The organism is Corynebacterium gottingense (assembly GCF_003693265.1).
GTDB lineage: Bacteria > Actinomycetota > Actinomycetes > Mycobacteriales > Mycobacteriaceae > Corynebacterium > Corynebacterium gottingense.
The window spans coordinates 113,798-170,677 of the sequence record NZ_RDRE01000004.1 but is presented as its reverse complement, the minus strand read 5'-3'; the positions used below and the strand labels follow the sequence as shown (position 1 = coordinate 170,677).

Below are 56,880 nucleotides of genomic sequence, written 5' to 3'. Positions count from 1 at the left end.
AGAGTACACGGGCATGGGGCGCGCGTTTATGGGCAAGACCTCGTACCGGATTAGTTTCCAGCCGGGCCTGGACCAGCGTCAGCATGCGGCAATCCTCGGCACCGCGGTGGCGGTGGACATGCTGCGACGGAAGCGCCGAAACTCCTCCTAGCAGTGGTTTTCACCCCAACAAAAAGCGCCCCCAGCAGGACTCGAACCCGCGACCAGCCGGGTAGAAACCGGATGCTCTAATCCACTGAGCTATGGGGGCAGCGCTCACGAGGGCGCCCGTACGCCCGGGCGCTCCGTGTAGCCCGCTTATTGTAGCGCAAGGCCAGTTAGGCACCCCAATCAATCAAAAGTAGGGTAGGGGGCATGTCTGAAGCGGGAGTTCACAAGCGGGCAGTGCGGCCCGCCTGGCCGGTGTACGTTGCAGTCTGCGTGATCGCCGCGGTGGTGGCGGGTGCGGTGGCGCAATCGTTCGCGGGGGCGTCGTTAAGCGCGCTCGGCATCCCTGATCCCGGTGCGCTGACCACTGCCGGCCTGCCCGCGTTGCGCGGCGTCGCCTGGCTGCTGTTTGCGCTGTCGGTGGGGTCGTTCTTCCTCACCGCGTGGCTGATCCCGCCGACGCGGCGCGGCGAGGGCGCGGATCTGAACGGCGCGCAGCTCACCGTCGACGGGATCATCGCGTCGCGGACCGGCGGCTGGGCGCAGCTTGGCATCGCGCTTGTCGGGTTGACGATGATTCCGCTCGTGCTTTCCGACGTCTCCGGCGAACCGCTCGGGGAGGTCGTCTTCCAGCTCAGTGCCTGGTCCGTCGCGCTGGAGCAGGTGGCCGACGCGAAGGTGTGGCTGGTCACCGCCATCATCGCCGCGGTCGTTGGCGTGTGCGGACTCCTGGCGCGCAGCTGGTTCTCCCAGGTGGCGCTGTGTGGGGGTGCGTTGGCGTCGATAATGCCACTGGCGCTGACGGGCCACTCGGCGTCGGGCGGAAGCCACGACTTTGGCACGAACTCGCTGATCTGGCACCTGGCGTTCATGCTCATCTGGGTCGGCGGTCTGATGGCGCTGGTGGCGCACGGCCGCAGGCTGGGCCCCAACCTGGAGGCGGCGGCGCGGCGGTATTCCGCGGTTGCCCTGTTCGCGCTGCTGGTCATGCTGGTATCTGGGCTGACCAACGCGCTGATTCGGGTGCGGCTGTCCGACTTACTCGATTACGCCTACGGCTGGGTGCTAGTGATCAAGTTTGCGGGCATCCTCGTGCTCGGCCTGATGGGATATGCGCACCGCCAGCTCACGCTGCCGCAGCTGGGTTCGCGCCCCGGCGCGTTCACCCGCTTCGCCCTCGTGGAGGTCGTGGTCATGGCGGCAATTGCGGGCCTGTCGGTCACACTCGGGCGCACCCCACCCCCGCCGCCGCTGGACCCGGACCTGACTGCGATGCAGGTGGCGCTGGGCTACAACCTTGCCGAGCCGCTCACGTGGGGCAACTGGCTGACGCAGTGGCGCCCGGAGCTGCTGTACAGCGTCATCGCGCTGCTGCTTGCCGTGTACTACCTGCACCTGGTGCGCCGCGTGTCCGGATGGCGCGCGTCTCGCACGGCGTGGTGGCTGCTCGGCTGCGCCACGGTGGTGGTCACGCTGAGCTCCGGGCTGGGGATGCACATGGCGGCCGCGTACTCCACGCACATGACAGTGCACATGATCCTTTCGATGGGCGCTCCCGTCTTCTTCGTGCTCGGCGCGCCGCTCACGCTGGTCCGCGAGGCCTACCCGGCCGGCGAGTTCAACCCGCGCCTGTGGGCGGAGAGCTTCCAGCACTCGCGCTTCGTCCGCGTGATCACCTACCCGCCGGTGTCCGCGGTGCAGTTCCTCGTGCTCTTCTACGTCATGTACGTCTTCCCCTCGCTGTATGAGCTGATGATCTCGGAGCACGCGGGCCACGTGATCATGAACGCCGTGTTCCTTGTTTCCGGCTACTTCTACTTCTGGGAGCTCATTGGGCCGGACGAGCTGCCCGCGCGTCACTCGGCGAAAGTCCGCCTGGCGTGGCTGTGGATCGCCATGCCGTTCCACCTCTTTATGGGCGTGTACCTGATGCAGCTCAACTTCGTGCTGGGCGAGGATTTCTACCAGTCGCTCCAGCTTCCGTGGGATCCGGACCTGCTTGATGATCAAAAGGTGGGCGGCGGTATCGGCTGGGCGGCCGGCTCGTTCCCGCTGGTCATCGTGTTTGCGCAGCTGTTCCGCGCGTGGTTTGCGGAGGACAACCGGGAGGCGATCGAATCCGACCGCAAGGCAGAAGAAACAGACGACGAGGAATGGCGCCAATACAACGAGATGCTCGCGCAATACAACCGCCGCTAGCTGCCGTTTTGCGCTATTTTTGCGCCACCCCTTTCTATTTCGTACGTTTCGTGTAAAAATGCTCGTAACGGAGCAAACGCTTGTCGACGCCCCGTTGCACGAAACAAACGTCAAAGTTTAGGAAAGGGGGTGGCTCTCCCATGAGCCACTTGCACACTCACATCCACGGCAACCTGATTGATAACCCAGACCTCCGCGTGTTTAAGGACACCGATTCGGTGCTGTGCAAATTTCGCCTCGCCACCTCGCGCCGTCGCCCGACGGAGGAAAAGGATTCCTCCGGGAAGGTGCTGTGGGAGGATGTGGATCAGCTGTATATCGATGTCGAATGCTGGGGGCAGCTCGCCACCAACGTGGCGGCGTCGCTGAAGCGGGGACTACCGGTTTCCGTCTGCGGCAAGTTGGTGACGGAAACGTGGCTGGTTGACGCGCCGGAGGGTGCCGAGCAGGAGAAGCTCAAGCGCTCAAAGATCGTGCTGAAGGCGACCCAAGTTGCGTTCGACCTGGCCCGCCACCAGGTCAGCTCGGTGCGTAGCGAGCCCGTTGGCAACACGCTGGCCGGGCAGGAACCGCTTCGGGCGAAGACAACGGAGGAACTGACGCGCGACAGTCGCGGGGACGTTACTGACCGGCTGATGAGCGAGGAAGACGCCATCGGGCACGCGAAGCGCGCCAAAGAGCGCGAGCCCGTGTTGGTCGGCGCGGCCGCCGGCGGTGGCGGCGCGGGTGGCGCAAACGCAGCAGATTCCGCAGACTCTTCGGATTCCGCGGACGCCGAGGGGGTGCCGTTCTAAACCGTCACTTCACCCAACGCTGATCTGTCGCTGCTTCCCCGCGCGCGATGCTTGGTCTGGTGCAGGCAGTCAGGCCATGTGGAGGCCCCGAAATGATGTAGTCTGTGGAAAGCATTTACGCCAATTTCGCAGTCGAATTCACAAGAGGGGACTTCACGTGGCTGAATTCATCTACACGATGAAAAACGTTCGCAGGGCCATCGGTGACAAGGTCATTCTGGACAACGTCACTATGGCTTTCTACCCCGGCGCCAAGATCGGTGTCGTGGGCCCCAACGGCGCTGGTAAGTCGTCGTTGCTCAAGATCATGGCAGGAATTGACCAGCCGAACAACGGCGAGGCATTCCTCCAGCCCGGCGCGTCGGTGGGCATCCTGCTGCAGGAGCCGCCGCTGAACGAGGAGAAGACGGTCCGCGAGAACGTCGAGGAGGGCCTCGGCGACATTTTTGAGAAGAAGGCCCGCTTCGAGCAGATCGCCGAAGAGATGGCGACCAACTACTCCGACGAGCTCATGGAGGAAATGGGCAAGCTCCAGGAGGAGCTCGACGCGGCTGACGCGTGGGAGGTCGACTCCAAGATCGAGCAGGCGATGGAAGCACTGCGCTGCCCACCGTCGGATTCCCCGGTGACCAACCTGTCGGGTGGTGAGCGGCGCCGAGTGGCGCTGGCGAAGCTGCTGCTTTCCGAGCCCGACTTGCTCCTGCTGGACGAGCCGACCAACCACCTCGACGCGGAGAGCGTGCTGTGGCTGGAGCGCCACCTCCAGGACTACCCGGGCGCCGTCCTCGCCGTGACGCACGACCGCTACTTCCTGGACAACGTCGCGGAGTGGATCTGCGAGGTTGACCGTGGCCAGCTCTACCCGTACGAGGGCAACTACTCCACCTACCTGGAGAAGAAGCAGGAGCGCCTCCAGGTCGCGGGCAAGAAGGACCAGAAGCTGCAGAAGCGCCTGAAGAAGGAGCTGGACTGGGTTCGCTCCTCGCCGAAGGCTCGCCAGGCAAAGAACAAGGCCCGCCTGGAGCGTTACGAAGAGATGGCGGCAGAGGCGGAGAAGTACAAGAAGCTGGACTTTGAGGAAATCCAGATCCCGACCCCGCAGCGCCTGGGCAATAAGGTCGTCGAGGTGGAAAACCTGAACAAGGGCTTCGACGGACGCACGCTGATCAAGGACCTCTCGTTCACCCTGCCGCGCAACGGCATCGTCGGCGTGATCGGCCCGAACGGCGTGGGTAAGACCACCCTGTTCAAGACCATCGTGGGCCTCGAGGACCCGGATTCCGGCGACGTTGAGGTGGGCTCCACCGTAGAGCTGTCCTACGTGGACCAGAACCGCGCCAACATTGACCCGGAGAAGACGGTGTGGGAGGTCGTCTCGGACGGCCTGGACTACATCCACGTTGGCCAGAACGAGATGCCCTCGCGCGCGTACCTGTCCGCCTTCGGCTTCAAGGGCGCTGACCAGCAGAAGCCGTCCAAGGTCCTCTCCGGTGGTGAGCGCAACCGTCTCAACCTGGCGCTCACGCTGAAGCAGGGCGGCAACCTGATCCTGCTCGATGAGCCCACCAACGACCTCGACGTGGAAACCCTGGGTTCGCTGGAAAACGCGCTGCAGGCGTTCCCGGGCTGCGCCGTGGTCATCTCGCACGACCGCTGGTTCCTGGACCGCACCTGCACCCACATTCTCGCCTGGGAAGGCAACGTTGAGGAAGGCCAGTGGTACTGGTTTGAAGGCAACTTCGGCGACTACGAGAAGAACAAGGTCGAGCGACTGGGCGAAGAGGCCGCGAAGCCGTCCCGCGTCACGCACCGCAAGCTGACGCGCTAGGCACACGCTTCTCGACGCCACCCGGCCTCCCGCTTCACGCCCCGCCCCGAGGGCCAGCTCACACTGGTTCCGTGGCGGGGCGTTGGTTGTGGGGTAGCATGTCGGCAGTACGTGCACCGCATACCCGCGAAGTTTGGAGTGGAGAATATGGCTGAGCAACCAGGACACGGCGAGACCGCAAGCGCGAACGGCGCCGGGGCCCCGCATACTCACAAGGTTTCGCTGCGCTGGGGCGACTTTGACCGGTACGGCCACGTCACCAACTCCGCCTACATCGAGCTCGCCCAGGAGGCGCGCCTGGCGTTTGCGCAGCAGTTCTTCGAGGCGCAGGGCCACGAGTTCGTCGTGTTTGTCCGCCGCGTTGACGCGGACTACATCCGCCCGCTGCTGCCCAACACGACCGAGGTCACCGTGGACACCGAGGTTGTGCGGCTGGGCAACACCTCCTTCACCACGCGCCAGGAGATTAAGGACGCGCAAGGCCACATCTGCTGCGTGGTGGAAACCGTGCAGGTCACCGTGGACACCGCGACGACGTCTCCGCGACAGATCACCCAGAAGGAAATCGGCATCCTGACCCGCGTTGCCTCGAGCATCGACGAAGCTGGCGAGGAGTAAATGGAGTCCCTCCGCATTACGGACGGTGCTCCGGGGCTGACAGCGCTGGTCGGCCGGGCCACCGGCCTCGACGCCTCCGCGTCGGCCCGGTTCCAGTCGCTCGACGCAGGCGCCCCCGCGGTCGACGTCTATGTCACCACCCCCTTCGACTGCATCGCGTCGCGCCGGGTGAGCGGCGAGGCCTCGCGCGATGGGGCAGTGGTTGCGGCAAGCGATCTGTTGGCTGCGTTGCAGGCAGGCCGCGCCGAAGTTGGTGCAGCGCGGGACCCCAACTGGCCCGGCGCGCTGCCCCCGCGTGAGGGGTTCACGGTGCGCGACGAGGTGCCAGTTTCGGTGGCGCGCCAGCTCGCCGACAAGGGGCGAGAGCTCGCCCGCCAATTTTCCGGGCCGATGGGGCCGCCGAAGTCGCTGTTGGACTCGACGGTGCTGACCGCCGATGCGGAGTCTGCAAGCCCGGTGGAGATCCCCATGCGAATGATTTTTACCTGCACGTCGCTGGGGTTTATCCCGGGCTTTGCTGCCCCCATTGACATCCCGCGCCACCTGCGAGTGTCCACCGCGGGGCGCTGGGTGCGTCTCGACGCCCCGTTTGGGTCCGTCTACCACTCAACAGGACTCGGGCTGTTCGTCTAATCGCCCTCGTTTAGTACGCGCGCGGACCCTGGTTGATCATCATGTAGGCGACGCGCTGCATGTGGTTCCACAGGGCGAAGCGGTACGCCTCGGGAAGCTCCTCGTCCGAAAACTGGTTCAGCGAATTTTCCATGAGGTGCAGCCACCTATCCGCCTCTGGCTCGCCGATGGGGAAGGGGAAGTGGCGGCGCCGCAGCATGGGGCTGCCGCGCTTTTCCTGGTAGGTCCGGGGACCGCCCCAGTACTGCACGAGGAACCAACGGAGCCGGTCCTGCGCGCCGTCCCAGTCCTGGTCCGGGTACATCGGACCGATGAGGTCGTCTTCTTTGACCTGGTTGTAAAAGCCTTCGACGAGGCGTTGGAAAAAGTCGGCGCCAAGGGCGTCGTAAAGCGAATGCTCCTGCGGGTTACTGGTCATTGGAGGGCCCTCTTTCGGTGATCTTGTCGCGCGGGTCATTACGCACGAGGGTGGGTTCGGAGCCCGGCAGGCGGACGTCGGCTTCCTGCATCGCCTCGAGGATCTGCTCGTACATGAAACGACTCACGCCCCACTGCGCGCCGGGCATGGTGTTTACGGTAACGCGATAGGTGAGGTGGTCGGTAGTGAAGCTGGATACGCCGAGGAGCTCGGGCTCGCCGATGATGTCGCGGCGGATGCGCTCGCTCTGAGCAGCGGCGCGGGCGGCATCCAGGATCACGTCTGCGGCCTTCGATGGGTCGGCGAACAGGGAGACGGGGACCTCCATGCGGGCGACCGAGAAGCGATCCGAGTTGTTGCCAACCTGCTCGATGTCGCCGTTGCGGATGTACCAGAGCGTGCCGTCGATGTCGCGCAGCGTGGTGATGCGCATGGTCATGTCCTCGACGGTGCCCTCGACGTCATTGACGGCGATGACGTCGCCCACACCGTACTGGTTCTCAAGGAGGATGAACATGCCGGACAGGAAGTCCTTGACCAGCGACTGCGCGCCGAAGCCGAGGGCGACACCAACGATGCCTGCGGAGGCCACGAGCGGGGCGACGTTCACGCCGAGCTGGTCCAGGATGGCCATGATGGCCCAGACCCAGATGACAATGGCCACCGCAGAGCGACCCACGTTTGACAGGGTGCGGATGCGTGCCTGCCGGCGCTGCTCCTGCGAGCGCGCCTGTGGCGAATCAACGTCGCGCTCCCCGCGCCGGAAGGGCACGCCGCTGCCCGGGTTCTTGATTGCGTTTTCGGCACCGCGGCGGATCAGGCGGTTGAGCACCCACTGCAGCACGGAGGCCACGAGGATGATCAGGAGGATCCACAAGGGGCGGGTGACAAAGTTTTGCTGCGTGTCGGGGTCGTTCCACCAGGTGGAGAGGCCGGAGACGGCGCTGTCAACGCGCGCCTCGGTGCCGTTCGATGCTGCTGCGAGAAGTGTTGTTGTATAGCTCATCAGGTGCAATCTTAACCAGATGGATGTGCCGGAGCTGACCAGACGGAACGAACGTACTGTGCATAAAATTCGCCGATTCCGCACCCAAAATGAACCGCTTGGTCTACACTTCGGGGAAACTTCCCCTCGCCGCACGGATGCGTCGCACGGAGGGGCCGCGACGACAAGAAAGGTACCGCGATGACCTCTGGGTTCTCCACAGATTCAATTCACGCTGGGTACGAGCCTGACAGCCTGTATGGACCGATCAATGTGCCGATCTACGCCTCCACCACATTCGCGCAGGACGGGTTGGCCAAGCTCCGCGGTGGGTACGAGTACACGCGCGTGGGTAACCCGACCGTGACCGCGCTGGAGAAGACCGTCGCCGCGCTGGAGGGGGCGGACTACGGCGTGGCGTTCGCCTCCGGAATGGCGGCGATCGACTCCCTGCTGCGCATCCTGCTCAAGCCCGGGGACCACATCGTCATTGGGAACGACGCCTACGGCGGCACCTACCGCCTCATCCAACAGGTCTTCACGCTGTGGGGCGTGGAGAACTCGGTGGTGGACATTACGGACACCGACGCGGTCACTGCGGCGATCCAGCCCAACACCAAGGTGATTTGGGTGGAGACTCCGACAAACCCGCTGCTAAACATCGCGGACATCACGGCAATCAGTAAGGCTAAAGGCGCAGCAACCCTCGTCGTAGACAACACGTTCGCCTCTCCCTACCTGCAAAAGCCATTCGAGCTGGGCGCGGACGTGGTGCTGCACTCCACCACCAAGTACATTGGTGGCCACTCTGACGTCGTTGGCGGCATCGTGTGTGGCAAGGATGCGAAGCTGGAGGAGGACCTGCGCTTCTTCTTCGGTTGGGTCGGCGCGATCCCGTCACCGTTTGATACCTACCTCACCGCCCGCGGCCTGAAGACGCTTGCGGTGCGCATGGACCGCCACTGCGATAATGCCGAGGCGGTCGCCGAGTTCCTCCAGCGCCAGGACTGTGTGGCCAAGGTCCACTACCCGGGGCTTGCCTCGCACCCCAACCACGAGGTGGCGAAGCGCCAGATGACGCGCTTCGGTGGCATGGTGTCCGTCGAATTCCAGACCGAGGAGCAGGCGAAGGCGTTTTGCTTGTCCACGAAGCTGTTCTGCCTCGCAGAATCGCTCGGTGGAGTAGAGAGTCTGGTCGAGCACCCGGCGACCATGACGCACCTGGCGGTCAACGGGTCGGCGCTCGAGGTCCCGCCGGAGTTGGTTCGCATCTCGGTGGGCATCGAGGACGTGGACGATCTCATCGCCGACCTTGAGCAAGCCGTGGTGGCGTTGTAAGCCGGACGCTAGGAAGCTCGGTGCGGCGAGTTCGCCTGGTGGCCTCGTTATACCTGCGGGTGCATAAATTGCATCGAAGTTAGACCCCTAATAGGGGGTAATTTCAAGGTTTTTCATGCATGGCATGCATGTCCGGTCGGAATGTACCTTTTGGGGGTGATCGGGGGGAGGTGTGCACCCGTTTGGGTGTGTGCTGCCAGGGTCGGAAAGGGTGACGTTCGTCCAAGTTTAGACCATTGATTTGACAACAACTGTCGGTCGGGCGCGTCGAAAGAATGCAGGGTAACTGCATCCTTTGTTGATTAACGTTGATCGAAGAGAAATTTACACAGCCGTTTTCAACAATTTTGACGGCTGCGCGTAAATGCACGTAAATCAACGGCCGAGTTGCTCGTCTTGGGAGTTTTCCCTTGCGCGAGGGAGGGCGAGGGAAGGTATCTATGGCGACGAAACCGGCGTATCTCCGTATCGCGGAGACGCTGCGCACCAGGATTGAGTCTCACGAACTCAAGCCCGGTGACAAGCTCCCACCCGAGCGCGAGCTGGTCGACCAGTTCAACGTCGCCCGGATGACAGTGCGGCACGCGCTTGATGTGTTGCAGCTGGAAGGCATCATTGAGCGCAAGCGCGGCCGAGCCGGGGGCACGTTTGTGCGCGCGCTGCCGCCCGTCGTGGACCTCAATGGGGCGACCGGGTTGGCGGCGCAGCTGGAGGAGAAAGGGGTGGACATCGTCTCCAAACTGCTGTTTTCCGGACGCATCACCCCTCCTCGGGTTGTTGCCGCGGCCTTTGGAGACACCGAAACCGACGCCGAGCTCGGCGACGGGGCGAGCGACAAGGTGTATGCGGAGGAGCGTGTGCACTATGCCGACGGGGCCCCGGCGTTTTCGGAGACGCTCTACGTGCGCCCAGGATACGAGGAAGGCTACGCCGTGAGCAGCCTGACTTTGACGGTGGACAGGCGGCCGGAGGCGGCAACGCTGCGCGAGGACGTGGTCACCCCCGGCGCGGCTACAGATGTGGAGCGCGGCCGACTCCAAATGGCGGCGAATGCGCCACTGCAGCGCGTGACCCGCAAGCTGTACGAGGGGGGCCTCGTCGTCGCCTACGCCACTATCGTCGTCCGGCCGGACGTGGCGCAGCTCCGCACGGTCACGCGCTTCTAGCGCCGCGCCTTAGCTGACGTCGCCAGCGCCTTCAGCACCTTAAGCCCCTTCAGCGTCTGCAGCGCGGTTGCGCACGGCGCGCGCAACTCGGTCCTGGCCCTCGGCGAGGATGCGCTTGAGGCCGGCGGGCACGGAGGCGTCGTCAAGCAATGCGTCCGCCTTGCGCACGGCCTCCTCTGAAATCGCCCAGGTCGGGTACATGCCCTCGAGGGTGCGCTGCGCCATCTCATTGGTCAGGCGGTCCCACAGCGCCGGCGCCACGCGGAAGTACTCGTCGGTGAACGCGTCGAGTTCGTCGCCGTTGAACTTGAGACCGTCCATGAGGTAGCGCGCCTCCAGGTTGGTCAGGTCCTCGTTGACCAGCGTGTCCCACGCCCATCGCTTTTCCACGGTCGCGCGGCACCGCAACCGCGAAATCACGCCCTCGGACGAGGTGTCCTCTTCCTTATCCGCGTCCTCGAGTGGCGCTTCTCCGGCGGCGATGAGGCTGGTCAGGGCCAGCCAGCGCACCTCCTGGTTGCCCGAGCGCTCGAGCAGCTGCTTGAGGTAGTCCACCGTCTCCGGCGTCGGAGCGAGGCGGGCGAGTGCGCGGTCGAAGATCGCGGCCGGCTCGGCGCCGCGAAAGGCGTCGTTGAGCAGGCGGAAGCCCTCAGACTGCCAGGCAGGGTCGACGTACTGCTTGACCGCCAGGGTGGCCTGGGCGAGCAGGCGCTCCTGCACGCTCGGCTGGTCCTCGGCGGCGCCGTGCTTGGCCACCAGGCGGACGAACTCGCGGGCCGGGAGCTGGCCGTCACGCACGGACTCCCACAGCGACGACCACACCAGGGTGCGCGCCAGCGGGTCGGTGATCTCCCCCAGGTGGTCCAGGGCGAAGCGCTGGTGCGCGGGGGTCAGGCCCATCTTGCAGTAGGTGAGGTCTTCGTCGTTGACCAGAGCCAGGTCGTGGTCGACTCCGGCGAGCTCCGGCACCTCGGTGCGCGCGCCGTCGACGTCGAGGGTGACGTGGTGGGTGCGGGTGACGGAGCCGTCGATAAGCGAATAGAGCCCCACGGTAACCCGGTGGGTGCGCATGACGTCGGATTCCTGCACGACGGCGAAGGAGTCCTCGGTGATTTCCGGGCGCAGCGCGGAGACACCGGTGGTGCGCAGCCACTGCTCGGACCAGCTGGATAGGTCGCGGCCCGAGGACTTCTCCAGCGCGGAGAGCAGGTCAGCGAAGGTGGCGTTAGCGTGGGCGTGGTTGGTGAAGTGCTCGTGGACGCCGGCGAAGAACTCGTCGCGGCCGACGTAGGCTTGCAGCTGCTTGAGCACGGACGCGCCCTTGGCGTAGGTGATGCCGTCGAAGTTCTGCTCCGCGGTCTCGATGTCGGGCGCGTCCGCCGCGATCGGGTGCGTGGTGGGCAGCTGATCCTGCTGGTAAGCCCACGCCTTCTCCACGGCGGCGAAAGTGGTCCAGGCGTCCGGGTACTCGCCGATCTCGGTCTGCGCGATGGCGGCGGACCAGGTGGCGAAGGATTCGTTGAGCCACAGGTCGTCCCACCACTGCATGGTGACCAGGTCGCCGAACCACATGTGCGCCATCTCGTGCAGGATGGTGTCGTTGCGGCGCTCCAGGCGGTACGGGGTGGGCTCGGAGGTAAACACGTACTCGTCGCGGAAGGTCACCGCGCCGGCGTTTTCCATCGCGCCCATGTTGTACTCGGGGCAGAAGATCTGGTCGTACTTGCCAAAGGGGTAGGCCACACCGAAATTCTTGTGGTAGTAGGCGAAGCCGTCCTTGGTCTGGCGGAACAGGCGGTCGGCGTCCAGGTGCTCCATGAGTGAGGCGCGGGCGTAGATGCCCAGGGGGATCTCCCCGTGCTCGTCGGAGTAGGTGTCGGTGACGTGCTCGTACTCGCCGGCGATCACGGCGATGAGGTAGGTGGACAGGGGGTAGTCCACGGTGGCGGACCAGGTGTTGCCCTCGCGCGTGGTCGGCGCGTTGAGGACCACGGTGTAGGACTCCGGTGCGGTCACCGCGATGTCGTAGGTGGCCTTCATGTCCGGCTGGTCGAAGCAGGCGAACACCTTCATCGCCATCGCGGGCTCGAACTGGGTGTAGAGGTAGTCCTTGTTGTCCACCGGGTCGGTGAATTTATGCAGGCCCTCGCCGGTGCGGTTGTAGGTGATGGTGGCGTCGACGCTGAGGGTGTGTTGGCCGTCGGTAAGCGAAAGCTCGCGGCCCTCGACGGGCGAGCCGTCCAGGGTGGCCGTGAACGAGTCCGCGACCAGGTCGAAGGAAGTTTCGCCGGCACGGGAATCGAAGGTGACCGTGGTGCGCGAGCGGAACTGCTCGGCGCCAGTAACGTCGAGCTCGATGGAGTAGTGGACGTTGGAAATGAGGGCGGCGCGGTGCTGCGCGTCGGCCCGAGTCAGATTTGTTTTCATGGCCCCAACATACTCGGACGCACGAAGTGGCTACTGTGGGGGCCAACCGCTCACACGAAGGAGAATGTAATGACCCAACAAGTCACGTTTTGGTTCGATGTTTCTTGCCCATTTTGCTGGCTGACCTCCCGCTGGATCAAGGAGGTCGAGCAGGTGCGCGACATCGAGGTCGAGTGGGTGCCGATGTCCCTGAGCGTGCTCAATGACGGCCGCAACCTCTCGGAGACCTACGCCCGCATGATGGAGGCGAACTGGGGCCCGGCCCGCGTGTTCACCAAGGTGAAGGACGAATTCCCCGACAAGATCGACGAGCTGTACACGATGATGGGCACGCTCGTGCACACCGAGGGCCAGGGCGGCAAGCAAGGCTTTGGCGGCTACGACGAGATCATCGGCGTGGCCCTCGACGCGGTCGGTCTGCCGCCGCAGCTGGCGGATGTGGCCAACTCCGAGGTCGTCGACGACCAGCTGCGCGCCTACCACCAGCAGGCCATGGACAACGTCGGCGACGAGGTCGGCACGCCCGTGGTCAAGCTCGGCGACACCGCGTTCTTCGGCCCAGTGATTACCCGCGTGCCCAAGGGCGAAGAGGCAGGCAAGCTTTTCGACGCCTCCGTGTCCCTCGCCTCCTTCCCCTACTTCTTCGAGCTGAAGCGCTCGCGCACTGAGGACCCGCAGGTCCGCGAACAGGCGTAAGGGCCATGGCCGGGCCGGGTGGCAGGTAGGCTTGTGCGCATGCGAATTTACCTTGGAGCAGACCACGCCGGTTTCGAGCGAAAGAACCAGATCAAAGCCCACCTGGAGCAGGCAGGCCACGAGGTCATTGACTGCGGTGCCCACGAGTACGACGACGCCGATGACTACCCGGCGTATTGCATCGCTGCTGCGGAGGCTGTGGTGGCGAACCCGGGCTCGCTCGGCATCGTGCTGGGTGGCTCCGGCAACGGCGAGCAGATCGCCGCGAACAAGGTGAAGGGTGCGCGCTGCGCCCTAGCCTGGTCCGAGGAGACTGCGAGGCTGGCACGCGAACACAACAACGCGCAGCTCATCGGCATCGGTGGGCGCATGCACACCGAGGAGGAGGCGTTGAAGATCGTCGACGCCTTCGTCGCCCAGCCGTGGAGCGAGGAGGAGCGACACCAGCGCCGCATCGACATCCTGGCGAAGTACGAAGAGACCGGCGTGGCTCCGGAGGTGCCGGGCCACTCAGCGCAATCCTAAAATCCCGGTTACGCTTCTGTGCATGACCGCACAGCCCGAGCACTACATCATTACGCAGGGCGGGGCCGCATGCCCCGTAATCATCCACGTCCCGCACTCCTCGCGTGAGATCCCCGAGGAGGTGGCCGCTGACTTCGTCGCCACTAACGCGCAGCTGGCGCAGGAGCTCGACCGCGTGACGGACGACGGCACGCTTGAGCTCGCTACCGCCGCCCGCGAGCAGTCCGGGGTGGAACCGTGGATGATCGTGAACAACCTGTCGCGCCTGGTGGCGGACCCGGGGCGGTTCTCCAACGAGCGCGACTCCATGGACGCCTCGGGCCGCGGTGCGGTCTATATGAAGCTTGGCGACGGCAATCTGCTGCGCCCCGCGGGCTTCGACACCACCGAACTGCGCGCGAAGTACTACGAGCCCTACGCAGAGGCCGTCACCGAACTCACCCGCGGTCGCCTGGACGCCCTCGACGGCGCGGTGATCGTGGACGTGCACTCCTACTCCAACCAGCCCGACGAGTACCAGATCCACCCCGGCACGCTGCTGCCGGATATTTGCATTGGCACCCACTCGATCCACACCCCGGCGCTGCTTGCGGACGTGACCGACCGCGAGTTCACCGCCGCCGGGTTCAACGTGGAGCGCAATACCCCGTTTACCGGCGTGTACATCCCCGTCGAGTTCACCCAGAACATGAAGGTGCTGGGCGTGATGATCGAGGTGCGCAAGGACATCCTTTGCAGCGAGCGGGCGGCCGACGTTGCGGCGGCGCTGGCCAAGGTGATCCGCCACGCGGAGGAAATCGCGCACTCCGAGGTCGGCCGCCCGCTCTAGACCGAGCTACCGCGGCGGCGCAGGAACGCCGAGTGCCCCGGCCATCCGCGCAAACGCATCGCGCTCCAGCGCGCCAGAGTCGGCGGGGATACTCGCCCACAGGTCCACGCCCGTGACCACGGGCAGCTCCTCGAGATTGAGCCGCGTCGCCAGGTCCGGCTCCGCGGGCAGCATGCCGCCGATAAGCCCGGCGACGCGCACACCGCGGCGCGTTGCCTCGCGCACCGTCAGCTCCGCGGCGTTGAGGCTGCCCAGACCCAGCGAGGTCACGACGACGACGGGCGCGTCCAACTCGGCGGCGATGTCGGCGATGGTGTAGTCGTCCGCAAGCCGCACCAGCAGGCCGCCCGCGCCCTCCACGAGGGTGACGCCGCGGCCGTCGTCCTCAGCGTCGAGCGCCCGGATCCAATCGCAGACCTCGCCCAGCGGCGGGACCTGCATGCCGGCGCGCCGGGCCGACAAGTTGGGGGCGAGCGGCTCGGGGAAGCGGACGTACTCGTGCGTGGCCACGCCGGTGAGACGGTCGACCGTGTTGGCGTCGCCGGAGCCATCCGGTTCTCCGGTCTGCAGCGGTTTGGCCACCCGCACAGCCGTCCCGTCCGCCTGCCACGCCGATGCGAGCGCCGCGGTGGCGATGGTTTTGCCCACGTCAGTGTTTGTACCGGTGATGACAACAATCATTGGTCCTGCTCCTGTGTATCCTTGTGTGCGGCTGCGGCCGCGTCAGCCGCCGCGACCACGGCCCGACCGATCTGCCGGACCTGGTCCTCGGTGCATACAAACGGCGGCATGGTGTAGATGTTGCGCCCGAAGGGCCTGATCCACACGCCCTGGTCCACCGCGGCCTGCGTGGTGGCGGCCATGTCCACGTCGAACGCCATCTCCACCACGCCGATCGCGCCGAGAACCCGCACGTCGGCGACACCCGCGATGTCGCGCGCGGGCGCAAGTGCCTGGGTAAGCCAGGTTTCGATGTTGCGGGTCTGCTCGCGCCAGTCGCCCTCGGCGATGATGCCGGTCGCCTCGGCTGCCACGGCGCAGGCGAGCGGGTTGCCCATGAACGTGGGCCCGTGCATGATCGCCGACGGCTCCATGCCGGCCGCGACCCCGTCGGTGGTGAGCACCGCGGCGAGCGTCATGAACCCGCCCGTGATCGCCTTGCCCACGCACAGGATGTCGGGGACCACGCCGTTGTCCAGGGTGGTGAACAGTTGGCCGGTGCGCCCGAAGCCGGTGGCAATTTCGTCTGCAAGCAGGAGTACACCGTGCTTCGTGCAGAGCTCGCGCACACCGCGGACCAGCTCCGCGTCGTGGAAGCGCATGCCGCCGGCGCCTTGGACGACGGGCTCGATCACCACTGCGGCAATGTCGTCGGTGATGAGCTGCTCAAACTCGGCAAGGTACGCGGCGCGCTCGTCCTCGCTCGCGCCGCGTACTGGCGGGGCGGGGGCGAATCGCTGCTCGGCGAGCACGCCCTTCCACATCGAGTGCATGCCACCGTCGGGGTCGCACACGCTCATCGCGGCGAACGTGTCGCCGTGGTAGCCGGAGCGCCACGTGAGCAGGCGGTTGCGCTCCGGGTGTCCGGTGCCGCGGGCGTACTGCAGCGCCATCTTGATGGCCACCTCCACGGAGACCGAGCCGGAGTCCGCGAGGAAGACGCGGCTGTAGTTTGGTCCGTCGGCGCCGCCGGTAAGCGCCAACAGGTTGCGAGTCAGGCGCGCTGCCGGTTCGTGGGTGAGCCCGCCGAACATCACGTGCGACATGCGGTCGATCTGTTCGTGGGCGGCGCGGACCAGGCGGGGATGCCCGTGGCCGTGGGCTGCGGCCCACCATGACGACATGGCGTCGATGAGCGTGCGTCCGTCGGCGAGCTCGAGGAAGACGCCGTGGGTCCGGACGACGGGGAGGTTGCCGGAGCCGGGCGCGGCGTAGGGGTGCCAGATGTGCGCGGTGTCGATCGCGGTGGTCTCGTCGGGCGTCATGGGAGCCTTTCATTACTGCAGCTGGTGGCGATATTGAACACTGTACAAGGCGGGGTGTAGGTTGGGTCACATGACCTACTTTTCGGTGCGCATGCGCGCGAGCTCCAACGGTCGGCACATCTCTGGCGCAGAACGCATCGTGCCCGCAGAGCGCGTGTCGGCCACCTGCGGGCAGCTTGCGCAGCGCGCGTTGGACCACCCAAAGGGGGTGGCGGCCGAGACACACCTCACGGTGGAGGCGCTCGACCCCGATGCGATCCGGCGCGTCCCCGCGCTCGCCGTGGAGGTGGCGGAGTGCGCCAACCCAGGTGAGGCGCAGCAGGTGATCCGCGCGCTGCTCGCGCCGCTGACCCCGCACGCCGACGCCCTGGTCCGCGACACGTTCGCTGCCCGGGACATGCGCGGCGCCATGCTCGTGTGCGCGGGCACCGGCGCGCGGCTGGAACCCGACCGAGAGCGCGGCGTACGCGTGAGCCACGTCGATGGCGCAGCTGCAGTCGACACCACGGCCGCGCCCGGCAAGGACGCCGCGCGCGAGGCGCTCGTCCTCAGCAGCAAGGTCGCCGCGCACCCCGACGTGCTCGCGGAGCTGTGCATCTCAGATGACCCCGACTACACCACCGGCTACGTCGCCCACGCCGGCACGTACACGCGCATCCCCAACATCAAGCCGGCCGGCTCGCCCGCGGGTGCGCGCGCCTTCCTCGTCTGCGAGGGCGCCGACACCGCCGCGCTCATCCGCTACCTGGAGCGAGAACCGGTGTTGGTGCGCGTTCCGTCGCAGGAGGACGCGCAGTGACCCCCGGCCAGCCACCGCGGGCCGAGACGCTTGCCGACGTCGCCGCCGCCAACCTCGACGACTGGTGCGCCCGTGGCCTGTGGCGCAGCCCGTCCGTCTTCGCCACCGCCCAGCGCGCCGAGGCGAGCCTCCGGGACGGGGCACACCGCACCGACGCGGTCCTGTTCAGCTCCTCGAACTACCTCGGGTTTGCCGAGGATCCGCGCCTGGCTGACGCCGCCATCGCCGCGATCCGGACCTTTGGTGCGGGCTCGGGCGGCTCCCGCCTCACCACCGGCACCAACGAGCTCCACCTGGACGCCGAGGCCGCGTGCGCGCGCCTGACCGGCTACGACGACGCGGTACTCTTCGCCACCGGCTACCAGGCCAACGTGTCCACCCTCCAAACGCTCGCCGCCGGTGCTCGCGCCGACGGCGGCCTCACGATCATCTCGGATGCGCGCAACCACGCCAGCATCATCGACGGTTGCCGCCTGGCCAAGGCCAGCGGCGCCGAAGTCCGCGTCACCCCGCATCGCGACGTAGACGCCGTCGCCCGCGCCCTGTCCCAGCGCACGACCGCCCGCGCGCTCGTGGTCACCGACGGCCTATTTTCCATGGACGGCGTCTGCGCACCGCTGCCCGCACTGCTCGAGGTCTGCCGGGGGCACGGCGCCTGGAGCATGCTTGACGACGCCCACGCCATCGGCACCATCGGCGCCACCGGCCGCGGCCTACCCGAGTACTTCGGTGTGCGCCCCGACATCCAGCTCGTGACCGCCAGCAAGGCGCTCGGGGCGGAGGGCGCCGCTGTGGCCACCAGCGCGCCGGTTGCGCAACTCCTGCGCCAGCAGGCGCGCTCCTTCGTCTTTTCTACTTCACCGGCGCCGGCGACCTGCGCGGCGATCTCTGCTGCGGTCGAGGTCCTCGAATCCGATCCAAGGCCGGTGCAGCGCCTGCACGCCAACATCGCCCGCTGGCACGCCAACCGCGGCGAAGGCGCGATCGATCCCGCGGGCGCCGGCCCCATCATCCCGGTCCACGTGGGCGACGAGGCCGCCGCGATGCGGGCGTCTGCTCAGCTGCTCGAGCGCGGGTTCATCGTGCCCGCCATCCGCTGGCCAACCGTGGCCCGCGGGCAGGCGATCCTGCGCGTCACCCTCATGGCGACGCACACGCCAGCGCAGATCGACGCCCTGTGCGCCGAGCTCGCGGCGCTGGGAATTTGAAGGCTACATGTCCGCGTAGTGTGCGGGGTGCGGCCCGAATCGGCCGAACTCCTCCTCGTCAAGCGCGATCATGGCGGCCATCTCGTCGTGGCTGAGCTCGAAGTCGAAGATGTCCAAGTTCTCCGCCATGCGCTCCGGCGAGTTGGTCTTGGGGAAGACGATTACCCGGTTCTGCAGGTGCCAGCGCAGCACCACCTGGGCGGGCGTCTTCCCGTGCGCCTCGGCGGCGTCGGTGATCTCCGGGTAGTCGGAAAGGTCCAGGTTGCCGCCGCCCAGCGGCGCCCACCCCTCGATGGCCACCCCGTGCACCCGCATCGCGTCGAGTTCCTTCCACCGCTGGAACAGCGGGTGCAGCTCGACCTGGTTGACCGCCGGGGTGACGTCGGTAGCCATCTCCAGGTCGTGGATGTGGCTGGGGAGGAAGTTCGAGACGCCGATGGAGGTGGTCAACCCCTGCTCGCGCAGCTGGACCATGGATTTCCACGCGTCCACGTAGGCACCCTGCGAGGGGACCGGCCAGTGGATCAGGTACAGGTCCACGTAGTCCAACTCCAGGCGCTCGAGGGACTCGGACAGCGCCGCCTCGGCGTCGCGGTGCCGGTCGTTCCACAGTTTCGTGGTCACGTACAGCTCGTCGCGGGGCACGCCGGAGGCGGCAATGGCGCGGCCAACGCCCTCCTCGTTGTGGTAGATGAAGGCGGTGTCCAGGTGCCTGTACCCGGCCTCAAGCGCGGCGAGGGTGAGTTCCTCAGCGCGGGCCGGGTCGACGCGGTGCAGCCCGTAGCCGAGTTGGGGGATCAGGGTGCCGTCGTTGAGCTTGAGCTCGGGAATCGTTTCCGTCATGGCCGACATCGTAGTCGGGCGGGGTGACGGGGGCGTCGATAAGCGACTGCCCCTAGCGCTGCGTCACGTTGCCGGTGCGTGCAGCGATGGGCGCGACGAACATCGGCCGGGCGAGCGCCCAACCGCCCGCGATGACCGCGATGGCGATGACGAAGAGGATCGTGCCCGTCCACCCGGTCGGGTCGTCGGTGGCGGCGAACATCGCGTTGAGGTTGCCGCGCACGCCCGTGGTGAATACGAGCGCGACGTGGATGATCACGAACAGGACGAAGAACAGCATGGTGGGGAAGTGGAGCGCGCGAGCCACGCGCATGGAAATGAAGTTCCACTGCTTCGGCCACAGCGGGCTCATGCGCGCGCCCGAGATGATCGCCAGCGGCGACGCCACGAACACCACCAGGAAGTACGACAGCTCCTGTAGGGAGTTGTAGAACACCCACGGGTTCTCATTCGGCCAATCCAGGCTCAGGTATTGGATGCCCGCCGACACCGCGTTGGGGAAGGTCTCCCAGCTCGTGGGCACGATGCGCACCCACTGGCCCGTGGTGAACAGAAGGACATAAAAGATCGCGCCAAGCACGACCCACGCCACGTCCAGTACGACGTGCAGCCACAGGTTCACCGAAATCTTCTCGCGCGGCCTGCTCCGCGGCGCCCAGTACGCCTCCGGCTTCTTCTCGCGACGCTGCGTCAGACCAGTCTTGATGATCATGGCCATGAGGAACATGTTGAAGAAGTGCGACCACGTCAGCCACGCGGGGAAGCCCTCCGGAGCGCTTTCCGGCAGCGGCTGCGCGCCGCTGTAGCGCGCAATGAAGTCCGCGCCCGTGTCCGTCCCGACGAACCAGCGCGCAGCCAGCACACCAATCGCCGCAAGCACGACGAGGATACCGCCCCAAATCCAGGGTTTAGTGCTGTGCGGAGTGCTTTTCGACGCCTCCGTGCCACCCCCCGCACGCTTCGCCGTCGACCCGGCGGCAGCGGCAGGAGTTGCGGGTGCCGCCGGGGCGACGTGCGCTGCCGACTCTGTCGACTCTGCCGGCGCTGCCGGCTCTGCGGCCGGAGAGTAATCCGCGTCCGGTGCCGGTGCTTCCGCCTGTGCGGAAAAGTTTGGCGCCGGAACCTGGGCGGTTTCCGCTGCGGGCCAGGGTTGGCCGCCCGGGGTGCGGGGCAGGCCGCGGCGCAACGGAACGGTGACGTACTCTGCGGCCGCAGAGTGATCCGCCTCCGGTGCCGGTGCTTCCGCTTGTGCGGAAATCTTCGGTGCTGGGACCTGGGCGGTTTCCGCTGCGGGCCAGGGTTGGCCGCCCGGGGTGCGGGGCAGGCCGCGGCGCAGGGTTACGGTGACGTACTCTGCGGCCGCAGAGTGAGCTGGGTTCGGTGCCGGGTCTTCCGCCTGTGCGGAATGTGCCGCAGCGCCGCCCTTAGGCTCCGGCACCTCCGCAACCTCTACCGGCGGCCACGGTGCCCCGCCGGAAACGCGGGGCAGGCCCTGACGTACGGGTACCTGCATAAAGCGCCTACTTCCTGGACTCGATCTCGGAGATGATCTCGGGCACCACATCGAAGAGGTCGCCGATGATGCCAAAGTCGGCGATCTCAAAGATGGGGGCGTCCTCGTCATTGTTGATGGCAACGATGGCGCCGGAGGTCTGCATGCCCACCAGGTGCTGCACGGCGCCGGAGATGCCCACGCCGATGTACAGCTTCGGGGACACCAGCACACCGGTCTGACCGATCTGCGCCTCGTAGGGGACTTGGTCCTCGTCCACCGCGGAGCGGGTCGCGCCGACGGCGGCGCCCAGGGCGTCCGCGAGGCCGCCGACGAGCTCCTCGAACATGTCGGCATCGCCGAGCGAGACGCCGCCGGCGACGACCTTGTCCGCCGTGGTCAGCTCCGGGCGGGAGGAGGTGCGCTCCACCGGGGTCGACTCGACGACTTCGGCAACGCGGCGCTCGCGTGCGTCGCCGGTCACTTCGATGACCTCCGCGTTCGTGGCTTCCGCGCGCGTGTCGACGCTGCCCAGACGCAGCGTGACCACCGGCGCGGAGTGGGTGGCGGCAGCGACGGCGGTGAACGCGCCGCCGTAGTTGGAGTGGTCGGTGACGACGCCCTGGTCGTCGCGCCGGACGTTCGTAGCGTCGGTGAGCAGCGCGCGTCCGGCGCGGATGGCCACACGGGCGGCCAGGTCGCGGCCGCGCACGTCGTGGGCGGTGAGAATGGCCTGGGGGTTGAAGGTGTCGATGGCGGCCACGGTGGCGTCGATAAGCGAAAGCTCCGAGGTCGCGACCTTGGTCGCCCCGAGCCCACCGAGGGCCTCCGCGTGGTCGGCGCTGCGGGCGAGGACAACCGGGTCGCCGAGCGTGCTGGCGGCGCCGATGAGCTCTGCGGCTGCGGGGTCGGGCTGGCCGTCGAGCGTGTCGGGCAAGACGACGAGAACCGGATCTGTGGTGGTCATGGTGGGCTCCTAACTAGATAAGGTTCTGAGACTCGAGGAAATCGACCAGCTTGGCGGCGGACGAGCTCGACGCGTCGATGATTTCACCCTGCTCGCGCGGCGGGCGGCGGTCAATGCTCACCATGATGGCGCGGGCCGGAGTGTAATCCTCGGCGTCAACCCCAAGGTCATCGAGCGTGAGCGTGGTGAGCTCCTTCTTCTTCGCCGCCATGAGGCCCTTGAAGTTGGGGAAGCGCGCGTCCGCGAACTCGTCGGAAACCGCGACAACTGCGGGCAGCTGCGCGCGCAGCGTCGACGTCGCGTGATCGCCCGTCTGCGTCGCGGTGACGGTGTCACCGTCCACATCGAGCGAGGTGAGATTGGTCAGCGCGGGCCAGTTCAGCAGCTCGCCCAGCATCGGGGCGATCACACCCGAGCCGCCGTCCGAGCTCATCGTGCCCGCAACGACGAGGTCGTAGTCGCCGCGCTCGATCAGCTTTGCCAGCACCGTCGCCGTCATCGTGGTATCGGCGCCAACCAGGCGCTCGTCGGTGACCATCGTGGCGTCATTCGCGCCCATCGCGATACCACGTCGGAGCGATTCTGCAGCCTGCGCGGGGCCCACCGAGAGGACCTCGACGTGCACGTCGTCCTTGCCCAGCTTCTCCGCAATGCGCAGCGCGGCCTCCACCGCGCGCTCGCCAACCTCGTCGGCGGCGACGTCCCCCGAGCGGTCGGTGAGACCGGTCTCCAGGTTCATGTCGCGGTCGCTGTAGGTGTCCGGGACTTCTTTCAGCAACACTGCAATGCGCACTGCGGCTCCTTATATATAGGGCGGTTGAACGTCAAGCAGTTTATCGCACAAGGGTGGTTGGCTGGGCAGGGCTTTGAATATCTGCGTGTTAGTCCCCGCCCCCGCCGTCGCCGCCCCCGTCACCGCCGTCCCCGCCGAAGAAGCCGCCAAACCAGCCGCCCCCGCCACTGTCGTTGTCACTTCCGCCATCGCCGCGCCCCCGGTCGTCGTCGACGTCGAACCCGCCGCCCCTGCTTTCGTTGTCAAAGGTGGCGTTGCCGGAGGATGGGGTGCTCGACCAGTCGCCACTGCCACCTCCGCTGCCAGATGCGGACTCCATCTTCTTGCGGGGATCTTCCTCGGCCTCCGCGTACACGGAGGAGGAGAGTGCCGCAGCACCCGCGGCCCACGTGCCCGCGACGAGCGCCTGCTTCCACCACGGATCGGAGTACCAGCCGGCCGGCACCGGGCGACCCGCGACCGCGCCGCCGGGGTAGAAGTGCGGAGTGCTTACCGACGGCGTGGGTGATGCCAGCAGCGTCGGCCCGTCCTCCTGCCGGATCATCCGTTCTTCGCCCACTCTTCCCGCCTCGAGTTGGCCCCGGAGCTTCGGAAGGGTCGACTCCGTCGCCATGCCCATGATCTCGCGTGCGGCGTTGAGGTAGTGCATGCCCTCCAGCGCCGCGTTGCGGGCGGCGCGTACCTCGTCAGGTGCTTGGGCGTACGCGAGTGCTTTTTGCGCCGCGTCGTGCCGCTCGTTCGCGTCCGCCAGCGCCTGCCGCGACGCCTCGTCCTTGCCCGTGAGCCCCGACAATTGCGTGCCCAGGTGGTCCGTCCAGCGTTTTGCATCGGACACTGCGGTGTCGAAAAGCACGCGCTCGCGCGGGTCGTTGCCACTGCGGTTCACGATGAAGGCGCACAGTGCGATGCCGACGAACAAGAAAACAAACGGCCACAACACGAACGTCACATCCTTGGGGAGGTCGAGGTTTGTCACACCGAGAGTATGCATGCCGGGATGATCGCGCAGCAGCGTATGCGGCGCGGGTTTGGTTTCACTCCGGCCCTGCGCTACACTTTCCACAGCGATTTCGCGCTGATTTCGCGTTATGGGAATGTCGTATAGTGGCTAATACCTCAGCCTTCCAAGCTGAAGACGCGGGTTCGATTCCCGTCATTCCCTCCACTTTCTCCCGGTAAAACCGGTAGTGCGGGACGCCGCCCTCAACGCTCGAGCACCCTCACCTCGCGTTGGTCAATCCCGGAAGATGATCCGGAATATTCTACCTTTTCCACGTGTGTGCGTAGCTCCGCGCCCGGGTCGAGCTCGGTCCCAGACTCAATTCCGTTTCCGCAGGCGTTGATCTCTTCCGGCTCGAACCATTCGACGGAGGAGCTTCCGTCCGTAAAGATGAGCCCGATGCCGGTGTTGGTTTCCCACGCGCTCGGGTTGCGGTTGATGCTGAAGAAGTCTTGCTCGTCAAAGCCGAGCCCAGCGGCCTGCGACGCGTCGTGGTAGGGGCACCACGCGTACGCCCGATCGACGGTTTTGCCGGTCGACTCGCGGGCGACGTCTGCGAGGGTGAATGGGGCGTCGTGAAGCAAGTGCTCCCGCAGGTCCTGGCTGGGTGCGCACGCAGCGAGGGGGAGTAGTGCAACGAGCGCGACGGTGCGTTTCATGGCTGTCTCCTTTTTGTTTTGCCATGGTAATTGCTTGTCGACGCCACCGCACCCGGTTTAACGGGGCCTTAATTCCATTGCGCGTACGCTGCACGCTACAATTGCTTAGCGTGAGTTGGTAGGGTGCCCCACCATCCTGCTTTACCGCAGCTCATGCCGTAAAAATTGCGGGGCGTGGCGCAGCTTGGTAGCGCACCTGCTTTGGGAGCAGGGGGTCGCAGGTTCAAATCCTGTCGCCCCGACAAGAGCAAGCCCGCTCCTCGTGAGCGGGCTTGCTGCACATACGAATCTTTTTCAATCAACTAGTACAGGAGTTACTTCGTGAAGACTTCCGTCGATAAGCTCAGTGAGACTCGCGTCAAGCTGAACGTGAGCGTCCCCTTCGACGAGCTCGGTAAGGAAATTGACCAGGCTTACAAGTCCATTGCACAGCAGGTCAACATCCCGGGCTTCCGTCGTGGCAAGGCTCCGCGCCAGCTTATCGACGCGCGCTTTGGCCGCGGCCCCATCCTCGAGCAGGTTGTCAACGACATGGTGCCGCAGCGCTACGAGCAGGCCATCGCGGAGAACGAGCTGACCCCGCTGGCCCAGCCGGAGCTGGAGATCACCAAGATCGAGGACAACGACGTCGTCGAGTTCACCGCTGAGGTTGACGTCCGCCCGGAGATCACCGTGCCGGACTTCTCCAAGATCGCTGTGACCGTCCCGGCCATCAAGGTCGACGACGAGGCCGTCGAGGCAGAGCTGGACAACCTGCGCTCCCGCTTCGGCGAGCTCAAGGACACCAAGCGCAAGATGAAGACCGATGACTTTGCCATCATCGACCTCGAGGCAACCGTCAACGGCGAGAAGCTCGAGGACGCTTCCTCCGAAGGCCTGACCTACCAGATCGGCAGCGACGACCTGGTCAAGGGCCTGGACACCGCGCTGCGCGGCATGAAGACCGGCGAGGACGCCGAGTTTACCGCCACCATCGAGCAGGGCGAGCACAAGGGCGAGGAGGCCACCTTCAAGGTCCACGTCCAGCAGTCCAAGGAGCGCAAGCTCCCCGAGCTTGACGACGATTTCGTGCAGGAAGCTTCCGCATACGACACCGTCGACGAACTGCGCGAGGCTACCAAGTCCCAGCTGGAAGAGGACACCAAGACGAAGCAGGCCGCGGACATCCGCGATGAGGTCCTCAAGGCCGCGCTCTCCGAGTCCACCTTCGAGCTGCCGGACTCCGTTGTTGAGGAGCAGGCGCACAACCAGCTGCACCAGCTGCTCGGCCAGATGGCGCACGACGAGAACGCGCTGGCTCAGCTGCTCGAGGCGCAGGGCACCACCCGCGAGGAGTTTGACAAGCAGACCCGCGAGCAGGCAGAGGAGTCTGTGCGCACCCAGCTGTTCCTCGACGCCGTCGCTGAGGAGGAGAAGCCGGAGGTCTCCCAGGAAGAGCTCACCGACCACATCCTGTTCACCGCGCAGTCCTACGGCATGGACCCGAACCAGTTCGTGGCCCAGCTGCAGCAGTCCGGCCAGATTGGCAACCTGTTCGCAGACGTGCGTCGCGGCAAGGCCCTCGCCGCAGCCATCTGCCGCACCTCCGTCACCGACGAGGACGGCAACACCATCGACCCGAACGAGTACTTCGGCGAGATCGAGGATGAGGACGAGGCTGCAGAGTCCACTGAAGCTGCAGAGTCCAACGAGTCCGCTGAGGCGACCGAAGAGAAGTAAGCGGTCACGGGGGCGTCGATACGCTGCCCCTGCCCAGTGAAGCCACTGCCCCACGTGCGGGCGGTGGCTTTTTTCGTGCGCGGGCGACGCGAATCGGACGGCGCGTACGCCGGTAGCGAACAGGGTCCACATTGCGCGCGGCCCCGAGTAGGGTAGGGGCATTGACTCAACGGAAACGAAGGATTAAAGGAGCGTCATATGACATCCCCAGCTAACGGCATGAACCTCGGAGACTCCGTCTACGAGCGCCTGCTGCGTGAGCGCATCATCTTCCTCGGTCAGCAGGTTGATGATGAGATTGCGAACAAGCTTTGCGCGCAGATCCTGCTGCTGTCCGCGGAGGACCCCACGCGCGACATTTCGCTGTACATTAACTCTCCCGGCGGCTCCGTGACGGCCGGCATGGCGATCTATGACACGATGAAGTACGCGCCGTGCGACGTGGCTACGTACGGCATGGGCCTCGCCGCGTCGATGGGCCAGTTCCTGCTCTCCGGCGGGACGAAGGGCAAGCGCTACGCGCTGCCGCACGCGCGCATCATGATGCACCAGCCGTCCGCAGGCGTCGGCGGCACCGCGGCGGACATCGCGATCCAGGCGGAGCAGTTCGCGCAGACCAAGCGCGAGATGGCTGAGTTGATTGCCGAGCACACCGGCCAGACCTTCGAGCAGATCACCAAGGACTCGGACCGTGACCGCTGGTTCACCGCCCAGCAGGCGTTGGAGTACGGCATCGTCGACCACGTCATTGAGAACGTTGCGCAGACCGACGGCCCAGTTGGTAACTAACCCGGAACACCCTCAACGCAAAGGACTGAACTTATGACTTTCCAGATGCCGAACTCCCGCTACGTCCTGCCGCAGTTCCTGGAGGAAACCTCCTTTGGTACCAAGCAGATCGACCCGTACGGCAAGCTCTTTGAAGAGCGCATTGTCTTCCTGGGCACCCAGGTGGATGACACCTCCGCCAATGACATCATGGCGCAGCTGCTGGTCCTCGAGTCGCAGGACCCGGACCGCGACATCACCATGTACATCAACTCGCCGGGCGGCTCCTTCACCGCACTGATGGCGATTTACGACACGATGCAGTACGTCCGCCCCGATGTGCAGACCGTCTGCCTCGGGCAGGCCGCGTCCGCAGCTGCCGTGATCCTCGCCGCCGGCGCCCCGGGAAAGCGCGCTGCGCTACCCAACTCCCGCGTGCTCATCCACCAGCCGGCCACCCAGGGCACCCAGGGGCAGGTCTCTGACCTGGAGATCCAGGCCAACGAGATCGAGCGCATGCGCCGCCTCATGGAGGACACGCTGGCCCGCCACACGGGCCGCACCGCGGAGCAGGTCCGCGAGGACACCGACCGCGACAAGATCCTTACCGCCCAGGAATCGGTGGAATACGGGATCATCGACCAGGTCTTTGACTACCGCAAGCTCAACGCCTAACGCTTCGCGCGGGTGCTTCCCGCGCTGCACCCAACAACGCCACCCGGCAGTGAACCGGGTGGCGTTGTTTGCGCGCGGACTATCCCGTATTACGCGCAGAACGGCACAGCGTTCTTCACGGCCTCAGGCGCTTGCGCAAACGGCTCGCGGGCCCAGCACACGCCGTTCTCATTCGACCCAGTCGGGTCCACGCTGGTCCAGGTTCCGCCTTCGGAAGTCCAGAAGTACTCCTGCTCGTTTTCAGGCGTGATGGTGCGCGCCCAGGTGCCGTCGCAGAACGTGCTGTACTCCTGGTTGCCGCTGCCCTCGCCCTGCGCCGGCCACGCGCACCCATTCGAGCCGTCATCCACCGGCACCGTCTCCGTAATCACCTGCTCTTCCACCTCGTCCTTTGCGGCTCGGCGGGTGCTGGTCTTGCGCGTGCTCGTGGACTTCTCGGAGGTTTTCTTCGTCGAGGTCTTCTTTTCCGAGCTGGACTTTTCAGAGGCCTTCGACGTGCTTGTCGACGACGACTTCGTCGTTTCCTCCTCGTCGTCCTCGTCCGCGCTCTTCGATGTAGAGGTGGACGTGGACTTCGACGTCGTCGGCGACGCCGTCGTGCTCGTCGCGGGGAAGTCGATCACCGGCTCCGCCAGGCGAGCTTCGTCGCCCTCGGAAGACGAGCAACCCGCCAATACCGTTGCAGCAACGAGCGCTGCGAGAACAGACTGGGTACGGTTGCGTTTCACGAGCAGATCCTTTCCGGCGACGATGAACGCTACTAGCGTAGCCGATGCGGCCTAGAGAAACGCGGTCAAGGCCCGGTTGAATTCCTCGGGGCGCTCGATGCCAACCTGGTGCGAACCAGGGTCGATCACCACCGACTTCACCGGCCCCGCGACGCCGCGCGCGATCTTCTCCAACTCTGCGGGAGGCGTTGACGGGTCCTGTGCTCCGGCGATCGTCAGCACCGGGCAGGTGATCTCGCCCAGGCGGTCGGCAAAGTCCCACTTGGCCAGGGCGTCGCCGTTTTGTGCGTAGCCTTCACCGTCGATGCCGGACACCATGTCATGGATACGCTGCACCTCGTCCGGGTGCGATTTCCGGAACCCGTCGGTGAACCAGTTGCCCATCATCCCGTCGGCCAGCGCCGCTGTGCCCTGCTCGCGGGTGAGGGCGGTGCGCTCGGACCACTTGTCCTGCCCGCCAAGGTAGGTGGCGGTGCAGGCGAACACAGCCTTGTCCACGCGGCCGCTGGTGGCGGCGATGTACTGCGCCAGCGCCCCGCCGAGCGAAAGTCCGACGATGCTGAAGCGGTCCACGCCCGCCTCGTCGAGGGCGTGGAGGATGTCGGACGCGAGGTCGTCGATAAGCGATGCCCCGGGCGCAACCCGAGCCTTGTCGGACTTGCCGTGACCGCGGTGATCAACGGTGACGACACGGAAGGCGCCCTCCAAGACGGGGACCTGTTTGGACCAGGCCTCGTGTGTTGTGGCGATGGAGCTGAGCAGCACCACCGTCGGGCGAGTCGGATCCCCATGTTCGGTGACGTGAAGGTGAGTCATTGTCTGCGTCCTTTCCGCTGAAATGCAGGTCCGGCAACCATTGTTGCGCAAAACGGGAACCAGCGTGGGCGTGCGCCCGTTGGTTTGACGTAGGAACTACACTTGAAATCTAACCTTTTGGTCAGTCCGTGGCGGGGGCACGTATATTGCACGGAAAGACCGCACGGCGATTGCACGAACGGGAGTAAATAGCGCACATGGCAGCAACACACGACGGATCGGATCTGCTTAAGTGCTCGTTTTGCGGAAAGAGCCAGAAGCAGGTCCGCAAGCTCATCGCAGGCGGCGGTGTGTACATCTGCGATGAGTGCATTGAGCTGTGCAACGAGATCATCGAAGAGGAGCTCGCGAGCTCGCAGCAGGGGCAGGCTGGTGACCCGGAGCGGCTCCCGCGGCCGTCCGAAATCACGGCGTTTTTGGACCAGTACGTCATTGGGCAGGATCAGGCGAAGCGGACGCTCGCCGTCGCGGTGTACAACCACTACAAGCGCATCAAGGCAGAGTCGCTTGCATCGACGGGGCGCCGCCGCGAGGAGGACGTGGAGATCTCCAAATCCAACATTCTTCTGCTCGGCCCGACCGGCTCCGGTAAGACGTACCTTGCGCAAACGCTGGCCCGAATGCTCAACGTCCCGTTTGCAATCGCGGACGCGACAAGCCTGACCGAAGCCGGGTACGTGGGCGAGGACGTGGAGAACATCCTGCTGAAGCTGCTGCAGGCGGCGGACTTTGACGTCAACCGCGCGCAGACTGGGATCATCTACGTCGACGAGGTAGACAAGATCTCGCGCAAGTCGGAGAACCCGTCGATCACGCGTGACGTCTCCGGCGAGGGCGTGCAGCAGGCGCTGCTGAAGATCCTGGAGGGCACGGTCGCGTCGGTCCCGCCGCAGGGTGGGCGCAAGCACCCGAATCAGGAATTCATCCAGCTTGATACCACGAACATCCTGTTCATCGTGGCCGGCGCCTTCGCTGGTCTGGACAAGGTCATCGCGGAGCGCGTGGGTAAGAAGGGGATCGGTTTCGGCGCAGAGATCGACTCGAAGGCGGAGCGCGACGAGGCCAACCTGCTTTCCCAGGTGCAGCCGGCCGACCTGGTGAAGTTCGGACTGATCCCCGAGTTCATCGGCCGTCTGCCGGTGCTGGCCAGCGTGGAGGACCTGGACCGCGACGCCATGGTGCGTGTGCTCACGGAGCCGAAGAACTCCCTGGTGAAGCAGTATCAGCGCCTGTTCGCTATGGACGGTGCCGAGCTTGAGCTGGATGGCGAGGCGCTCGGGCTCATTGCAGACAAGGCGGCGGAACGCAAGACCGGCGCTCGCGGACTGCGCGGGATCATGGAGGAGCTGTTGGTGCCCATCATGTACGACCTCCCCGACCGTGAGGGCGTGAACCGCGTGGTCATCTCCGCGGACGTGGTGCGGGGCGAGGCCGAGCCGCAGTACCTGACGGACGAAGAGCAGCGCTCGGCCTAAGCGCGCCCTGCGCGCGGGTCGCGGCGCGCGTTAGTAAATGCGCGTCTCCGGGTCGTCGAGATAGTCGGCGCTCACATCCGCGATGGTGTGGACTTCGGGTAAGTCCGTCGCGTCCGCCGCAGGCGTCGGTTCCAAGTAGCTGTCGTACCCGGACGGGGAAATGTTGGTGGTCAGGAACGCGATGACCGCGTCGATGACCATCCTGCGCAGGCCAGTGTTGTTGCGCTCGGAGCGAAAGTTTATGTTGCGCAGCCCCTCCGCGACGTCGCCCAAAGCGGTGGGGAAGAAGCTGAGCGAGACGAGCAACACCAGTACGTCATCGGCCGAGATTCCGGGGCGGAACGCGCCCGAGTCCTGACCGATGAGCAGGAGGCGTTCCAGGTGCAGCGCGACGGTGTCGGTGCGCTGGGTGAGTGCCGACGTGGTGCCGTCAAGCACCGGGTCCAACTCCTCGCGCAGCAGGATGCCTGCGGAATCGGGGTTATGCTTGACGGCCGTGTAGAGCGCGTCGATGAACTTGCGCATCCCCTCGACGGGTACGGCGTAGGAGCGATTCAACACGTGCTCGGGTGGGGTGAGGCGCTCGAGGGCGCGCAGCGTCGCCCGCGTATACAGCCCTTTTTTGTCCCCGAAGTTGTAGTGGATCTTGCGCTTGGACATGCCGGATTCCTTGGCAATCGCGTCCAGCTTTGTGTCGTGAAACCCGTCCGCGGAAAACATTCGCAGCGCGGTATCGACGACCGCGTCCAGCGAATCGGAAGATGCGGCGCCGGAGTCGGCCCGCGCTTCGCCCGTATCTGAGGTCTGGGCAGCCCCGTCAATTGCGTCAACTGCGTCAGCTGCGTCACTGCTCTTGTGCTGTTGCGTCACAGGGTCTCCTTCGGGTCATGCAGGGCGGGCAGGGGTCGGTGCGCGTCAACGCCAAGGTCATACGTTTCCATCGTGCACCACATGCGCCCCCGATGTCCCCATTCGAAGCGAAAACCACAGAAGCTGGCCAAAGTTGTGCCCAAATGGGGGGAGATGCGCGAGTACCCACCGGCGTCGCGTTTCTATACTCGTCGGGTAAACGATCGAGCACACATCCGAGCCAAGGAGTCATGATGACGAAATCCCCGGTACAGCCCGTCAACGTTGTGGTCACTGGAGCCGCAGGCAACATTGCTTACTCGCTGCTCTGGCGTGTCGCCTCCGGCGACGTCTTTGGCAAGGACCAGCCGGTCAACCTCACGCTGCTGGAGATCCCCGCTGCCGTGCGCGCCGCGGAGGGGACCGCGATGGAACTCGCCGATTCTGCACTCCCGCTGCTCAACACCATCACTGTCGCTGACAACGCGGCCAAGGCATTCGAGGGAGCGAACGCGGCGTTCCTGGTCGGCGCCAAGCCGCGCGGAAAGGGCGAGTCTCGCGCCGACATGCTCGCGGCCAACGGCAAGATTTTCATCGAGCAGGGCAAGGCGCTGAACGACGCCGCGGCGCAGGACATCCGCGTCCTCGTCGTCGGCAACCCCGCCAACACTAACGCCTACATCGCTTCGAAGTCGGCCCCGGACATTCCCGACGATCGCTTCAATGCGATGATGCGCTTGGACCACAACCGCGCGCTGTCCATGCTGGCACAGCACCTCGACGTGCCCTCCACCGCGCTCGAGCGGTTGGTGGTGTGGGGCAACCACGCAGACACGCAGTTCCCAGACATCACCTACGCCACCGTGAACGGCGAGCCGCTGGCCAACAAGGTGGACCGGGACTGGTACGTCGACGAGTTCATCCCGCGCGTGGCCAAGCGCGGCGGCGAGATCATCGAGGTGCGCGGGAAGTCCTCCGCGGCGTCGGCGGCGTCTGCCGCCGTGGACCACATGCGGGACTGGGTGCAGGGGACCGATGGGCGTTGGGTGACGGTGGCGCAGGCGTCGACAAGCGAATACGGCGTCGACGCTGGCCTGGTCTTCGGCGTGCCGGCAGTGGGGACCGGCGGGACGTGGGAGCCCGTCGCAGGGCTGGAGGTGAGCGACTTCCAGCGCGAGCGCATCCAGGCGAACGTGGACGCGCTCAGGCAGGAAGCCGAAGTGGCTGACGCGCTGTTCTGAGCGGGGGCTATGATGGGCAACCGTGAGTGAAGCGACGAATGATTTAGTAGGCAAGAACCGCGCGGACGCCCTTCCCAAGAGCTGGGAACCGCAGGACCACGAGTCCACGCTGTACGAGAAGTGGGTGGACAAGGGCTACTTCACGGCGGACCCCGCATCCGACAAGCCCGCCTACTCCATCATGCTGCCGCCGCCGAACGTGACCGGCCAGCTGCACATGGGCCATGCGCTCGACCACACGCTGATGGATTCCCTCGTGCGCCGCAAGCGCATGCAAGGCTACGAGGTGCTGTGGCTGCCCGGCATGGACCACGCCGGCATTGCTACGCAGACCAAGGTGGAGGCGAAGCTCAAGGCCGAGGAGGGCAAGGACCGCTACGACTACGGCCGCGAAGAGTTCATCGAGCGCGTCTGGGAGTGGAAGCAGCAGTACGGCGGCACGATCACCACGCAGATGCGGGCGATCGGCGATTCGGTCGACTGGTCGCGGGAGCGCTTTACGCTGGATGATGGGCTGTCCAAGGCGGTGCAGACCATCTTCAAGCAGCTGTACGACCAGGGCATGGTGTACCGCGACTACCGCCTGGTGAACTGGTCGCCGGTGCTCGAGACCGCGGTGTCGGACATTGAGGTGGTGTACAAGGACGTCGAGGGCGAGTTCGTCTCTATCCGGTACGGCTCGCTTGACGACGATGCGCCGCACCTCGTCGTGGCCACCACCCGTGTCGAAACTATGCTGGGTGACGTGGCGATCGCCGTCCACCCGGACGACGAGCGTTACGCGCACCTCATCGGCGAGGAGTTCGACCACCCGCTGCGCGACGACCTCAAGGTCAAGGTCATCGCCGACGACTACGTAGATATGGAGCTGGGCACGGGCGCGGTGAAGATCACGCCGGCGCACGACCCGAACGATTACGAGATGGGCCTGCGCCACAACCTGGACATGCCGATCATCATGGATGAGCAGGCCCGCATCGTCAACACGGGCACCCGCTTCGACGGTTTGAGCCGCGAGGAAGCGCGCGTCGCCGTGCGCGAGGCACTCGCGGAGCAGGGCCGCATTGTCAAGGAGATCCGCCCCTACGTGCACTCCGTCGGCCACTCGGAGCGCTCCGGCGAGCCGATCGAGCCGCGCCTGTCGCTGCAGTGGTTTGTGAAGGTGGACAAACTCGCCCAGATGTCCGGTGACGCCGTGCGCAACGGCGACACGGTAATCCACCCGCAGTCGATGGAGAAGCGCTACTTCGACTGGGTGGACAATATGCACGACTGGACCATCTCGCGCCAGCTGTGGTGGGGTCACCGCATCCCGATCTGGTACGGGCCGGAAGACGAAAACGGCGAGCGCGACGTGGTGTGCGTCGGCCCCGACGAGGAAGCGCCCGCCGGCTACGAGCAGGACCCGGACGTGTTGGACACCTGGTTCTCCTCCGCGCTGTGGCCGTTCTCCACGATGGGCTGGCCCGAGAAGACGCCTGAGCTGGACAAGTTCTACCCGACCTCCGTCCTCGTCACCGCGTACGACATCCTGTTCTTCTGGGTGGCGCGCATGATGATGTTTGGCACCTTTGCCGGCAAGTTCACCCCGGAGATCCTCGGCGAGGGCAAGGGTGGCCGGCCGCAGGTGCCCTTCACGGACCTCTACCTGCACGGCCTGGTGCGCGACGAAAAGGGCCGCAAGATGTCCAAGTCCCTGGGCAACGGCATCGATCCGATGGACTGGGTCGGCCGCTTCGGTGCGGATGCGCTGCGCTTCGCCCTGGCCCGCGGCGCGAACCCGGGCGTGGACCTGCCCATCGGCGACGACCACGCCGTGGCCGCCCGCAATTTTGCTACCAAGCTGTACAACGCCACGAAGTTCGCGCTGATGAACGGCGCCGGGGTCGGCGAGCTGCCACAGCGCCAAGCGCTTACCGACGCCGACCGCTGGATCCTCGACCGCGCCGAGGAACTCCGCAAGCGCGTCGACGCCTACCTGGACGACTACCAGTTTGCAAAGGCCAACGAGGCGCTTTACCACTTCGCTTGGGACGAGCTGTGCGACTGGTACCTCGAGATTGCCAAGACCCAGATCCCGCGTGCTGACGCTGACGCGTCAGCGGAAGAACAGGAGCGGGGCCGCAACACCCAGATCGTGCTGGGCCGTGTCCTCGACGTGGTCTTGCGCCTGCTGCACCCGACCATGCCGTTTATTACCGAGGTCCTGTGGACTGCGCTGACCGGTGAGGAGACCGTGACCACGGCTGCGTGGCCGACCGCAGACGACACAAACGGTGGTGTGGAGACGGACCTCGACGCGCGCCGCCGCGTCGAGGACTCCATCAAGCTCATCACCGAGCTGCGCCGCTTCCGCGCCGACCAGGGCGTGAAGCCGTCACAGAAGGTGCCGGCGCGCTTGGACTTCGCGTCCGCGGACCTGGCTGGCCAGGAGGACATGGTGCGCCAGATCGCTCGAGTGGAGGCGCCGGGTGAGGACTTTGCGGCGTCGGCAAGCATCGAGATGCGCCTGAGCCAGGTCAACCTCGACGTGGCGCTGGATACCTCCGGTACGGTCGACGTGGCTGCCGAGCGCAAGCGCCTGGAGAAGGAGCTCGCCGCCGCGCAGAAGGAGCTGGACACCACCGGTGCGAAGCTTTCCAATGAGCAGTTCCTGACCAACGCGCCGGAGCAGGTCGTGGAGAAGATCAAGGTGCGGCAGAAGGTTGCGCAAGAGGAATTCGAGCGCGTGACCGCGCGACTGGAGACGCTGCCGGAGAAGTAGACTGGCTCGCATGAGCGAGCAGCACAACCACAGCGACAACACCAGCCACAGCGACGAGCAGGAACGTGACGAGCTCACGCCGGTGCGTGAGCGCGACACGGAGTTCGGCCGTATCTCCATGACGGACAGTGGCATGACGTTGAATCTGGGTGATACTCGGGGTCTGGGTGATACTCGGGCCGCCGACAGCGCCGAGCCCGACGGGTCTCCGGAAGGCTCGGAGAACGACGAGCTTGCGCGCCTCGCTGGGCTGGTGGGGATGCGCGTTGGGCAGCTGGCGAGCGACGACGGCGAACCGATGAGTCGGGTCCCTGACTACTCCGAGGATAGCGCTGCACTCACGCGGGTCAGCGAGAAGCTTGATGCTCGCGCCGGTGCCGCCGACCCGAACCCGAGCCTTGACCGCGTTGCCGCATTGATGGATTTACTCGGTTCGCCCGAGCGCACGCTGAAGGTGATCCAGGTTGCGGGCACGAACGGGAAGACGTCGACCGCGCGGATGACGGAGTCGTTGCTGCGCGCACTGGGACACCGCGTGGGGCTGTTCACCAGTCCTGAGCTCACGCGGGTGACCGAGACGATGCTCATCGACGGCGCCGAGATCGCGCCGGAACGCTTCGTGGAAATCTTTGACGAGCTCGAGCCCTTCGTGGACATGGTCGACGCGCAGTTTGCCACCCCGCTGAGCCGCTTTGAAGTGCTCGTAGCCATGGCGTTCGTGGCGTTTACGGACGCGCCCGTCGACGTCGCCGTCCTAGAGGTCGGCATGGGCGGGACCTGGGACGCGACGAATGTGGTGGACGCCGATGTCGCCGTGATTACCCCGATCGGGCTTGACCACCAAGCGTTCCTTGGCCAGACCATCGCAGCGATCGCGGCACAGAAGGCCGGGATTATTAAGCCCCGCGAGGCGGACGGCGTGAGCGCGTTGAGCCCGGCGGAAAACATTGCGGTGGTCGCCGAGCAGGAACCGGACGCGATGCACGCGATTCTCGAGCGTGCAGTGGAGACCGAGGCAATCGTTGCTCGGAGTGGCAGCGAGTTCGCGGTGGGGGAGTCCACGGTCGCCGTCGGCGGCCAACAGCTCACGCTGCGCGGACTCGGTGGAGAGTACGACGGCATCTTCCTTCCACTCGCAGGCGCCCACCAGGTGGCGAATGCGTCGCTTGCGCTCGCCGCGGTGGAGGCGTTCTTCGGCGTGACCCGCGAGCACCCGCTTGATGCCGACGCCGTTCGCGCGGGATTTGACCAGGTGACGGTCCCGGGGCGGATTGAGCGTTTTGGTAAGGACCCGGTCGTGCTTATCGACGCCGCCCATAACCCCCACGGTGCCCGCACCCTCGCCTCCGCACTCGAGCGGGACTTCAATTACACGGGTCTGATCGGGGTGGTGTCGATTTTTGGGGACAAAGACGCACGCCAGATGCTGACAGCGCTGGAGCCCGAGCTGCGCGAGGTAGTGATTACTCAGAACTCATCCCCACGTGCGATGGACGTCGCTGAGCTGGCGGAGGTGGCGTACGACGTGTTCGGTGACGACCGCGTTCGGGTCGAGGCGCATCTGCCGGCGGCGGTGGAACTGGCGCGCGAGGTCGCCGAAGAGTCTGGCGAAGACGGCATGGGCGTGTTGGTCACCGGGTCCATCGCCACCGCCGGTGACGCCCGCACCTACCTCACTGCGCTGGACGCGCAGGAGCCCGAGGCGTAGCGCGGTGGGCTGCGACGCTGCCTGGCTGGTGACCAACCGCTGGCTGCACTGGGACAAGTTTGAGTGGCAGTTCGGCGCTCTTGCGCGTGCGGCCAACGCGGTAGGGCTTGATTTGCGGCGGGTGAGCACCGATGAGGCTGTCGCCGCGATGGGCACCGGCCCGCTGCCGCGCGTCGCGCTTATCCAGGACAAAGACGTTGCCGTCGTCGCACAGCTCGAGGCGTTGGGGGTGCGCACCATCAACACCGCGGCCGCGATCGCTGCGTGCGATAACAAGGCGTACACGCACGCGGTGCTTTCTCACGCCGGCATTGCGCACCCGCGCACGCTGACTGCGCCGCTGGCCTACCGGAACTTATCGGTCGCGGAATGGGAGGAGAGCGAATTCCTCGCTGCCGTAGACTGTCAGTTGGGCTACCCGGTTGTGGCGAAACGTGCAATCGGCTCGTGGGGGCAGGGGGTCGAGCTGATCCACACGCCCGCGGAGCTGGTCGCGTTTCTCCGCGCCGCTCATCCTGCGCCCGTGATCGTGGAGGAATACATCGCTGAATCCCACGGCCAAGACGCCCGCATCTTCATGGTTGGTGAGACCCCAGTCGCTGCGATGCAAAGGTTCGGCCAGGGAGGTGACTTCCGCGCCAACGTGACCGGTGGCGGTCGCGCGGTGCCGTGGGATCCGCCTGCGGACTTCGTGGACACTGCACGCACAGCGATGGGTGCACTTGGCCTGAATATTGGCTCGGTCGATTTCCTCCACGCGTCCAGCCCGCTTGTCGGCGAAGTGAACTCGAACGCCCAATTTGCCTCCCTCACCGAGGTGACGGGAATCGACGTCGCCGCTCAAGTAGTTGAGTACTGCGTCCAGGCGCGTTGATCGAGGCGCTTGTCGACGCCACCGCGCACCAGTTATGGCCCAACCGTTCACAGCGATACGATGAGGGCATGGCTGACCAGAACAACACCCGGCGCTCGCGCCGCGGCGCGCGTCGCGAGCCGGATATGAGCCCCCTCGGCCCGGGCAAGGCCCCGGTCAAAGACCCAATGGCAGGCCTGACCGGCGTACTTTCCGGCACGCTCGTGATGGAAGCGATCACGATCTTCCTCATCCTCACCGTGATTCTCAAGGTTGAGAACGGGGAGCTCTGGACCACGTTTAACTGGGTCTACGTCACCGTCATCGGCCTCGCGCACGTGGTCGTCGCGTTTTTCCAGAAGAAGCCGGTGATGTTGTGGGTGGACCTGGTGCTCCAGATTCCGCTCATCTTCGGGTTTTTCATCCACTGGTCCGTCACTGCCGTCGGCATCACGTTCGGCGTGGTGTGGTTCTTCATCATCAAGCTGCGCTCGGAGATGCTGCAGCGTATGCGCGCCGGGTACCTAGTCACCCAGCACCTGGGCACTGCAGAAGACCCGGCGCGCTAGTCTGCGTGCGGCAGGTCGCGCAGCTGGGTGCGGAGGATTTTCCCGGCTGCGCTCCGGGGGATTTCTTCGACAAAATCTACGACGCGCACCTTTTTGTACGGCGCGACCCGGTCAGCCACGAACCGCATGACACCGTCCGCTGTGAGGCGGGCAGACGTGGCCGACGGTGAGGGTGCGGGCACGACGAAGGCGCGGGGGACCTCGGTGCCATTGAGCACAAAGGGGGTGACGGCGGCGTCGACAATTGCTTCATGCTCGAGCAGCGTGGCCTCCAGCTCGGCCGGAGCGACCTGGTAGCCCTTGTATTTGATCGTGTCTTTGGCACGGCCGATGATGTAGAGCTCGCCGTGCGTTCCCAAGCGCGCGAGGTCCCCGGTTTGAAACCATTCACCGATCGGCTCTTGCCCGAGGTAGCCACGCATGAGCTGCGGCCCGGCGACGGATAATTCACCGTCGGGACTGATGCGGAAGCGGGTATCGGGGAGCGGGAACCCCACCGAGTCCGGAGACGTTTCGCCACGCACGCCAACAAAGGTGACCGGCGAGGTCTCGGTCATTCCGTACCCCTGGATTACGCTCGCGCCCAGTCGCGACTCCACCGTTCGTGCCACCGTGGGGTCGAGTCGATCCGCGCCGCTGATGATCAGATCGAGTGCGCTGAAGGCATCGGCCGGGGCGGTTTCGAGGACGCGCGCGAGCGGCGGTGCGATAAATGTGAGCTGTACGGCGAAATCGCGGTGCGCGCCCACAAAGCGCTCCGGATCAAAGCGCTGCATCGTGAGCACGTGATGCCCAAGCATGAGCGGGGTGAGCAGCAGCGCGGTCAAGCCATAGATGTGTGAGAAGGGCAGCGGCGACATCGTCGGGGTGTGAGTACCCACCCCGCTTCGTGCAATCGCTGCAGCAAACTGGGTCATGTTTGCGCTTACCGACGCCCCCGTCAACCCCACCGCCTTCTGCATCCCCGTGGTGCCCGACGAGTACGGAACGAAGGCGAGCTCTTGTGCATTCGCAGCGCTGACTGCAGGCGTATGGTCAGCAGCGTCGCGGCGTGGCCAACCGGCCGGAGTTGTGCCGCGTATGAGCGCTTGCGCCTGCTCCATCCGGATGATGCCGAATTGTGGGTCAGCGCCGGCGAGCTCGGCGAGATGTCTCGCTTCATGGTTGCGAAGAAGCGGGCCGATCAGACTGGACGCTGCCCCCGCCTGGGCAATGCCGAGGATCACGGCCGCAAACTCCACCGAGTTTGGGAGTTGGACCGCGATGACGGGGGAGGGGGATGTTATGGCGTGGGCGAGTACGCGCGAGACGTTGTTAGCGAGTGTGCGGAGCTCGCGGTAGGTCACCGTCGAGCCCGTGGACAGGTCTGTCAACGCGGGTGCGTCAGGAAGGCCTTGGCCAAGCGCGAGCTCATGGAGCGGAACATGCTGGTACATCCCCATAAACCTTAGTAGCTTGGGGAGCATGCGATTCTTCCTGCTGGTGCTTGCTGCGGTGATGTCGCTTGTCGCCGTTGTCGCGTCGTTGTTTGCGTGGCCGAGTTGGGTTGGCGCCGCTGCGATCGTGATCGCTGGCGGTGCTCTGGCATGTGCGCTGTACATGAAGTATCAGGACATGGGTGCCCCGGATCTTTCGCTCGATCCGGAACAGCGTACGACAATTTTGCGGATGATCCGTGAGGGAAATGAAGATGGAGCGGTTCGGCAGGTGCAGTTGTGGAAGCGTGATGCGACGCCCGCTGATGCATCGCGCATCGTGCGAGAGGTTTCGGTAAAGTCTGGTTCATGACCGAACGTACTTTGATTCTTATTAAGCCGGACGGCGTTGCCCATGGGCACGTCGGTGAAATCATTTCCCGCATCGAGCGCAAGGGCTTGAAGCTGGTGGAAATGGATCTGCGTACCGCAGACCGCGAGACCGCCGAGAAGCACTACGAAGAGCACAAGGATAAGCCGTTCTTCGGTGACCTCGTAGACTTCATCACCTCTGCGCCGCTGGTTGCTGGCATCGTTGAGGGCGAGTCTGCGATCGCCGCCTGGCGCCAGCTGGCAGGCGGCACCCACCCGGTGGAGAAGGCTACCCCGGGTACCATCCGTGGCGACTTCGCGCTGACCGTCGGTGAGAACGTGGTTCACGGTTCCGATTCCCCGGAATCTGCAGAGCGAGAGATCGCCATCTGGTTCCCCGGCAAGTAACCAACCACACCAAAGATTCGACAACGCTACCCCCGGAAGAGCGCATCCTGGGGTAGCGTTTTTCGATGCTTTCCTGGGCAAAACTCGTTAAACGTTCAGATGATTTATTGCGACTCAATACATATGTCACAATGCATGGTAAGCGTCACGCTGCGATGAGTGCATCGTATGTTTTATCGGAGAAAGGCTCGGAGATGGTCAACGACAAGCCAGAGCAAGAACGTGCAAAAGCGAAGCGCGCGTCTATCGAAAAGGCCACGATTGATCTTCTCCTGCAGGAGGGGATGTCCTCAGTCACTCATCGGCACGTAGCCGCGCGTGCTGGGGTGCCGGTTGGCTCGATTGGTTACTACTACGAGAGCCGTGAGAAGCTCATCCAGACGTGCTTTGAGCGATTCCACGCCGTGCAGGCGGCGATCCTCGAGGAGGCGCTCAAGAACCCCAAGATTCGAGAGGATCGGCGTGAGCTCGCTGCGGCGACGCTGGATCTTGTGACCTGTGGGCACCGAGACTGGGTACGCGGGATCATTTCCGCAACCGTCGATGCCGAGCGTGAGGCACCCGCGTTGCAAGAGATGGTCAAAGAGCAGTTTTACGAGGCAGTCAACGCAATCGACGCACTGCTCAAGTACGCGGGCGTTACCAAAGCGGACGGCAACGCAATTCTCGGAGCAATCGTTGGGTCGTCCCTTGTTGTTGCTGGCTGGGATAAACCAGTCGTCGAAACAACCATTGGCGGAGTTGTGCGCTTCCTCGAGCTTGCAGAGGGGCCGCAGAGCGAGAACGAGTAGCGGTTAGTCAAGAGGACTGACCGTGGACAGGGCGGGGTGAACGCGCGGGGCGGGGGCCTGTGCCACAATAGATGGCAAGCATCGCGTCGTTGACGTCCTTGACGATATTCACGTTGTTGACGTTGTTGTGACGCCGCGTGTGCTGACAAACTTTGACATTGAAGTCCCGCGCATTCGTGCGGCACTGTGCGGCGGCGGCAGGAAATGCCAGCGCCCGGTGCCCGGCGCAGAAGGTGTGCGGGCAGACGCATAACAGGAGAATAGGTTCGTGGCACAGAACGAGGAATCCACGCCAAAGAGGCGCCGCAGCACGAAGGCGACGGCGAAGAAGTCGGCAAAACCGGCCAAGAAATCGACAAAGAAGTCAACAAAGAAGGCTCCTGCGAAGCGCGAGCAGCCAGCCAATGAGCCAACGGTCAACCCCTACGCGACGTTTGACCGCTCTCGTCTCAAGGACAAGATGCGCGTCTTCCAGTTGGCCAAAGAGCTCGACGTGCCTTCGAAAGACCTGGTCGTTGCGCTGTCGGACATGGGAGTAGTCAAGGTAGCGCAGTCCTCGCTCACTCGCGCTGAGAGCGAGCAGCTTCTCGACGCACTGTCTCCCGACACCAACGCACCCCAATCAAGCGACGCTGGGGACGAGTCTTCCGACGCGGACGAGAAGATCCGACACCGCGTACGCAAAGACGTAGAGAACGAGATCCACCAAATTGAGGACAAGGTCAATGCCGAGTTGGCCACCGCAGATGAACCGGGCACGGATCCGAGCGGCGATGCTTCCGACGAGCCGCTTACTGACGTGGAACCTGACGTGACGCCGGCGCCAGAGGACGAGTCGGTCACCGAGTACGCTCCGCTGTTCAAGGCTCCGACTCGTTCGCAGCGTCGACGCGCTCGTCGTGCAGCGCAAGCTGCCCGTGCCGCTGACCGCGAGGTGGCAGAAGGATCCGACGGACTGGATGACTCGGACGCCTCATCTTCTGATTCTGGGGACGGTACCTTGCGCACAGCGGAAGGAAGCTCTGCGGACTCCGCGCGCAGCGGGCGGCAGAAACGGAACCGCGGCAACGCAAAGGCGAGCAAGGCCAGCGATTCACGTGGGCAGGAAAACGCTGATGGTGCAGAGCGTGGCGTCGATACGCAAGAGGCTGAGCAGATAGACGAACCGAAGGCGATCAAGGGATCGGCTCGTCTGGAAGCGAAGCGACGTCGCCGCAGTGAGCGGAGCGCGGAGGAGCGTAAGCGCTCGCGCATCGTCAGCCAGGCAGAGTTTCTTGCGCGCCGCGAATCCGTTCAGCGCACCATGGTGGTGCGGGACCGCGAGCGGCACTATGGCACGGGAATGGTGACACAGGTCGGGGTGCTCGAGGACGGCCTGCTTGTTGAGCACTTTGTTGACACAGAAGACCAGGTCACCATGGTTGGCAACATCTACCTTGGGCGCGTGCAAAACGTGCTGCCCAGCATGGAAGCCGCGTTTATTGACTACGGACAAGGCCGAAACGGTGTGCTGTACGCGGGCGAAATCGACTGGAAGTCTGCTGGACTCGGGGGTCGCGCGCGACGAATTGAAAACGCGCTGAAGTCCGGCGACCAGGTCGTTGTTCAGGTCACCAAAGACCCGGTTGGGCATAAGGGCGCCCGTCTGACGACCCAAATTTCGTTGGCGGGGCGGTTCCTTGTCTATGTTCCGGGAGGACGGACAGCCGGGATCTCCCGCAAACTTCCGGCCCCGGAGCGTAAGCGCTTGAAGGAGATCCTCCACAAGGTTGTACCCGGGGAGGGTGGGGCGATCATCCGCACCGCTGCCGAAAACATCACTGAGGAAGCTATTGCGGCGGACGTGCAGCGCCTTCACAGCCAGTGGGAGGAGATCAAGGAACTCGCCGAACGTGAGAAGAAGTCTCATGGCGCGAAGCCGGTGACCCTTTATGAGGAGCCGGCACTATTGATCAAGGTCGTGCGGGATCTTTTTAACGAGGACTTCAATAAACTCATCGTTGACGGCAAGAAGTCGTACAAAACTATTCGCGCGTACGTTGAATCCGTCGCGCCTGACTTGCTCGGACGCGTCAAGAAGTACCGCAGCAAGAAGCACGATGGACGCGATGCTTTTGAGACGTACCGCGTGGATGAGCAACTCGAAAAGGCTTTGGCTCGGAAGGTGTGGCTGCCGTCCGGTGGCACCTTGATCATCGAACACACCGAGGCACTGACGGTTATCGACGTCAACACCGGCAAGTACACCGGATCCGGCGGAAACCTCGAGGAAACGGTGACGAAAAACAACCTCGAAGCAGCCGAGGAGATTGTTCGCCAAATCCGCCTGCGCGACATCGGCGGCATGATCATCATCGACTTCATCGACATGATCCTGCCGGAGAACCAAGAATTGGTTGTTCGACGTCTCAAGGAATCACTGGGGCGCGACCGCACCCGCCACAATGTCTCCGAGGTAACTTCTCTGGGTTTGGTACAGCTCACTAGAAAGCGTCTTGGGAATGGTCTTCTTGAGACGTTCTCCGTACCCTGCCATTGCTGCGACGGTCGAGGCATTCTGCTGACCGAAGATCCAGTTGTTGAAGAGAAGCGAGCGCGATACGGGCGCGTCGATTCCAGGCGACTCCCGACCGGGCAGCACCCTGCGGCCAGAGCGATGCATCCTGCGCTCTCCGAGACACCGAAACCCGTAGAGAAGGCGCTGGATGACGAGGCCATCGACGAATTGGCGGATGCCGTTGTGGCGGCAGAAAAGGAGAAGGAGGACGAGCCGAAGACTTCGTCGAGGCGACGCGGTCGTCGCGGCTCCGGTCGAGGTCGTGGCCGAAATCGTTCGCAAGCGCCTGAGCAGAACGCACCAGGTGCCGGGGAGCACCAAGATCAGCGCGGCAGTGAGGAAAACACTGTTCTTAGCTCGGAGCCAACAGAGAACGCCGGCGTCAACGAGGGCGGTAGTGAAACCACGCAGTCCGAAAGTGGCAATGAGCGTGGTGGACGCAACAGGCGCAGGCGACGTCAAGCGCAGCGAAAGAATGCGAAGGCCGAGCACTCGAAGACAGTTGGGGCGTCGGGCGGAGCTTCCGGGGATGCCGGCGACAACAACGACCACGAAGACGCGCCGGCGCAGCGAACCTCGCGAGCAGGGCGATCCAAAAAGCGTCGCAGCGCTCGGAGAGCAGCGACCCGTAGCACCTCGAGCGAGACTGAAGCTCCTGCGCACGGAGAAAACGAGAACACTGGGAACTCGCGGCAGAGCTTTGAAGATGCAATGGCGGACTTTGAGAAGTCACCGCGTCGTCGACGGAAGACCCGGGGCAACTCTCGCTCCGATCAACGGCCGCAACGCAACGAGTGGGACGACGATTCGCAGGCGAGTGAAGCCCAGCAACCTGTAAGGCGAGGCACGACAGATCAGTCTGGAACGCGAGACCGAGGGGCGAGCGCCGATGAATTGACGGGGAATCGTGGGAGCGCCGAAACTTCCCGTGATGCCTCTGGAGGCCGTCGTCGCCGTCGAGCGGTACGGCGGACGAATCGGAGTGTGTCGTCCGAGGATGGTTCCGCGCCCGACCCCCGACAAGATGGCGGGCTTAACGCTCGCAATGCCGGCGCCCATGGGGACACCAGCCGCCAACGCGGCACCCGTGGACACGAAGGTAAGGACAAGGACTCGGAGCAGCATGGTGAGGAGGCAGGACGCCAGCGAAGCCGGCGCGGCCGCCGACGGGCCGCACGCAAGCGCCGCTCCTAGCGCCCGAGGTCGTTGAGGCACAGCGCCCCAGGTCGCGGTTTGGAGAAACGCCCCGGTTCGGTGTAGTCTTTGGCAGTCGTTGTTTTTGGGGCGTGCCGCCTCGTTGCCCAAGCATGCGGGCACGGCGGATCGATCAGGTCCTGAAGCACTGAAATGAAGTTCCATGCGTCCACCGAAGCATGCCGGCGGATGCGCGAGTAGAGATAAGGGGTAACCCTCTATGTACGCGATCGTCAAGACCGGCGGCAAGCAGTACAAGGTTGCCGAAGGCGACCTCGTCAAGGTCGAGAAGCTGGAGGGTGAAGCAGGCGACAAGGTTGCACTCACCCCGATCCTTCTCGTTGATGGCGCAGACGTCACCTCCGGCGCAGATGCACTGTCCAAGGTCAATGTTGAGGCTGAGATCGTCGAGCACGGCAAGGGCAAGAAGATCGACATCCTCAAGTACAAGAACAAGACCGGTTACAAGGTCCGCCAGGGCCACCGCCAGCAGCTGACCACGGTCAAGATCACTGGCATCAAGTAAGACTTAATTTTAAGGAGATAGACAAATGGCACACAAGAAGGGTGCATCCAGCTCCTCGAACGGTCGTGACTCTGAGTCCAAGCGCCTCGGCGTGAAGCGCTTTGGTGGCCAGCAGGTCAAGGCCGGCGAGATCCTCGTCCGTCAGCGCGGTACCAAGTTCCACCCGGGCGACAACGTCGGCCGTGGCGGGGACGATACCCTGTTCGCACTGAAGCCGGGCGCTGTCCAGTTCGGCATCAAGCGTAAGCGTCGCATCGTGAACATCATCCCGGCCGATGGTGAGGGCGTTGCCTCCGAGGTCCTGGAGCAGGCAGAGGCTGCAGGCGTCGTTGAGGACGAAGCCACCGCGTAAGCCAAAGTTGGCAACACGCTAGGCCGCGTGGCCCCGATTTCGGGGCTACGCGGCTTTTTGCATGCCTGGAGAATCTGCCGGAACGGTGGTGTGACCTGGAGGGCCATATCCCTCGGCTACAAGCGTAATGCGGCCTAATGAGATCAACTCGCGGTCGGCGAAATCGGATCCGTGAACTGCTGATCCATCCGCGAGCCGCACCCCGGTGGAACAGGCGCTTCCTTTCATAATGGCCTGCAAGTCACTCATCGGCATAACCGCGTGCGCGCGATCTTCTGCTGAGTGATCCTGCCTTTTTCCGCACAGCCAAAGAATTGGATCAAGTGGATCACCGGTTTTATTGGTGCCGCTCCTGAGCGTATTGACGACATCCTCTAGAGCGCTGGAATCGCCTGTAAACGTCACAGTCGTCTTCGCGCCGGAGCGCCTTACTCGCACCCCGTCCTGGGGGCTCTGGGTCGGTTGATATGCCTTCTTGATTCTCCGCGCTGTGCGACGGACAACGTCTGTGTCACCTGCAGTATTGCAGAGTTCTACGCGGAATTTCCACCGCTGTGTCGGATCTTTAATACTGCGAGAAGCACGGAAAATGAGCGCTAAAGTTTCGACGCAATGTTCGTTGTTCGCTGCGTACTTTCGGCACCGTTTCTGGTATCTCGTGTGCACTACCGGGCGAAAGAGCAGCTCCGCGAGGTCGAGCACATCCATCGCGTAGTCCTCTGGCATCCCTAGTTGAACGAGCTCGCCGAGTGTTTTATTTGATCTGGCAACCCACTCGGCGAGTTTGATGCCATTGCGACGGAACATAAAGTAGTTGCTAATTTCGTTTGAGTAGTCCATACGGCGAAACTACCGAAACGTTGTGCGGGTTGTCAAGGGGTTGCGAAAATGCATAGTGGGCGCACAAGCATGCGGGGCTGACGTAAAGTGGAGCAGAATTCGCGAAAAGGAGTGTAGATGCAGGCAACCACGCACGATGATCTCGCAACCCTACTTGAGCAGCTTCCTTTGGGTGGAACACTGACGGTAACACCTGGGGAGTACTCAGTCGGAACACTTCGCGTTGTGGGGCGCACCGTGCAGGCGAGTGGTCGGGGTGTAATCTTCCACGGTCGCGTCGTACTTGCCGATGGTGCGGCATTAGTTGGTGTGAGCGTGATGGGGCCGAATGAGGCTAACGCCGTCATTTGTAACCGTGGACAAGCAACCCTGAGCTACTGCACTGTGCGAATCCCGGCAGTTTCGACGTACCCTGCTGTCGGGGTCAAAGATGCGCAGCTCAACGTGGTGAATTCTGATGTACGTGGCAGCGACGCCAAGAAGGCGATCCTTGGCGCGCAAAATGCTCAAATCGCAGTTGAACGATCCCACACCGACGCGCTCGAAATTCTTTCAAATGTGAGTGCAACGATCGCTTCGTCCACAGTGGGGACCCTCATCATTAATAAGGGCGGACGTGCCCACCTCGGCGAAGGCGTAGCCATCAAGACTCCGGCAGGTAAGAGAATTGCAGCTGTCGCTGGCGGAGGTGTGCTCGAGGGGCAGCGCGCGCACGTCGATACGAGCCGCCCCGAGATCTTTGTGAAGGACGCTACGGTCCGGATTCCGCAGATGAGCAGCCAAACTGGAGAGCGCATTACCGTCAAGGCTTCCGGTGGCGCGACGGTTGATGTTGATCAGAGCTCATGCGTCGTGGAGCGGGAGAGCGCTGACGAAACAGAAGTTCGGTGGAGTGCTTCCGAAGGTGCGGACTTTGACCGCGTTGTAGCCCCAAGGCTTGCGCCACAGGCGACGGTGATTCTTGAAGCCGGGGAGTACCGGATGCAGTCGGTGCCGGAAAAGATGCGGCACTTCACAATTCGAGGGGCTGGTCGCGACGAAACCACGATCGCGGTCACCGGCGCGCTTTGCGCGAAAAACGGCGGCACCGTGCGCATTGAGGACGCAACGATTCTGCAGGCAGATGGGCAAAATTGCTTCAACGTGTTTGACCAGTCGTTTGGCGAGCTAGTTCGTACGCGTGTCGTCACCGCGCAACGGTCGAGCAATATGCCCGCCATTTTTGCCAGGGGCAGAAGGCTCTTGCTTGAGGATGCGATTGTTGAATCACCCGCGGGTGTAACAAATGCGACGCTCTCGGTGAGCGGAGGGGATCTTGTGGCCAAGCGGTCATTTCTCGGGTGGTCGCAGATTCTCGACGGTGTGCTGGCCGTATTTGAAAACACGCGAGCGTTCTCGATCATGGCTGAAAACTCGCGGCTATCTGGTTCCTTGGTGCTCCACCCGTCGATGGCAAACTTCCGCCAGCTCGTCCTCCAAAACGGCAGTCGAGGCGAGTTCGATGAGCTCACTCTCTTTGCCTCCTACGGTGAGTTTCTGGTCAATGGCTCCGTGCTCAGCGTCGAAGATACAAAGCTCACGCAGGGCGCGCAGATTGCAATCTACTCCCAAAATGGCAGCCAGGTGGACGTCGACGTTGCTGCCGTATTCGAAAGCGTCGATGGACAATGGAAGCAGGTCCAAGCGCCCACGCCGGTTAACGGGCCCACGTCAGCAAACTCGGGGAAGAGCGGTCAAGTCAGCGGAAGTTCCCAAGGAAGCGGCGCTGCTGGGGCTGTCGCCTCGGCACCTGGCGATCCGATGGCGCAGATCAACGAGCTCATCGGCCTTGCGAGCGTGAAGCGGCAGATCGCCTCCTTTATGGACCGCGTGAAATTCAATCAGCGCCGCAATGAGCTTGGCCTCGCGTCCGAGCCTGTGGTTATGCACTCCATGTTCCTCGGTAATCCGGGTACAGGTAAAACGACCGTCGCTCGCCTTCTTGGCCAGGCGCTGTACAGCGCAGGAGCGGTGCGCACGAACACTTTCGTCGAGGTTGGACGTGCGGACCTCGTTGCGGAGCACATTGGTGGCACCGCCCAGAAGACGAACAAAGTGCTTGAAGAAGCCCGCGGCGGCGTCCTTTTTGTGGACGAGGCTTACGACCTTCACTCTGAGGGAGGCAATGACTTTGGTAAGGAAGCCGTGAATGCGATCCTGACATTTATGGAGAACAACCGCGAAGACATCGTGATTATCTTTGCAGGTTACACAGACAAAATGCAGGACTTCCTCTCAATGAACCCCGGTTTGAAGTCCCGCATTCCGAACCGGTTTGACTTTGAGGACTACTCCGCCGACGAGCTTGCACAGATCGGTGCGGCGAGCTTGGCAAAGAAGGGCTACACCTTTGATGAGGAAGCGTTGCATTCGGCGATCCGCCGTCAGTATCGACGTTCCGGCGACGGTTCGAATGGCCGTTGGGCGAGAAACTTCGAGGATAAGCTCATCAGCTCCATTAGTAGTCGACTTGCACGCGAATACGCGGGTGATCTGTCGAAGGTGACGAATGAGGAAATTACAAGCGTGACTGACGCCGATATTCGCGCGGTTTCGGGCGGAGAATCGAGTGGTCAGCGTGTCGAAGAGCTGTTGGATCAGCTGGAGAGCCTGATTGGCCTCGAAGAGGTCAAGCAGTGGGCGGCCGAATTGGTGCGCGTCGCGGAAACGAATCAGCGCCTCGAAGCGCAAGGTCTGCAGACGTCGTCGCCGACCTACCACATGGTCTTTTCTGGCAACCCGGGTACAGGCAAGACGACCGTTGCGCGTATCGTGGCGGAAATTTTTCACGCACTCGGCATTCTGGAATCCCCCACTGTCAAGGAAGTCACGCGGTCTGACCTCGTCGGATCGGTGATTGGCGCGACTGAAAAGCAGACCACCCGTGCGCTGGATGAAGCGCTCGGCGGCGTCCTGTTCATCGACGAGGCCTACCAGCTCACCGCAGCAGGCGGCGCTAACGATTTCGGTCTGCAAGCCGTGGAGACACTGCTTCCTCGCCTGGAGAATGACCGGAGCAAGTTCATCGCCATTCTTGCCGGTTACACCAAGGAGATGGACGAGTTCATGAATGCAAACCCAGGCTTGCGTTCGCGTATCCCGAACTCCATTGAGTTCCCCGATTACTCGCCCGTCGACGTCGCGCGCATTGTGGAAGCAAGCATCACCGGCAGGGGCTGGCTTGTCGACGCTGACTTGCTCACCGCTACTGTCGTCGCAGCCTACGAAGCACTTCCGCCCGCGGAGCGAAGCAATGGTCGCTGGGCCCGCAATTTCGCGGACCGGCTAGAGCACCAGCACAAGCTGTGGATCAGTCAGAACAATGTGTCCGGTGAGGAGCTTCGTCGAATTTCAGACGACACCGTTCGCGCGGTGGCGGGTATCGGCGAGTAGTCGATCCCCGACCCGGTACCCTGCAAGTGAGAAGCACGAAATCACGGAAAGGCGGGCGTAACCATGGCGCAGTTTGTTGATCGTGCGGTTCTGCACCTGCAAGCGGGCGACGGCGGGCACGGTTGTGTCTCCGTGCACCGCGAAAAGTTCAAGCCACTCGGTGGGCCGGACGGCGGCAACGGTGGACACGGTGGGGACATTGTCCTCGAGGTGTCGACCCAGGTGCACACGCTGCTCGACTTTCAGTACCGGCCGCATGTGAAGGCTGAACGTGGTGCAAACGGCGAGGGCGATCACCGCAATGGCGCCCGGGGCGAAGACCTCATCCTCCATGTGCCCGTCGGCACTGTCGTACGCAGTGAAGATGGCGAGATACTCGCCGACCTCACCGTTCCGGGGACGAAGTTTATTGCCGCAGAAGGCGGTTTTGGCGGGCTAGGTAATGCAGCACTGGCCACCGCGAAGAGGAAGGCCCCGGGGTTCGCACTGAAGGGGGAACCTGGTGAAGCGCATGATCTCATTCTTGAGCTGAAGTCTGTCGCAGATGTGGGCTTGGTGGGTTTCCCATCGGCCGGTAAGTCATCCCTCATTTCAGTACTGTCCGCTGCGAAGCCGAAAATTGCGGACTACCCGTTCACCACACTTGCGCCCAATCTCGGCGTGGTCGACGTCGGCGACGACACGTTTACCATCGCCGACGTGCCGGGACTTATTCCGGGTGCCAGCGAAGGGAAGGGGCTCGGACTTGATTTCCTTCGCCACATCGAGCGAACCGCCGTGCTCATTCACGTGGTCGATGTTGCGTCACTTGAGCCTGGGCGCGATCCGATCTCGGATATTGAAGCACTCGAGGCTGAGCTTGATAGCTACGCCGAGGCACTCGACCACGATTCCGGGCTCGGGGACCTTCGCCAACGGCCAAGGGTCATCGTGCTGAACAAGTTGGATATTCCCGACGCGGCGGAGCTTGCAGAGTTCCTGCTCAGTGACATCAAGGACAAGTTTGATTGGCCGGTGTACTTCGTGTCCACAGTGACTCGCGCGGGGCTCGAAGAGCTGAAGTGGGCGATGTGGGACGTTGTGAAGAAGTCGCGTGACGCGCAGCGTAAAGCAGCTCGAAAGGCCACCGGTGCGAGCGGCAACGCACTGGGCGCGGAGCCGCAGATCATCCGACCACGCGCAGTGGGGAGAAAAGGGCGGTCCGGTTCCGGCATCACTGTCGAGCGCGATCCGCTGTACCCCGAGGGCTGGATTGTTACGGGCGAGAAAGCTGAGCGATGGATCCGGCAAACCGACTTTGACAACGACGAGGCAGTGGGCTATCTCTCCGACCGTCTGGAAAAGGCTGGTGTTGAGGACGAGCTCCGTCGGATCGGCGCCAAGGAGGGCGATACGGTCACGATCGGTGAAATCTCGTTTGATTGGGAACCGATGCGTGGCGGCGACCCGACACTTGCTGGCCGCGGTGGCGACGCTCGCCTCTACGACACGAATCGCGTCTCCGCGGCAGAACGCAAGCGTGCCTCGCAGGCTCGCCGTGGCCTGATCGATGAGTTTGATTACGGCGACGGTGAAGAAGCCGAGCGGAAGCGCTGGGAGGGCTAGCAACCCATGGCCTCTGAATCCCAGCTGCGTGCACAAATTGCTGCGGCGCGCCGGGTCGTGGTGAAGATTGGTTCGAGTTCCTTAGTCAATGAGGATTCGGCAGTCAGCACTGCGAAAATCGACGCGCTCGTGGATGCAATGCATGCACGTATGAGCACGGGAACAGACATCATCGTCGTCTCGTCTGGTGCTGTTGCGGCCGGCTGCAAGCCGCTGGGTTTGCACCAGCGTCCGCGCGATCTGGCGACCAAGCAGGCCGCCTCAGCAGTGGGACAAGTCCATCTTGCTCAGGCTTGGGGGTCGTCTTTTGCACGCTACGGGCGAACCACCGGCCAGGTGCTGCTGACGCAAGCAGACGCAAGGGCACGCGAGCGTGCGCGCAACGCGCAGCGGACCATTGACCGGCTGCGGCAGCTTGGCACGGTGCCAATCGTGAACGAGAACGATACGGTCGCCACGACAGAAATGCGATTTGGTGATAACGACAGGCTCTCGGCCATCGTAGCCACGCTGACTTCGTCGGACGCACTCGTGCTCTTGTCCGACGTCGACGGGTTGTATGACCGAAACCCCTCCGACCCCAATGCAACGTTCATCAGTGAGGTTCGCAGTGGCCGCGACCTCGAGGGAGTCGCTGCGGGCGACGGAGGCGCGTTCGGAACCGGGGGTATGGCGGCCAAAGTGTCGGCGGCACGGCTCGCGGCGCGGGGTGGGGTACCGGTGTTGTTGACGTCGGCAAGCAATATTGACCAGGCGCTCGGTCCGGCCGATTGCGGGACGGTATTCCATACACGACCGGAATCGCAGTTACGGGCGTGGAAGTTCTGGGCGCTCTATGCTGCAGACGCAGAGGGCGTGCTGCGCTTGGACGCCGGCGCGGTTGACGCGGTGACTCGGGGTGGGACGAGTTTGCTCGCGGTGGGTATTACTGATGTCGAGGGCGATTTTCACGCAGGCGACATTGTAGAGATCCTCGGCCCTGACTCCGAGGTCGTTGGGCGCGGTGAAGTTGCATTTGATGCTGCAGAACTCCATGGGATGTTGGGCAAGCACACTACCGAGCTGGAAGAAAACAAGCGTCGGCCGGTAGTGCATGCGGACTACCTTTCTCAGTACGCGAGCCGCCTGTAGCGATTACTGTGGGGGCATGAAGTACGCATTTTTGCCCTCACCGTGGAAAGAGTCCGCGGACCACCTGCGCGCAGCTGGTCATGAAATGGTCGACCTTTCGGAGAACCCTGACTTGCTAATCTTCCGCGGCGGAGCGTCGGATTTCCCCGCTGAACTGCCGGAAAGCGTCAAGGTCGTGCAGATTGGTTACGCGGGTGTTGAGCAGCTGCTTGAAGCTGGAATTCTTGCCCGCCACGCCGAGCACGGAGTCCGTTTTGCCAACGCAGCTGGAATCTACGACGACACGGTTGCAGAAGCGACGCTGGCACTGCTCCTCGCTGTGCTCCACCGCCACAAGGCAGTGTCTCGCGAGTGGAACCAGGAACAACTCTTTGGCGAAACTGAGTACCTTTTTGACGCGAAGAAGCTCGCGATCATCGGCGCGGGTGGCATCGGGAAGAAGCTCATCGAATTTACCGCGCCGTTCGGCGTCGAAATTACCGCGGTGAATCGGTCAGGCCGTGACGTCAGTGGGGCTGAACGCACCGTTGCCATGGGGGATGTCGAAGCGATGGAAGTTGTGTGGTCCGAATCCGACTGTGTCGTTCTCCTGGCGCCACTGACTCCGGAAACTCGGCACTTGGTTGATGCCACGGTGCTGGCGAAGATGCGGAGCAACGCGGTGATCGTCAACGTAGGGAGGGGAGCGCTGATTGATACGGAGGCGCTGACAACAGCCCTGCAGGACGGCGCTATTGCGGGTGCCGGATTGGATGTAACGGACCCCGAACCGTTGCCTGCAGACCATCCGCTCTGGGAGATGGATAATGTGGTGATTACACCCCACACTGCGAACATTCCGCGCTTCATGGCCCGCCGGGTTGGCGCGCTTGCGGCCAGAAACTGGGAGTTATTTGCCGCGGGCGAATCGATGAGCACCGAAGTCGACGTCGAGGCGGGATACTAGGATGAGTGGAAACACAACAGCGGATGGCACTGCCCAATCCGGTGACGAAACGGTGTCCGTGGAGGAGCTTGCGCGTGAAGCGAAGCGGGTCGCGCCGCTGCTTGCGAAAGTATCGACAGCGGTGAAGAACCGCGCTCTCGTTGCTGCCGCGGGTGCTCTGGTGGAGCGAGTGGACGAAATCCTGGCCGCCAACGAGAAGGACATTGAGGCGGTGCGCGCCAACGGTATGTCAGAGGCGATGGTGGACCGCCTGGCGCTCAGCCAACAGCGTGTCGAGGCGATGGCTGCCGGCCTGGAGCAGGTGGCGAACCTCGGCGATCCCATCGGCGAGGTGCTCCGAGGTCATACCATGCCTAACGGCATCCGCATGCGACAAGTTCGCGTTCCACTCGGGGTGATGGGCATGGTCTACGAAGCACGACCCAACGTCACCGTTGACGCATTCGGGTTGGCGTTGAAGTCAGGCAACGCCGCGCTTTTGCGGGGCTCGAAGTCGGCGGTTCATTCCAACTCCGCCTTGGTGACTATTATCCAGGACGCCCTCCACCAGTTCGACCTCCCGCGCGAAGCGGTGCAACTCCTGCCGTGTGAGAGTCACGATTCGGTGCAGGAACTCATCACCGCGCGCGGTCTAGTGGACGTCGTCATTCCGCGCGGTAGCGCGGCGCTTATCGACGCAGTCGTTCAAAACGCCACTGTTCCGACTATTGAGACCGGTACCGGCAATTGTCACTTTTACATTGACCGTGACGCCCATCTCGATGACGCCATAGCGATGCTCCTCAATGGCAAAATCCGCCGGTGCTCCGTATGTAACGCGACGGAGACAGTGCTTATCGACGCCGCGCTCCCGGACGCAGACAAACTCCGAATCGTCCACTCATTGCAGGAAGCGGGGGTGACGGTGCATGGCGACGACGAAAAGCTTGGCGCGTTTCAGGCGCAAGGAATTATTGAGGCTACCGAGGCTGATTGGGCTGAGGAATACCTTTCGATGGACATTGCATGCGCCGTGGTTGAGGGCGTCGACGGTGCGATTCAGCACATCGCCGAGTACAGCAGCGGGCACACCGAGGCGATCGCGTCGCTGAACGCGTCGACGCTGCAGCAGTTTGCCGATTCGGTCGATGCTGCGGCAGTCGTGCTGAACGCTTCGACTGCCTTTACTGATGGCTTTGAATACGGAATGGGCGCAGAGATTGGTATATCGACCCAGAAGTTGCACGCGCGCGGACCGATGGCGCTTCCCGAGCTGACCAGCACAAAGTGGATCTTGGAGGGGGATGGTCAGACCCGCCCGTGATCGTAATGAGACATTGACGGCAACTGGCTATATGCTCATTGGCGTGTTAAATTCCCATGCCAATCTCCGCGCTCGCCTCTGCGCGATCGTCATCGCCCTGGTTGCCGCAATTACCGTTGTCGCGAGTCCGCTGACCCCGACCCCAAAGGCCGAAGCGCAGCACCGATGCCCAGCCGTTGCCTTTGTTGCCGCGCGCGGGTCCGGACAAAATGACCAGATATTCCGCACAAGCTACTCCCCGCAGGCGCCGTGGGTGTCGAACGGCTGGGAAGGGCAGACGATCCGTGCCTTCCTCCGCCACGCTGAAGGGCGTTACGCGGCCACGCACGGCGGCAATTCCCTGATGAAGGACGTCGAAGTACTCGGTCTTGAGCCTCGTTTCTACCCGGCTGTGTACCCCGAGTATGAGGTCCCCAACGTCATTGCGCCGACGACAGCGCTGCAGGCGTTTAGCCTCGCAATGCAATACTCCGTCCCCGTGCTACGCATGGCGATGCGCGCCGGGAACGAGTTCCTCGACTCTGTGCAAGTTGGTCGCACTGGCGTGATGGCCATGATCAACGGGTACGAAGCTACGACGGGCTGCCACCCGCAGTACATCCTGTCGGGATACTCCCAGGGCGCAATGATCATGCTCGAGCACGAGCGTGAGCTCGCGCGGCGCGGCCAGCTCGCCGGTGTGGTCTACTTTGGCAATCCGAATACCGCTGCCGGTGACCCGTCCACCGTTGGCGTGCCGGGCGGCGGCGCGGGCGGCATTCTCGGATTCTTACCGTTTAACTCCCGCACGGCCGCTGGCACTGGCAACCGCGTGAACTACTGCCTGCCCCTCGATGGTGTCTGCGACCTTTCCGTGCAGACGCTGCGCGCTTCTCAGGGAAACGGCGGTAATCACGGGCGCTACTTCATCTGGGGCTCCCGGTGGGACAACCAGGTATCGGACTCGTTCGGCAGGTTTGTGGACCAAGTCCGCTACTAGGCCGGTTGCCACGGTCCGGTCAGAACAGCTGAGTCGTGGCATCATGCGAGCGACGTCCCGCGTACGCTAAGCGGCATGGACGACGTTTTTGCAGACTCGTTGGATGATGCCGCGCGCATTGGCATCATGGGCGGCACCTTCGACCCCATCCACCATGGGCACCTCGTCGCCGCGAGTGAGGTCGCGGACCGCTTCCAGCTCGACGAGGTGGTGTTTGTGCCCACAGGTAACCCGTGGCAGAAGGCGGGACGCACAATTACTGCCGCTGAAGACAGGTATTTGATGACGGTGATCGCCACAGCGTCAAATCCGCGGTTCTCTGTCTCTCGCGTCGACATTGACCGGGGAGGGCCCACCTACACGATGGACACGCTGCGTGATCTCCGCGAGCAGTTTCCCAGCGCGCAGCTGTACTTCATCACGGGAGCGGACGCGCTGAGCTCGATTATGTCGTGGCGCGACTGGGAGCACATGTTTGAGCTCGCGGAATTTGTCGGCGTGACGCGCCCCGGTTA

51 protein-coding genes and 3 tRNA genes (2 of these 54 only partly in view) are annotated in these 56,880 nt (G+C 64.0%); 37 read left to right on the top strand and 17 right to left on the bottom strand.

The annotated features are described in order from the left end of the window. A protein-coding gene (locus EAW56_RS04275) for an LURP-one-related/scramblase family protein (protein ID WP_122085264.1) crosses the window boundary here: on the top strand, positions 1–151 show its final stretch. Its footprint begins 398 nt before the window's first position; only the last 151 of its 549 coding nucleotides appear in the window; its start codon lies off the left edge, out of view; its stop codon occupies positions 149–151. 25 nt (positions 152–176) lie between these two features. Here EAW56_RS04275 and EAW56_RS04270 read toward each other — a convergent pair. Then, positions 177–250, bottom strand: a tRNA-Arg gene (locus EAW56_RS04270). Positions 251–354: 104 nt separating this feature from the next. Here EAW56_RS04270 and EAW56_RS04265 point away from each other — a divergent pair. The 5 genes from EAW56_RS04265 (at position 355) to EAW56_RS04245 (ending at position 6,219) form a co-directional block, all read left to right on the top strand. After that, on the top strand, positions 355–2,346 hold the full coding sequence (locus EAW56_RS04265) for a bifunctional copper resistance protein CopD/cytochrome c oxidase assembly protein (protein WP_122085262.1): 1,992 nt from the start codon (positions 355–357) through the stop codon (positions 2,344–2,346). Between the two features lie 140 nt (positions 2,347–2,486). Then, entirely contained in the window at positions 2,487–3,140 is a 654-nt protein-coding gene (locus EAW56_RS04260; RefSeq protein WP_095546473.1) for a single-stranded DNA-binding protein, read from the top strand. A 157-nt stretch (positions 3,141–3,297) separates the two neighbouring features. Further along, positions 3,298–4,968, top strand: a complete 1,671-nt coding sequence (gene ettA, locus EAW56_RS04255; RefSeq protein ID WP_095275411.1) for an energy-dependent translational throttle protein EttA — start codon at positions 3,298–3,300, stop codon at positions 4,966–4,968. A 147-nt stretch (positions 4,969–5,115) separates the two neighbouring features. Next, positions 5,116–5,586, top strand: coding sequence for an acyl-CoA thioesterase (locus EAW56_RS04250; RefSeq protein ID WP_095547437.1), 471 nt, complete (start codon positions 5,116–5,118; stop codon positions 5,584–5,586). Then, positions 5,587–6,219, top strand: a complete 633-nt coding sequence (locus EAW56_RS04245; protein ID WP_095547436.1) for a DUF8185 domain-containing protein — start codon at positions 5,587–5,589, stop codon at positions 6,217–6,219. Positions 6,220–6,229: 10 nt separating this feature from the next. Here EAW56_RS04245 and EAW56_RS04240 read toward each other — a convergent pair whose 3' ends face one another. Next, positions 6,230–6,637, bottom strand: a complete 408-nt coding sequence (locus EAW56_RS04240; protein WP_122085260.1) for a globin — start codon at positions 6,635–6,637, stop codon at positions 6,230–6,232. Next, positions 6,627–7,643: a mechanosensitive ion channel family protein gene (locus EAW56_RS04235; protein WP_122085258.1), complete on the bottom strand. Its 1,017-nt coding sequence runs from the start codon at positions 7,641–7,643 to the stop codon at positions 6,627–6,629. Before EAW56_RS04235 ends, EAW56_RS04240 begins: the two co-directional genes overlap by 11 nt. Positions 7,644–7,823: 180 nt before the next feature. Between EAW56_RS04235 and EAW56_RS04230 the strand changes: the two genes are divergently transcribed. Both EAW56_RS04230 and EAW56_RS04225 read left to right on the top strand, forming a co-directional pair. Further along, entirely contained in the window at positions 7,824–8,960 is a 1,137-nt protein-coding gene (locus EAW56_RS04230) for a cystathionine gamma-synthase (protein ID WP_122085256.1), read from the top strand. A gap of 440 nt (positions 8,961–9,400) precedes the next feature. Then, on the top strand, positions 9,401–10,126 hold the full coding sequence (locus EAW56_RS04225; RefSeq protein WP_122085254.1) for a GntR family transcriptional regulator: 726 nt from the start codon (positions 9,401–9,403) through the stop codon (positions 10,124–10,126). Positions 10,127–10,165: 39 nt separating this feature from the next. On the opposite strand, the gene pepN is transcribed toward EAW56_RS04225, so the two are convergent. Continuing rightward, entirely contained in the window at positions 10,166–12,553 is a 2,388-nt protein-coding gene (pepN, locus tag EAW56_RS04220; RefSeq protein WP_122085252.1) for an aminopeptidase N, read from the bottom strand. A gap of 69 nt (positions 12,554–12,622) precedes the next feature. On the opposite strand from pepN, the gene EAW56_RS04215 reads away from it, so the two are divergent. From EAW56_RS04215 to EAW56_RS04205, 3 genes are read left to right on the top strand one after another with little or no spacing between them, the layout of a single operon-like run. Further along, entirely contained in the window at positions 12,623–13,249 is a 627-nt protein-coding gene (locus EAW56_RS04215) for a mycothiol-dependent nitroreductase Rv2466c family protein (protein WP_122085250.1), read from the top strand. Between the two features lie 39 nt (positions 13,250–13,288). After that, positions 13,289–13,774 carry a ribose-5-phosphate isomerase gene (locus tag EAW56_RS04210; RefSeq protein WP_122085290.1) on the top strand — a complete coding sequence of 162 codons (486 nt, stop codon included), beginning with the start codon at positions 13,289–13,291 and terminating at the stop codon, positions 13,772–13,774. A gap of 22 nt (positions 13,775–13,796) precedes the next feature. Continuing rightward, positions 13,797–14,603 (top strand): N-formylglutamate amidohydrolase, encoded by an 807-nt coding sequence (locus EAW56_RS04205; protein ID WP_122085248.1) that lies wholly within the window; start codon positions 13,797–13,799, stop codon positions 14,601–14,603. A 6-nt stretch (positions 14,604–14,609) separates the two neighbouring features. Here the strand turns inward: EAW56_RS04205 and bioD are convergent, their stop codons facing one another. Together bioD and EAW56_RS04195 are read right to left on the bottom strand one after the other, a co-directional pair. Continuing rightward, positions 14,610–15,284, bottom strand: coding sequence for a dethiobiotin synthase (gene bioD, locus EAW56_RS04200; protein WP_122085246.1), 675 nt, complete (start codon positions 15,282–15,284; stop codon positions 14,610–14,612). Further along, positions 15,281–16,588 carry an adenosylmethionine--8-amino-7-oxononanoate transaminase gene (locus EAW56_RS04195; RefSeq protein ID WP_122085244.1) on the bottom strand — a complete coding sequence of 436 codons (1,308 nt, stop codon included), beginning with the start codon at positions 16,586–16,588 and terminating at the stop codon, positions 15,281–15,283. Before EAW56_RS04195 ends, bioD begins: the two co-directional genes overlap by 4 nt. 70 nt (positions 16,589–16,658) lie before the next feature. Between EAW56_RS04195 and EAW56_RS04190 the strand changes: the two genes are divergently transcribed. Together EAW56_RS04190 and EAW56_RS04185 are read left to right on the top strand one after the other, a co-directional pair. Then, positions 16,659–17,387: a 6-carboxyhexanoate--CoA ligase gene (locus EAW56_RS04190; protein ID WP_122085242.1), complete on the top strand. Its 729-nt coding sequence runs from the start codon at positions 16,659–16,661 to the stop codon at positions 17,385–17,387. Next, the gene (locus tag EAW56_RS04185) at positions 17,384–18,595 is read left to right on the top strand and encodes an aminotransferase class I/II-fold pyridoxal phosphate-dependent enzyme (protein ID WP_122085240.1); all 1,212 of its coding nucleotides are present in this window, start codon (positions 17,384–17,386) and stop codon (positions 18,593–18,595) included. Before EAW56_RS04190 ends, EAW56_RS04185 begins: the two co-directional genes overlap by 4 nt. Before the next feature lie 3 nt (positions 18,596–18,598). On the opposite strand, the gene EAW56_RS04180 is transcribed toward EAW56_RS04185, so the two are convergent. The 5 genes from EAW56_RS04180 to EAW56_RS04160 form a co-directional block, all read right to left on the bottom strand. Next, the gene (locus tag EAW56_RS04180) at positions 18,599–19,438 is read right to left on the bottom strand and encodes an aldo/keto reductase (RefSeq protein WP_122085238.1); all 840 of its coding nucleotides are present in this window, start codon (positions 19,436–19,438) and stop codon (positions 18,599–18,601) included. A 52-nt stretch (positions 19,439–19,490) separates the two neighbouring features. Then, positions 19,491–20,951: a cytochrome b/b6 domain-containing protein gene (locus tag EAW56_RS04175; protein ID WP_122085236.1), complete on the bottom strand. Its 1,461-nt coding sequence runs from the start codon at positions 20,949–20,951 to the stop codon at positions 19,491–19,493. A gap of 7 nt (positions 20,952–20,958) precedes the next feature. Further along, on the bottom strand, positions 20,959–21,897 hold the full coding sequence (locus EAW56_RS04170) for an electron transfer flavoprotein subunit alpha/FixB family protein (RefSeq protein ID WP_122085234.1): 939 nt from the start codon (positions 21,895–21,897) through the stop codon (positions 20,959–20,961). A 13-nt stretch (positions 21,898–21,910) separates the two neighbouring features. Further along, positions 21,911–22,690, bottom strand: coding sequence for an electron transfer flavoprotein subunit beta/FixA family protein (locus EAW56_RS04165; RefSeq protein ID WP_122085232.1), 780 nt, complete (start codon positions 22,688–22,690; stop codon positions 21,911–21,913). Between the two features lie 88 nt (positions 22,691–22,778). Continuing rightward, entirely contained in the window at positions 22,779–23,666 is an 888-nt protein-coding gene (locus EAW56_RS04160; protein ID WP_244213349.1) for a DUF1542 domain-containing protein, read from the bottom strand. A gap of 114 nt (positions 23,667–23,780) precedes the next feature. On the opposite strand from EAW56_RS04160, the gene EAW56_RS04155 reads away from it, so the two are divergent. Continuing rightward, positions 23,781–23,855, top strand: a tRNA-Gly gene (locus tag EAW56_RS04155). A gap of 38 nt (positions 23,856–23,893) precedes the next feature. Here the strand turns inward: EAW56_RS04155 and EAW56_RS04150 are convergent. Continuing rightward, positions 23,894–24,349, bottom strand: coding sequence for a hypothetical protein (locus EAW56_RS04150; protein ID WP_122085230.1), 456 nt, complete (start codon positions 24,347–24,349; stop codon positions 23,894–23,896). A gap of 168 nt (positions 24,350–24,517) precedes the next feature. Between EAW56_RS04150 and EAW56_RS04145 the strand changes: the two genes are divergently transcribed. The 4 genes from EAW56_RS04145 (at position 24,518) to EAW56_RS04130 (ending at position 27,511) form a co-directional block, all read left to right on the top strand. Beyond that, positions 24,518–24,591 (top strand) — tRNA-Pro (locus EAW56_RS04145). 79 nt (positions 24,592–24,670) lie between these two features. Continuing rightward, positions 24,671–26,068 carry a trigger factor gene (tig, locus tag EAW56_RS04140; protein ID WP_095535397.1) on the top strand — a complete coding sequence of 466 codons (1,398 nt, stop codon included), beginning with the start codon at positions 24,671–24,673 and terminating at the stop codon, positions 26,066–26,068. A 198-nt stretch (positions 26,069–26,266) separates the two neighbouring features. Then, positions 26,267–26,857 carry an ATP-dependent Clp protease proteolytic subunit gene (locus EAW56_RS04135; RefSeq protein ID WP_095275432.1) on the top strand — a complete coding sequence of 197 codons (591 nt, stop codon included), beginning with the start codon at positions 26,267–26,269 and terminating at the stop codon, positions 26,855–26,857. Between the two features lie 33 nt (positions 26,858–26,890). Continuing rightward, complete coding sequence (locus EAW56_RS04130) at positions 26,891–27,511, top strand: ATP-dependent Clp protease proteolytic subunit (protein ID WP_095275433.1); 621 nt, start codon at positions 26,891–26,893, stop codon at positions 27,509–27,511. 89 nt (positions 27,512–27,600) lie between these two features. Here the strand turns inward: EAW56_RS04130 and EAW56_RS12545 are convergent, their stop codons facing one another. Both EAW56_RS12545 and EAW56_RS04115 read right to left on the bottom strand, forming a co-directional pair. Next, positions 27,601–28,239, bottom strand: coding sequence for a hypothetical protein (locus tag EAW56_RS12545; protein ID WP_133064723.1), 639 nt, complete (start codon positions 28,237–28,239; stop codon positions 27,601–27,603). Positions 28,240–28,290: 51 nt separating this feature from the next. Beyond that, positions 28,291–29,055, bottom strand: coding sequence for an alpha/beta fold hydrolase (locus tag EAW56_RS04115; RefSeq protein WP_095275436.1), 765 nt, complete (start codon positions 29,053–29,055; stop codon positions 28,291–28,293). A 197-nt stretch (positions 29,056–29,252) separates the two neighbouring features. Between EAW56_RS04115 and clpX the strand changes: the two genes are divergently transcribed. Then, positions 29,253–30,530 carry an ATP-dependent Clp protease ATP-binding subunit ClpX gene (clpX, locus tag EAW56_RS04110; RefSeq protein ID WP_095275437.1) on the top strand — a complete coding sequence of 426 codons (1,278 nt, stop codon included), beginning with the start codon at positions 29,253–29,255 and terminating at the stop codon, positions 30,528–30,530. A 30-nt stretch (positions 30,531–30,560) separates the two neighbouring features. On the opposite strand, the gene EAW56_RS04105 is transcribed toward clpX, so the two are convergent. Next, a complete protein-coding gene (locus EAW56_RS04105; protein ID WP_122085228.1) occupies positions 30,561–31,400 on the bottom strand; it encodes a TetR/AcrR family transcriptional regulator in 840 nt (279 codons plus the stop codon). Positions 31,401–31,630: 230 nt separating this feature from the next. Here EAW56_RS04105 and EAW56_RS04100 point away from each other — a divergent pair, with 230 nt between their 5' ends. The 5 genes from EAW56_RS04100 (at position 31,631) to EAW56_RS04080 (ending at position 38,514) form a co-directional block, all read left to right on the top strand. Continuing rightward, complete coding sequence (locus EAW56_RS04100; protein ID WP_369825021.1) at positions 31,631–32,620, top strand: malate dehydrogenase; 990 nt, start codon at positions 31,631–31,633, stop codon at positions 32,618–32,620. A gap of 22 nt (positions 32,621–32,642) precedes the next feature. Continuing rightward, complete coding sequence (locus tag EAW56_RS04095; protein ID WP_122085226.1) at positions 32,643–35,384, top strand: valine--tRNA ligase; 2,742 nt, start codon at positions 32,643–32,645, stop codon at positions 35,382–35,384. A gap of 10 nt (positions 35,385–35,394) precedes the next feature. Further along, positions 35,395–37,092: a bifunctional folylpolyglutamate synthase/dihydrofolate synthase gene (locus EAW56_RS04090; protein WP_122085224.1), complete on the top strand. Its 1,698-nt coding sequence runs from the start codon at positions 35,395–35,397 to the stop codon at positions 37,090–37,092. A 4-nt stretch (positions 37,093–37,096) separates the two neighbouring features. Next, positions 37,097–37,966 (top strand): ATP-grasp domain-containing protein, encoded by an 870-nt coding sequence (locus tag EAW56_RS04085; protein ID WP_167457389.1) that lies wholly within the window; start codon positions 37,097–37,099, stop codon positions 37,964–37,966. Between the two features lie 68 nt (positions 37,967–38,034). Next, positions 38,035–38,514 carry a DUF4233 domain-containing protein gene (locus tag EAW56_RS04080; protein WP_122085286.1) on the top strand — a complete coding sequence of 160 codons (480 nt, stop codon included), beginning with the start codon at positions 38,035–38,037 and terminating at the stop codon, positions 38,512–38,514. On the opposite strand, the gene EAW56_RS04075 is transcribed toward EAW56_RS04080, so the two are convergent. Then, positions 38,511–39,950, bottom strand: a complete 1,440-nt coding sequence (locus tag EAW56_RS04075; protein ID WP_167457388.1) for a class I adenylate-forming enzyme family protein — start codon at positions 39,948–39,950, stop codon at positions 38,511–38,513. The two genes, EAW56_RS04080 and EAW56_RS04075, sit on opposite strands and share 4 nt — an antisense overlap. Positions 39,951–39,978: 28 nt before the next feature. On the opposite strand from EAW56_RS04075, the gene EAW56_RS12680 reads away from it, so the two are divergent. The 6 genes from EAW56_RS12680 (at position 39,979) to rpmA (ending at position 46,129) form a co-directional block, all read left to right on the top strand. Then, the gene (locus EAW56_RS12680) at positions 39,979–40,302 is read left to right on the top strand and encodes a hypothetical protein (RefSeq protein ID WP_167457387.1); all 324 of its coding nucleotides are present in this window, start codon (positions 39,979–39,981) and stop codon (positions 40,300–40,302) included. Further along, on the top strand, positions 40,299–40,709 hold the full coding sequence (gene ndk / locus EAW56_RS04070; RefSeq protein WP_095275443.1) for a nucleoside-diphosphate kinase: 411 nt from the start codon (positions 40,299–40,301) through the stop codon (positions 40,707–40,709). The genes EAW56_RS12680 and ndk overlap by 4 nt, the downstream gene beginning before the upstream one ends. A 65-nt stretch (positions 40,710–40,774) precedes the next feature. After that, positions 40,775–41,500, top strand: coding sequence for a TetR/AcrR family transcriptional regulator (locus EAW56_RS04065; protein ID WP_095275444.1), 726 nt, complete (start codon positions 40,775–40,777; stop codon positions 41,498–41,500). Between the two features lie 268 nt (positions 41,501–41,768). After that, a complete protein-coding gene (locus tag EAW56_RS04060; RefSeq protein WP_122085218.1) occupies positions 41,769–45,251 on the top strand; it encodes a translation initiation factor IF-2 N-terminal domain-containing protein in 3,483 nt (1,160 codons plus the stop codon). A gap of 220 nt (positions 45,252–45,471) precedes the next feature. Continuing rightward, positions 45,472–45,777, top strand: coding sequence for a 50S ribosomal protein L21 (gene rplU / locus EAW56_RS04055; RefSeq protein ID WP_095275446.1), 306 nt, complete (start codon positions 45,472–45,474; stop codon positions 45,775–45,777). 25 nt (positions 45,778–45,802) lie between these two features. After that, a complete protein-coding gene (rpmA, locus tag EAW56_RS04050) occupies positions 45,803–46,129 on the top strand; it encodes a 50S ribosomal protein L27 (RefSeq protein WP_095275447.1) in 327 nt (108 codons plus the stop codon). Positions 46,130–46,174: 45 nt separating this feature from the next. On the opposite strand, the gene EAW56_RS12535 is transcribed toward rpmA, so the two are convergent. Next, on the bottom strand, positions 46,175–46,969 hold the full coding sequence (locus EAW56_RS12535) for a hypothetical protein (RefSeq protein WP_147453251.1): 795 nt from the start codon (positions 46,967–46,969) through the stop codon (positions 46,175–46,177). A gap of 117 nt (positions 46,970–47,086) precedes the next feature. Here EAW56_RS12535 and EAW56_RS04045 point away from each other — a divergent pair, with 117 nt between their 5' ends. The 7 genes from EAW56_RS04045 to nadD all read left to right on the top strand — a co-directional run. Next, complete coding sequence (locus EAW56_RS04045) at positions 47,087–50,401, top strand: AAA family ATPase (RefSeq protein WP_122085216.1); 3,315 nt, start codon at positions 47,087–47,089, stop codon at positions 50,399–50,401. Between the two features lie 63 nt (positions 50,402–50,464). Continuing rightward, positions 50,465–52,006, top strand: a complete 1,542-nt coding sequence (obgE, locus tag EAW56_RS04040) for a GTPase ObgE (RefSeq protein ID WP_122085214.1) — start codon at positions 50,465–50,467, stop codon at positions 52,004–52,006. A gap of 6 nt (positions 52,007–52,012) precedes the next feature. Continuing rightward, a complete protein-coding gene (proB, locus tag EAW56_RS04035) occupies positions 52,013–53,137 on the top strand; it encodes a glutamate 5-kinase (protein ID WP_122085213.1) in 1,125 nt (374 codons plus the stop codon). Positions 53,138–53,153: 16 nt separating this feature from the next. Then, a complete protein-coding gene (locus tag EAW56_RS04030; RefSeq protein ID WP_122085211.1) occupies positions 53,154–54,083 on the top strand; it encodes a D-isomer specific 2-hydroxyacid dehydrogenase family protein in 930 nt (309 codons plus the stop codon). 1 nt (position 54,084) lies between these two features. Beyond that, complete coding sequence (locus EAW56_RS04025; protein ID WP_122085209.1) at positions 54,085–55,386, top strand: glutamate-5-semialdehyde dehydrogenase; 1,302 nt, start codon at positions 54,085–54,087, stop codon at positions 55,384–55,386. A gap of 253 nt (positions 55,387–55,639) precedes the next feature. Beyond that, on the top strand, positions 55,640–56,365 hold the full coding sequence (locus tag EAW56_RS04020) for a cutinase family protein (protein ID WP_233125583.1): 726 nt from the start codon (positions 55,640–55,642) through the stop codon (positions 56,363–56,365). A 75-nt stretch (positions 56,366–56,440) separates the two neighbouring features. Then, positions 56,441–56,880, top strand: the 5' portion of a protein-coding gene (nadD, locus tag EAW56_RS04015) for a nicotinate-nucleotide adenylyltransferase (RefSeq protein WP_122085205.1). Its footprint extends 181 nt past the window's final position; 440 of the gene's 621 nt are visible here — the first part of the coding sequence; its start codon is at positions 56,441–56,443; the stop codon falls past the right edge of the window.

What these genes read in the sequence shown, in the direction of transcription:
- EAW56_RS04265 (WP_122085262.1), top strand. Translation starts at nt 355, where the DNA reads ATGTCTGAAGCGGGAGTTCACAAGCGGGCAGTGCGGCCCGCCTGGCCG.
- EAW56_RS04260 (WP_095546473.1), top strand. Translation starts at nt 2,487, where the DNA reads ATGAGCCACTTGCACACTCACATCCACGGCAACCTGATTGATAACCCA.
- EAW56_RS04250 (WP_095547437.1), top strand. Translation starts at nt 5,116, where the DNA reads ATGGCTGAGCAACCAGGACACGGCGAGACCGCAAGCGCGAACGGCGCC.
- EAW56_RS04245 (WP_095547436.1), top strand. Translation starts at nt 5,587, where the DNA reads ATGGAGTCCCTCCGCATTACGGACGGTGCTCCGGGGCTGACAGCGCTG.
- EAW56_RS04240 (WP_122085260.1), bottom strand. Translation starts at nt 6,637, where the DNA reads ATGACCAGTAACCCGCAGGAGCATTCGCTTTACGACGCCCTTGGCGCC.
- EAW56_RS04235 (WP_122085258.1), bottom strand. Translation starts at nt 7,643, where the DNA reads ATGAGCTATACAACAACACTTCTCGCAGCAGCATCGAACGGCACCGAG.
- EAW56_RS04230 (WP_122085256.1), top strand. Translation starts at nt 7,824, where the DNA reads ATGACCTCTGGGTTCTCCACAGATTCAATTCACGCTGGGTACGAGCCT.
- EAW56_RS04225 (WP_122085254.1), top strand. Translation starts at nt 9,401, where the DNA reads ATGGCGACGAAACCGGCGTATCTCCGTATCGCGGAGACGCTGCGCACC.
- pepN (WP_122085252.1), bottom strand. Translation starts at nt 12,553, where the DNA reads ATGAAAACAAATCTGACTCGGGCCGACGCGCAGCACCGCGCCGCCCTC.
- EAW56_RS04215 (WP_122085250.1), top strand. Translation starts at nt 12,623, where the DNA reads ATGACCCAACAAGTCACGTTTTGGTTCGATGTTTCTTGCCCATTTTGC.
- EAW56_RS04210 (WP_122085290.1), top strand. Translation starts at nt 13,289, where the DNA reads ATGCGAATTTACCTTGGAGCAGACCACGCCGGTTTCGAGCGAAAGAAC.
- EAW56_RS04205 (WP_122085248.1), top strand. Translation starts at nt 13,797, where the DNA reads ATGACCGCACAGCCCGAGCACTACATCATTACGCAGGGCGGGGCCGCA.
- bioD (WP_122085246.1), bottom strand. Translation starts at nt 15,284, where the DNA reads ATGATTGTTGTCATCACCGGTACAAACACTGACGTGGGCAAAACCATC.
- EAW56_RS04195 (WP_122085244.1), bottom strand. Translation starts at nt 16,588, where the DNA reads ATGACGCCCGACGAGACCACCGCGATCGACACCGCGCACATCTGGCAC.
- EAW56_RS04190 (WP_122085242.1), top strand. Translation starts at nt 16,659, where the DNA reads ATGACCTACTTTTCGGTGCGCATGCGCGCGAGCTCCAACGGTCGGCAC.
- EAW56_RS04180 (WP_122085238.1), bottom strand. Translation starts at nt 19,438, where the DNA reads ATGACGGAAACGATTCCCGAGCTCAAGCTCAACGACGGCACCCTGATC.
- EAW56_RS04175 (WP_122085236.1), bottom strand. Translation starts at nt 20,951, where the DNA reads ATGCAGGTACCCGTACGTCAGGGCCTGCCCCGCGTTTCCGGCGGGGCA.
- EAW56_RS04170 (WP_122085234.1), bottom strand. Translation starts at nt 21,897, where the DNA reads ATGACCACCACAGATCCGGTTCTCGTCGTCTTGCCCGACACGCTCGAC.
- EAW56_RS04150 (WP_122085230.1), bottom strand. Translation starts at nt 24,349, where the DNA reads ATGAAACGCACCGTCGCGCTCGTTGCACTACTCCCCCTCGCTGCGTGC.
- EAW56_RS04135 (WP_095275432.1), top strand. Translation starts at nt 26,267, where the DNA reads ATGACATCCCCAGCTAACGGCATGAACCTCGGAGACTCCGTCTACGAG.
- EAW56_RS04130 (WP_095275433.1), top strand. Translation starts at nt 26,891, where the DNA reads ATGACTTTCCAGATGCCGAACTCCCGCTACGTCCTGCCGCAGTTCCTG.
- EAW56_RS04115 (WP_095275436.1), bottom strand. Translation starts at nt 29,055, where the DNA reads ATGACTCACCTTCACGTCACCGAACATGGGGATCCGACTCGCCCGACG.
- clpX (WP_095275437.1), top strand. Translation starts at nt 29,253, where the DNA reads ATGGCAGCAACACACGACGGATCGGATCTGCTTAAGTGCTCGTTTTGC.
- EAW56_RS04100 (WP_369825021.1), top strand. Translation starts at nt 31,631, where the DNA reads ATGATGACGAAATCCCCGGTACAGCCCGTCAACGTTGTGGTCACTGGA.
- EAW56_RS04090 (WP_122085224.1), top strand. Translation starts at nt 35,395, where the DNA reads ATGAGCGAGCAGCACAACCACAGCGACAACACCAGCCACAGCGACGAG.
- EAW56_RS04080 (WP_122085286.1), top strand. Translation starts at nt 38,035, where the DNA reads ATGGCTGACCAGAACAACACCCGGCGCTCGCGCCGCGGCGCGCGTCGC.
- EAW56_RS04075 (WP_167457388.1), bottom strand. Translation starts at nt 39,950, where the DNA reads ATGTACCAGCATGTTCCGCTCCATGAGCTCGCGCTTGGCCAAGGCCTT.
- EAW56_RS12680 (WP_167457387.1), top strand. Translation starts at nt 39,979, where the DNA reads ATGCGATTCTTCCTGCTGGTGCTTGCTGCGGTGATGTCGCTTGTCGCC.
- ndk (WP_095275443.1), top strand. Translation starts at nt 40,299, where the DNA reads ATGACCGAACGTACTTTGATTCTTATTAAGCCGGACGGCGTTGCCCAT.
- EAW56_RS04065 (WP_095275444.1), top strand. Translation starts at nt 40,775, where the DNA reads ATGCTTTCCTGGGCAAAACTCGTTAAACGTTCAGATGATTTATTGCGA.
- rplU (WP_095275446.1), top strand. Translation starts at nt 45,472, where the DNA reads ATGTACGCGATCGTCAAGACCGGCGGCAAGCAGTACAAGGTTGCCGAA.
- rpmA (WP_095275447.1), top strand. Translation starts at nt 45,803, where the DNA reads ATGGCACACAAGAAGGGTGCATCCAGCTCCTCGAACGGTCGTGACTCT.
- EAW56_RS12535 (WP_147453251.1), bottom strand. Translation starts at nt 46,969, where the DNA reads ATGGACTACTCAAACGAAATTAGCAACTACTTTATGTTCCGTCGCAAT.
- EAW56_RS04045 (WP_122085216.1), top strand. Translation starts at nt 47,087, where the DNA reads ATGCAGGCAACCACGCACGATGATCTCGCAACCCTACTTGAGCAGCTT.
- obgE (WP_122085214.1), top strand. Translation starts at nt 50,465, where the DNA reads ATGGCGCAGTTTGTTGATCGTGCGGTTCTGCACCTGCAAGCGGGCGAC.
- proB (WP_122085213.1), top strand. Translation starts at nt 52,013, where the DNA reads ATGGCCTCTGAATCCCAGCTGCGTGCACAAATTGCTGCGGCGCGCCGG.
- EAW56_RS04030 (WP_122085211.1), top strand. Translation starts at nt 53,154, where the DNA reads ATGAAGTACGCATTTTTGCCCTCACCGTGGAAAGAGTCCGCGGACCAC.
- EAW56_RS04025 (WP_122085209.1), top strand. Translation starts at nt 54,085, where the DNA reads ATGAGTGGAAACACAACAGCGGATGGCACTGCCCAATCCGGTGACGAA.